Here is a 57,671-nt window from a genome sequence, read left to right on the forward strand (position 1 = left end):
AATAACAGGGGATTTTCGCTGCAAAATGGGGGGTATTATTTTGCGATGAGTGACCATTATAATCTTACAGTCTTGGGAGATTATTATACCAATGGTAGCTATGGATTGGGTTTTCAATCTTCCTATGCCAATCGATATCATTATCAAGGAAACGTCAATATTCGATTTGAAAATAATATCACCAGTGAAAGAGGATATCCTGATTATTCCAAAACAAAAATTTACAACATTCAATGGTCCCATTCACAGGACTCAAAAGCCAATCCAAATTCAACTTTTTCAGCATCTGTGAATCTTGGAAGTAGCGAATATTTCAAACAAACTGTAAATCAAGTGAATGTCGGATCTTCTTTGAATAACACTTTGAGTTCCTCAATTTCATATAGTAGAACTTTTAATTCGATGGTACCACAATCAAGGCTATCATTAACGGCAACGCATTCGCAAAATACCCAGACTCAAGTCATCAATATGACACTCCCAACTTTACAGTTTAGTTTGGATAGAATGTATCCATTTGCGATGAATGACGGTGCAAAAAAAGGATTTTTCAAGAATATAAACTTGCAATATAACCTAAATGGGAAAAACAGTTTTGTAACTACAGATTCTTTATTCTTTAAGCCCGAAATGTTTAGGGATGCCGAAATTGGATTTCAACAAACAATTCCATTAAGTACTAACTTCAAAATATTTAAATATTTTAGTGCCTCAACTTCTGTAAATTATGACGAAGTATGGTATTTTAACACTATTAACAAAAAATATAACGATCAAACAAATACAGTTGTAACTACCGATGTTAAAGGATTTGAAGCTTTTAGAACCTATTCGACAAATACGAGCATCGGAACAACAATTTATGGTACTTTCAAATTTGGAGACGACAAAAAAATACAAGCCATACGACATGTCATGCGACCTGCAATTTCGCATAGCTACACTCCCAGTTTTGAAAAATATTATGATACTTACGCTACTGACGCCAGTGGATCGATGCTCAAAGAATATACCCGCTTTGAAGGTGGTATTTATGGATCGCCAGGTGTTACCAGCTCCAATTTTGTAGGTTTTAATTTGAGCAATACTTTTGAAGCCAAAGTAAAAGATAAAGACAGCACAAAAACTGAGGCAAAAAAAATAATGCTTCTAAATAATTTAAATCTACAAACCAGCTATAATATTAATGCCACTTCTCTGGCTTGGTCACCGGTAAGAGTTAGCGGTGGAACTCAATTTTTTGACAATAAATTAAGTGCCAATTTTGGAGCTACTTTAGATCCTTATGCTATTGATAATTCCGGAAACAGAATCAATACTTTTAACATCAACAACGGCGGAAGTCTTTTTAGAATGACCAGTGCAAACCTAACAATGAACTATTCTCTTTCCAGTGATGGATTAAAAGAAAAAAAGAACACTCAAAGCCAAAGAAACGGAGGTAGAAGTGATGATTTATTTGGATCGGATATCGATTTGGCTAATGTCAAGAAAAGTCAGTTTGACAAAGAAGATGAAGAAGGCGAAGATAAAGTAACCGAATTCTTTAGATCAAAATTGCCATGGGATATGACCTTTGCTTATTCCCTGACTTATGGAAATAACAATCGTGAAAATAAAATAATAGGAAACTCAATAATGATTTCTGCCAATGCAGATTTAACCCCAAAATGGAAAGCCGGTATATCGACCGGTTACGATTTTGTTCAAAACGGAGTCACTTTTACACAACTTCGATTTGAAAGGGATTTAATGAGTTGGAGAATGGATTTTAACTGGACTCCTTTTGGTACAAACGCAAGCTGGAATTTTTACATAGGTATAAAATCCGGCGTATTGAGTGATATCAAATGGGAAAAACGTAATCTTACTAATTAGAACATAAATTATTAATTTTAAATACTCATTATGAAAACAATAATTTACACCGATAAAGCTCCGGCACCAATTGGTCCTTATAACCAAGCGGTTTTAAAAGGAAATACTTTATACACTTCTGGTCAAATTGCTTTAGATCCATCCACAATGGAATTGGTTTTGGATAATATTGAAGTTGAAACCAAACAAGTAATGGAAAACATGAAAGCTGTTCTTGAAGCAGCTGGAATGACTTTTGAGAACGTAGTAAAAACATCTATATTCATCATGAACATGGCTGATTTTGGCAGAATCAATACCGTTTATGGATCTTATTTTAATGAAAAAACCGCTCCAGCTCGTGAAACGGTTCAAGTGGCTTGCTTGCCAAAAAATGTTAATGTAGAAATCTCTATGATTGCAGTGCTATAGCATTTAATAATAATTGTGCCGTTGCTTCATTGGTTGCCAATGGCACATTATGAACATCGCAAACACGTATTAGCATATTGACATCTGCTTCATGAGGATGACTTGAAAGTGGATCTTTAAAAAAGAAAACCATCTGTGTCTTCCCTTCAGCAACTCTTCCTGCAATTTGTGCATCACCTCCCAAAGGTCCAGAAAGCATACGTTTTGTTTTAAAACCTACTTCTTCCGCTTTGCCTCCGGTAGTACCTGTAGCAATGAGTTTTATCTTTTCTTGTTGCAAAATTTCACGGTTTTTAATTAGAAATTTTACAATATCCTCTTTTTTACCGTCGTGCGCAATTATAGCAATTTCCATAAATTATTTGTTGGCAACATGATAAGCAATAAGTCCGTCTATAGGTCTTCTTAATACATTACCCAATTGCAATTCATATTTTTCAAATATTTCGGCCAATTCATCTTTCAAATAAAAAGCAATCGAGCCTACAAAATGAACTGGTACTTCTTTACAATTTTCGAATTGCTTAATATAATTTTTAATGAAAGATTTCATTGCTTTAAAAATTATTTTTCTACAAAATTCATGTTCTTTATTTTGAATCAAAAATTTAGCAAAAGTGGCTAAATAGGCATTTGGGTTTGGCTCTTTATATAATTTGTTTTTTACATAATCTGGGCTCAAATCATACTCTTTTTCAAAAACTTCAGCCAATTCTTTTGGCATTTTATTGAAATAATATTTTCTTATTAATTCTTTTCCAAATACATTTCCGCTACAGTCATCCATAACGATGTAACCCAGTGATTGTACTTTTTGTTCCAGAACTTTACCATCAAAATAGCTACAGTTTGAACCAGTACCTAATATGCTTACAATTGCTTTTTCTCCTTTTGGAGTAGTTGCAAACACTGCCGCGTAAGTATCTTCTTCTACGATAACTACTGCATTTGGGAAATAAACTTGAAATATTTGAGAAAGCATGCTCTTCATTCTGTCAGTACCACAACCGGCACCATAAAAGAAAAGATGAGTAGCTGTTTTTTTATTTTGTAATATATCAAAACGGTCATTTAATCTATCAACAATTTCATCACCGTTAAGAATTTCTGGATTTAATCCTAATGTTTGTGTAGTAAACATTACTTTTCCGTCTTCATCTATCGCAATCCAATCTGCTTTAGTAGAACCACTATCAACTATTAATTTCATATGTAGTTATTTATTATTTTTCAATGGTCATATGAAATTTGCAAATCTTTTATGGCTTTTTGAAACCAAGTTACTCCCATGCTCATTTCATATTATTTGGTTTATTGGCTAATCCTTTTTTACATCATTTAAATCAATTCAAATTTGAACTTATTCAAAAGAGTAACAAAAATAAAATCCCATTAATTTTACTTAATGGGATTTTGTAAAATTAATTTTATTTTAATGACGTAATATGTACAGCCAAGTCAATTAATTTACTTGAATATCCGTATTCATTGTCATACCAAGATACCAATTTGAAGAAAGTTGAATTTAAACCAATTCCTGCTGTAGCATCAACGATTGAAGTTCTTGTGTCAGAAATAAAATCTTGAGATACAACAGCATCTTCAGTATATCCTAAAATACCTTTCATTGTAGTTTCAGAAGCTTTTTTCAAGACAGCCATAATTTCCTCATAAGAAGTTTCTTTTGCAACTTTCACAGTCAAATCAACCACAGAAACGTCAACAGTAGGAACACGGAAAGACATACCAGTTAATTTTCCATTCAAATCAGGAATAACTTTCCCTACAGCTTTTGCTGCACCTGTTGATGATGGAATGATGTTTACGCTTGCTGCACGTCCACCTCTCCAGTCTTTTCTAGAAGGACCATCAGCTGTCATTTGAGTTGAAGTTGTAGCGTGTACAGTTGTCATTAAAGCTTCAACAATTCCGAAATTATCGTGAATAACTTTAGCCAAAGGTGCCAAACAGTTTGTAGTACAAGAAGCATTAGAAACTACAGTATCTGAAGCTTTTGCAGTTTCGTGGTTTACACCCATTACAAACATTGGAGCATCTGCAGATGGAGCAGAGATAATTACTTTTTTCGCACCACCTTTAATGTGCTCATTTGCAGTTTCAATAGTTGTAAAGATACCTGTACATTCAGCTACTACATCAACATCAACTTCATTCCATTTTAAATCTGCAGGGTTTCTTTCGGCAGTGATACGGATGTTTTTTCCGTTTACGAAAAGTTTACCTTCTTTTACTTCTACAGTTCCGTTAAAACGACCATGAACTGAATCATATTTCAATAAGTATGCTAAGTGATCTACATCTAATAAATCGTTGATTGCAACTACTTCTACGTTATCTCTATTGAAAGTTTCTCTAAATACAATTCTTCCAATTCTACCAAATCCGTTTATTCCTAATTTTACTTTTGACATTTTAATTAATTTTTTGTTATTGTTCAACTTTTATAAAGTCTACATTTCCTCACAATAAACTTTATTTTCTTTTTATATTTTAAATAGACATAATATCTGAAACACGAAGTAATTCCTGATCTATTTCAGTATGTCCTTTTATTGCTTGTTCTAATGGTGTCAGTTCAATTTTATCACATAATAAACCTACCATAAAATTTGATTTTCCTTCCAATAAAGATTCAACAGCTTTTACACCAAGGCGACTGGCCAAAACTCTATCAAAACATGACGGTGCACCACCACGTTGCATGTGCCCTAAAACAGATACACGAACATCGTATTCTGGAAAATTAGATTCTACGTAATCCTTAAGTTCAAAAACGGTTTTACCAATTTTATCCCCTTCGGCAATAACCACAATACTGGATGATTTTCCTGCTGCTTTACTTTTTCTCAACGAATCAAGTAAACGATCTAAACCTAAATCTTCTTCTGGTATAAGAATTTCTTCAGCACCAGCACCAATACCGGCATTCAATGCAATATGTCCTGCATCACGTCCCATAACCTCAATAAGAAATAATCTATTGTGGGAACTTGCTGTATCGCGAATTTTGTCAATTACTTCAACAACCGTATTCAAAGCCGTATCATAACCTAAGGTATGACTTGTACCAAATATATCATTATCGATTGTTCCTGGAATTCCTATTACCGGAAAGTTATATTCTGAATTAAATAATAATGCTCCGGTAAAAGAACCGTCACCACCTATTACTACCAAAGCGTCAATTCCTGCTTTAACTAAATTTTTATGTGCTTTTTCTCGTCCTTCAGGAGTTTTAAAATCCATTGACCGTGCAGATTTTAAAATAGTCCCTCCTTTATTCACAATGTTATTTACACTTCGGGGCCCCATTTCTTTAAAATCCCCTTCTATCATTCCTTGATATCCTCTATAAATACCAACACATCCTATGTTATGAAAAGCACATGTTCGTACAACCGATCTAATAGCTGCATTCATACCCGGTGAGTCTCCTCCAGAAGTAAGAACACCTATCTTTTTTATTGTTTTTGACATTTTTTTAAGTATTAAAGTGTAAATTTAGCAAACATCAAGGACATTTTAGGGTACGTTTCTAACATTTTAATAAAATAAGTGAAATTCAAACGTTTTCGTTGATAAGTTTTTTTGAATCAAAAAGACTTGAATTTTATTTATGATTTTAAAATAAAATTTTAACTTTTGAAATACAAATAAATACCAATTTGCAGTCAAAATTATTTTTGAAATATTCTATTTTACACTTATACGTTTTGTAGTATAATTAAGAATTACAGAATTATTTTCTATAAATTTAGTTTAAAGTTAAATAGAAGCAGATATAAAAGAGAATAATTTCTTTTTTATCATTAATCCTCTTCAGGAAGGGTTGCGTCCTGATTCACTTTTGGAGTGTCGGTATTTGGGCTTTTGGGTTTAGAAAAATTGATAAAATCAGGATTTAAATTAGAATCTGAATTATCCACTTTTTCTTTTTTGCCTTCACTTTTTAATTTCTTATTTCCTTTGAACATCTTATCAACCAATTCTGTAAAAGTATCAAAATCGACTTCGTATGTAATTCCTAACCCTTGGGTATAACCAATATCCTGCCCCACGTAATTGATGTCATTTTCTTTGTTGAAAGCGTGAAAATTAAAAGTCCCATCTTCATTAATTCTATACTTAACATCAATATCTCCCACAACAGCAGATTCATTTACACCTCCAAAAGGAACTCCAATTTTACCATTTATGGTTATTCTTTCATTGACTTTGGATGAAACTATTGCCTCAAATCGACCATCGGTTTGGGTGCTTGGCCTATTATCCGGAGAAACAATATTAAAATTCATTTCAAATTTTTCATCTTTGGATTGAACAATATCTCCCAACATACTCGTTGCTGTTTCATACAAACTCGAAGCCACAGCCTGATTTGATCCGTCAGGACTTAAAAAATTACCTGTTGACAATAAATATAAGGCTTGTGTTTGTCGAATGTCTTTATCGGCCAATTCTGTTTCAAGTTCCGATTTTAATACACTTGTAATTGTTGGAAATTCAATCATAAAATCAGGCTCAGGACTGGCCAAATCCCCGCGAATACCAATAACAACATCAACTTCTACTTTTTTGTTTACACTCGAATTTGCAATCAATATTGCGGGATTTGCTGCCGTTTTATAAACTGCTTCTAAATTCAATTGTGCTTTCATTGGATTTCCTTCCCAAATAATAGAGCCACCTTTTTTTATTTTAAACTTTTTATCGATTAATCCGCCATATTTAAAATTATAGGTTCCGTCAAATGGCAAGAAATCCCCCCACATATTAAACTTTCCTAAAGTATTAATTTTGAGTAATAAATTTCCGTTTCCTCTACCCTTCATACCGTGACCTGAATTTCTGTCCAAAATCACTTCAACTTCTGCATTGGGAGTGATTTCCAAATCAAATTCTAATTCAAGACCATTGTAATTTTTTGTTTTTTCTATAATTCCATTTTCCAGATTGTATTTTTCTTTTGGAGTTACAAAATGTATAAAACTATTCTCGCCTACACTCTCCGCATTATTTATTGGTATTTTGACTGCTGTTCCTTTTTCGGATTTTGCGTCAACTTTTATAAACAAGCCATCTGCAGGCCCTTTAATAGTTGCAGTTCCATTAATAAACGCAGTTCCAAAATAAGCTGCGTCTTCGCTGTCTTTTGTATCTAGAGCAACTAAACGTTTTGAATTTATGGTCAAATCGAGTTTCCAGTCTGAAAAATTCTTGTGTTCGACAACTCCATTCAAGATCCCAGATGATTTGTATTTTGTATCTGTCAATATAGTGTTTCTAAAAAGAAATTTTTCTCCGGTCAGATCAATTATTGTTTTCTCGTTTAATGCGTAATCAACATTCAGATACGGAATCGTCAAACCTCCTTCATTCACATAAAGACGCCCATTTATTTCAGGTTTTTTTACACTTCCGCCTATAGTTGCATTTCCAGAAACAAGTCCTCGTATATTCGAAATTACATCTCCACCTAAAGAGCTCAAAGTAGCCAAATTAAATTGGTCAAACTTTAAATTTAAATCAAAATTGGTATCCTTGTTTTCAATCTCAAAACTACCATCGGCACTAAAAGATTCAAACATTTTATTTTCAATAGTTGAGTATACAAGAAACTTTTTAAACTCCTTGTCTCCTTTTATATTAAAATTTAAAACACCCAGATCATAATCATTTACATTCAGACTATCAATTACTAGTGAAGCAGTTGGTTCGTATTCAAGCTTGTTTTGCTTATAATTTACTTCCCCATTTAAATTTCCGAAAATTTTAAAACTCTCTTGAGCAGATGTAAACTCATTAACATTTACATCTTTAAACTTTACTTTAAAATCTTTATAATCTTTACCCCTGAAGAGTCCATTAAGTGAAATTTCCTGCCTTTTATTCGATAAAATAAAATCCTCTAAGTTGAATTCTTTCAATTCTTTATCAAATACAATTCTATTGTTTGGCTTGTTCAATTCGTTCAAAAACCACAAACTGTTTTTGAGTTTAATTTCCGATTTACTAAAACCAACAACATTTTTATTTTCTTTATTAATCGTATGATATAAATCCAGATTAAAATAATCTTCCCCTTTTGAACCTCCTTTAAATTCTGTACGGAAGAATAAAGTGTCTTTTGAAGTGACATTTATTAAACTAAAATCCCTAATCTTATACATCTTGGTTTTAATACTGTCCAATTCGATGTAAGCATTATAAAGTGGATTTTTGTTATCAATAGAAATCCTGATATTATCAAATGTATTATCAGAGGCAGTAATTACTGGCGAATTAAAATTAAATTTAAATTCATTAATATCGGAATTTATGTTTCCTCTTACAATGGTGTTTTCACTAATTTTTATTTCAGGAAAAAAAACTTCAACAATTTTACTGTATACATTAAAATTGAATTTTAAAAACTGGCCTTTATTCACTTTCAGAGGTTTGTAATTTGTATATAAACTTCCGAGTGAATTTGAAACAAGACTTTTTAATTCTGAAAACTTATACTTGCCAACAATTTCTCCATCCGCAATATCAGGCGAAGTTACTTTGATTGTTCGTATTCTTTTTTCATCAAAACTAGAATTTATATTAAAATCATCAAACTCATAATTGTCTTTAGAATTGGTGTAGTTTGCCGTATTTACATAAATATTACCATGAATATCCTCGATAGTATTCCCTTGTAAATCGACAATTATGTCTCCTTTAAATTGCGAAATAGTATCATTTACAAATTTTAATTTATGCAACTCCGCTTTGTCAATTTTTATTTGAAAATCATACTTTTTCTCTTTTTGGCTCAAATCGACCAAGCCATCAAAATTCATTTTTAGATTTGGGTCGTTTACAGTAACTGTACCTTTATATAAAGGCAATTTAAAATTCCCGTTTAGATTGATATTTTTATAATTATACCCATTGTAATCCATATTTGAAACGACTCCTTTTAGAGATGTATTCAAATATTTTTCAGAAAATCCTTTTCCGTCAACATCAATATTTAAGCTTACTTTAGATAAATCTTTGTTATCTAAAAAATTACCAATATTAAAATCATTCAAAACAACATAACCTACATATGCAGCTTTATCACTTTGATCCATATCCTTAATAGAAAAATTTGACTTAACATGGCCTAATGAAGTAGTCATTGCAAGGTTTGCATGGATTGAAGTTGTTGTAATTTGTGAATTCCCAACTATTGATATATCGCCTAATTTTTTGAGTATAATTGGCAATTTCGGACCCAAAACATTTGGAAGAATACGAATCAAATCATCATAATTGGTAGTCAGTTTATCAAACTTCCCATTCATATAAAATTTTTGATCTTTGTCTCCCAACAGATTTTTAAAATTAATAAACCCCTCTAATTGGGTATTTCTATTGTCTTTCAAACTTAAATCCAAAAATTTTAGATTGTTTAACGGGCCCGTAATATGGGCTTTCATTCTAAAATATTGATATTTTGCCAATTCATCATAAAAACAGCGAATATCATTTGAAGCTAAAGTTGCTTTATCTATTTTAAAATCGAACTCTACTTTATTTTGAAAATCGGAGAAATCTTCAATTGCATAGTTCAAAGTTACATTGCCCTTCACACTTGATTCCTTGGTTTTTAACTCCATTTTCTCAAGTTTCATATGTTGCTGTGTAAAACTGTAAAGTCCTTTTACGTTTTCTACATACAAACCTCTATGATCCAAGAAAGACATTTTTTGAATATTGGCATACACTTCGGGTCCATATATTTTAAAATTCGCTACAGAAATATTCAATCGTGTAAAATCGACTGCTTTTGGAGTTTCATTATTTTCATCCGTTAATATAAAATGTCCATTTGACAAATCAATTTTTGATGCTGTTAATAAAAAATGTTTTTCTGATGGTGTTTTGCTTGGAGGACCAAAAGCGTCAATAAAATAATCAAGATTGGTTTTCTTCTCTTTTTTGTAAGTCTTTAGATTAAAAACTACTCCGTCCATAATCAAATCCCCAAAAATTAAGTCTCCGTCTAATAATCGTTTGGCTCCAAGTATTGTGGTATTTATTCTTTTGGTATAAATTAAAGTATCATTATGGTGGTCTAAAATCAAAACTTTTTTAAATTTTACACCACCAAAAACAGTTAACTGCACTTCATCAATATTCATATTAAGACCAAAATCATCATTGATGCTTTTCATGAAATATTGGGCAAGTTTTGTTTGCACACTTGGTAGAGTAAGGGCAATGAAACATACTAACAAAAGTAATATTAGCCCCAGTAGTGTACGAAATACTATTTTTTTAATTTTTTTGATTGGTGTCCTATTTTAATTTTTTGCAAAAAAAACATTTTGCCTGTGGAAATGACAATACCTTAAATAAAAAATCTTTAATTTTGGCATCGCTGTAAAAATACTATTTTTATAGTAATACATCAAATATAGTTCAAAATTTCATCCTTATTTATGCAAAATTCCGAGGTTTTTATACTTGCCATCGAAAGTTCTTGCGATGATACTGCTGCCGCTGTTTTACATAACGACAATGTGTTGTCTAATGTTGTTGCCAATCAGTTAATTCACAATCAATATGGTGGCGTAGTTCCTGAACTTGCTTCTAGAGCACACCAGCAAAATATTGTTCCTGTAATAGATGCAGCATTAAAAAAGGCAAATATCAAAAAAGAACAATTATCAGCAATTGCATTTACGCAAGGACCGGGACTTATGGGTTCATTATTGGTTGGAAGTTCTTTTGCAAAATCTTTGGCTTTGGCTTTGAACATTCCGTTAATAGCTGTAAACCATATGCATGCCCATATTCTGGCACATTTTATTGATGAAGAAGGATTTGACAAACCTTCATTTCCTTTTTTGGCATTGACAATAAGTGGCGGACACACTCAAATAGTTCGTGTAAATGATTTTTTTGACATGCAAATTATAGGAGAAACTACTGATGATGCTGTAGGAGAAGCTTTTGACAAAAGTGCCAAAATATTAGGACTTCCCTATCCCGGTGGCCCTTTGGTAGACAAACATGCACAAGTTGGGAACCCTAAAGCTTTTGCGTTTACAAAACCAAAAGTTCCTGGATTGGATTTTAGTTTCTCTGGTCTAAAAACGGCAATTTTATATTTTATTCAAAAGAAAAAAATAGAAAACCCCAATTTTGTAAATGAAAATCTAAATGATATTTGTGCTTCGATTCAGCATACTATAATTGAAATACTGATGGACAAATTAAAATTGGCGGAAAAGGAAACAGGTATCAATCAAATAGCGATTGGCGGTGGAGTTTCTGCTAATTCCGGTATTCGTAAGACATTAAAAGAAGCTGAAAATAAATACGGATGGAAAACATTTATTCCTAAATTTGAATACACCACCGATAATGCTGCAATGATTGGAATTGTAGGTTATCAAAAATTCTTATCTGAAAAATTCGAAACATCAACAGTTGTTTCAAAAGCACGAATACAATTTTAATTATGCAATTATTTTATAACCCTACAATTACTGAAACTACCGAAAGCTTTTCTTTTGACAAAGAAGAAAGCAAACATATTATTAAGGTATTGCGCAAAAAAGATACCGATATATTATTTGTAACCAATGGACTGGGACTTCTATTCAAAACTGAAATAACATTAGCATCCGATAGCAAATGTACCGTTCAAATTATTTCAGTTGAAAAATCAGAAACTCCAAAACACAAATTACATCTGGCTGTTGCACCCACAAAAATGAATGATCGCTTTGAATGGTTTCTCGAAAAGGCAACTGAAATTGGTATTTATGAAATAACACCTGTATTTTGTGACCGCTCTGAGAGAAAAGTAATTAATGCCGAAAGATTTGATAAAATTATATTGTCGGCTATGAAACAATGCAATCAGTTACATCTTCCAAAATTAAATCCTGCAGTATCTTTTAAAGAATTTATAAAACTTAAAAATGAAGGATTACAACTCATCGCTCATTGTGAAGAGACAGATAAAAAAACCTTGAAATCAATTTTGAAGCCCAACGAAAATTGCACTATACTAATTGGCCCTGAAGGCGATTTTTCTGAAAAGGAAATTGTATTGGCCTTAGAAAATAACTACATTGCTGTATCGCTTGGCAACACAAGATTACGAACAGAAACTGCTGCAATTGTAGCTTGTCACAGTGTTGTTTTTGTAAATGAAATTTAAGTTTTAATTACGCTAAAACGCTTCGATGAAAAAAGTATGTTTATTTTTATTTTTAGTTTCATTCTCTTGTTTTGCTCAGGAAATTGCTCTTGTAAAATATAGTGGCGGTGGAGATTGGTATGCAAATCCAACTTCATTACCCAATTTAATAAAATATTGCAATGCCACTATCAACACAAAAATAAACCCTAAGCCAAGAACTGTAGAGCCTAGTAGTCCAGATTTACTATCGTATCCTTTTGTACACATGACAGGTCATGGAAATGTAGTCTTTAGCGAAGAAGATCTAAAAAACCTTAGAAATTACTTATTGGCAGGCGGCTTTCTTCATATTGATGATAACTATGGAATGGATCAATATATTCGAAAAGAAATTAAAAAAATATTCCCAAACAATGACTTAGTTGAGATTCCCGCCTCTCACCCAATTTTCCAGAAACCATTTCCTTTCCCTAATGGATTACCCAAGATTCATGAACATGATGGCAAAAGACCACAAGCATTTGGAATATTTATTGAAAATAAATTAGTGCTGTTATACACTTTCGAATGCGATTTGGGCGATGGTTGGGAAGATCCCGAAGTCCACAATGATCCTATTGATGTTCGTGAAAAAGCATTAAAGATGGGAGCTAATATCATTAACTATATCTTCACTAATTAGTTATTAAAAGTTTTAAAAAATCATAATTTACTTTATTTCAAGAAATTATGTTAGTAAAACATTTAATTTGTAAAATTTAGCACTCCTTACCTTACATTATTTTTAAGTGAAACGCAAACAAACAAGTTTAATTTAATTGTTAATAAGATTTTTACTACGTAAAATTACCCAAATTACTCTTGTCCAAGTCAATAAAACCGTTCTTTTTGAATAATTAGTATAATATCTGTTAAAAAACATTGTTGTTTTAACATTTTTGTTATAAAATTGTAAAATAATTAACCAAACAAACTTTTTTATAACAAACTATTATTACTATGAAAAAATTAATTTTATCAGCGTTAGCATTCACAATGCTTTTTTCTTGTCAAAACGACCAAAACGAAGGTTCAGATGTTACAAATGCAAATGCAGTTACACAACGAAAATGTGCAACACAAGATGTTCTTGAAGCCCAATTAAAAGCAGATCCAACATTAGCAATCAGAATGAACGAAATCGAAGCTTTTACACAAAAAGCTATTTTAACAAAACGCTTAGTAAATGGAAAAATAGAAATTCCTGTGGTTGTAAATGTTTTATACAGAACAACTGCCGAAAATATTTCAGCTGCTCAGATTCAATCACAAATTGATGTTTTAAACAAAGATTTCAATGCATTAAACTCGGATTTTAATTCTGTTCCAGCTCTATTTGCTGGTGTGAAGGCAAATGTAGGTATTACATTTGTGTTGGATCAAGTTATTAGAAAATCGACTACCAAGACATCTTGGGGAACTACTGACGCAATGAAAAAAACAAGTAAAGGCGGCCTCGCACCAACATCTCCAACTACAAAACTTAACTTATGGGTTTGTACAATTGGTGGCGGTATATTAGGCTATGCACAATTCCCTGGAGGTTCTTCTGCAACTGATGGAGTTGCAATTGATTCAAAATATTTTGGATTATCTGGCTCTGCAAATGCACCATACAACCTAGGCAGAACTGCAACACATGAAGTTGGGCACTGGATGAATTTAAGACACATTTGGGGAGATGCAAATTGTGGTAGTGATTTAGTATCTGATACACCTACTCATAATGACGCTAATTATGGGGTTCCAGTATATCCGCATTATAGCACTTGTACAGGAACTCCTGTTGAAATGACTATGAATTATATGGATTATACAGATGATAACGCGATGTATATGTTCTCCACAGGACAAAAAAGCAGAATATCAGCCATATTTTTGTCTGGAGGATCAAGAGCATCATTTAGATTGTAATTTTTTTTGACATTAGAATTTAAAACTCGCTACTTATTAGCGAGTTTTTTTATCTTTATAACTTAATTTAAAGATATGATTTCTTCAAGAATTTTAGCAAATGGAATATTAAGAGCAATTGCAACCATTGTAATTATTTGTTTAATTCTATTTTTTTTATACCAAATTCAATCTGTATTAATTTACCTTTTGGTTTCGTTAATTCTAACCTTAATTGGAACTCCTATATTGGTTTTTCTAAAAAGGAGATTAAAATTTAAACATACCTTTGCCACTATTACCACTCTGGTAATTTACATTTTAATAATATCAGGTTTTATAATGATGTTTATTCCATTAGTCATTTCTCAAGGGCAAAATTTATCACTATTGAATACCGTGAAAATTGAAGAAAATAGCTTAAAACTTATCAATCAAATAGGAGCTTTCCTGGAAAGCCATCATATTGATTCCTCAAAAATATTGAGTTCGTCAAACTTAAGCTCCAAAATAAATTTTAACATATTGCCCAACTTTTTAAATTCAATATTAGGAACAATCAGTAATTTTGGAATGGGATTGGGTTCTGTATTATTCATTACCTTTTTCTTTCTAAAAGATAGAGAAATGTTTTTGAATGGAGCCAAATTATTAATTCCTGATACCCACGAAGAAAAAATATTAAACTCTTTAGAAAAAATCAACCACTTACTTTCTAGGTATTTTATTGGTTTACTGCTGCAATTATTTATCGTATTTATTTTATATACTGTTGTCTTGTTTATATTTGGCATCCCAAATATTTTAGTAATTGCTTTTTTGTGCGCAGTTTTAAATATTATTCCATATATAGGCCCCTTAATTGCTTCTATATTAGCAGCACTATTAACAATGTTAAGCAATTTGGGAAATGACTTTCAATCTGAAATAATACCAACAACAATATATGTTTTAATTGGATTTTGGATCGTACAAGTAATTGATAATAACGTATCACAACCCGTTATATTTTCAAAAAGTGTTAGTTCGCATCCGCTAGAAATATTTCTAGTCATCTTAATAGCAGGATTTTTATTTGGAATATTAGGGATGATAATTGCAGTTCCTTTGTACACTATTATAAAAGTAATTTGCAAAGAATTTTTTCCTGAAAATAAGTTTATTCAACTCATAACTAAAAACATCTAAATTGAATTTTGACCTAATAAATCCTGAAATACAGGAATTTATCAATTTAAATATTGGTGAGAATATCTCTAAATTGGCACTTCAAAAGAATCCATTTCCTATTGTTGAATGGGTTTCTATTTTAAATCAAATTTCCGCAAAAACAAAAGCCAAAGACAAATTGCCAACTTGGTTTGCAACTCAAAATATTATTTATCCAAGTAAAATATCTGTAGAACAAACCTCTTCAGAAAAAACGGCAATTTATAAGGCTTCAATTGTTTCAGGCGAAAACCTAATAGATTTAACCGGAGGATTTGGTGTAGATGATTACTTTTTTTCGTTAAAAGTCAAAAATATAATCCATTGTGAAATCAATATAGAATTATCAAATATTGTAAAGCATAATTTTAAGCAATTAAGTGCAAATAATATCACTTGTTATGCAGAAGATAGTTTTGAAACGCTATCCAATTTAAAAACAAAATGGGATTGGATTTACATTGATCCTTCAAGGAGAAATGACACCAAAGGCAAAGTCTTTATGCTCAAAGATTGTTTGCCAAATGTACCCGAGAATCTTGATTTTTATTTCAAAAAAACAAATTCAATACTAATAAAGACAGCTCCGATTCTTGATATTTCTGCAGGAATTACTGAATTAAAACATATAAAATCAATACACCTTGTAGCAGTTGAAAATGAAGTTAAAGAATTATTATGGGAATTAAGAAAAGACTATACCGAAACCATAACAATTAAAACTATTAATATTGCAAAAGAGAAAAAAGAAGTTTTTGATTTTAAAATAAATAAGGTTACAAAAACTCCATCTTATAGCTTACCGCAAAGATTTATATACGAACCCAATAGCGCCATAATGAAATCGGGAGGTTTTGATGAAGTCGCGCTCTTCTATGATTTAAATAAACTCCATAAGCATTCTCATTTATATACTTCTGATGAACATATGACATTCCCAGGAAGAATTTTTGAAATCGAAAAATCATTTTTGTATCATAAAAACGAAATGAAACTTTACCTAGAAAATAAAAAAGCAAATATCACAACCAGAAATTTTCCAGAAAGCGTTGAAAACATAAGAAAAAAATGGAAAATTAAAGAAGGAGGTAATTTGTATTGTTTTTTTACAACCGATGTAAATAATAATAAAATTGTTTTAATTTGCACCAAAATAAAATAATAATGAAATACGTACTTACTGTAACTATTAGCTTTTTAAGCTTCGTTCTTTTTGCTCAAAAACCATGTGAATATGCAGCCAATGTCACAGATTCTATTGGTACCTATAAAGTAACCAAAGAATATTTAATAACAGAGAAAATATTTGGAGGTAATGCAAATTACATTTTCTATTCTTTAGCATTAACAGATGGAATACCAACGTTAAATGTGCAACTTATTCAAAAAAGCAAAGATTTCATAAAAGCAAATTGCTTTGATAAAGATTCCAAATTATATCTACAACTTCAAAATGGAAAAATTGTTACTCTTGTACATATCGATCAGGAAAGTTGTGGTACAATGATTCGAGACGATAAAGGATATGACAACAGAGTCAAATCGGGGATTTTTATGTTTATGAAAGATAATTATGAAGATTTAAAAACATCTCCTGTTTCTTTGATGAGAATCAAATACTTGACTGATACTGAAGATTATGTTTTCAAAAAAGAATTCACATCAGAACTGGATGGAAAAATTTATAAGCCTGAAAACTATTTTATAGATAACATACGTTGCATAGAATAAAATATTATATGCAAAAAAAAAACATTTTCAAAACAGGAGTAAATCCAATTGAAAAATTTTTTTTATGCTAAATATTTTTTTTCTTCATCATCATTTTTCTCTAAACTAATGACGTAGTTTTTTACATTTCTAACAACAAGAGGAACTAATAAACCAACAATCACTACTTCTACGAACGTGATACCAGATTTATTTTCTGGACCAATACACTTAAAAAAACTATTTTGTAATATTCTTTTCATACAAAGACACAAGGTGTTATAAAAATGACATTTTACATTCCAAATCAATATTTAGAATTATGTCGATTTAATATTAATTTGAATCAAAAATTTAAATTTACTAAAAAAGCACAAATCACTGTTTTTAAATGATTTGCGGCGCGAAAGTAATTATATAATTCAATTAAAACACAAAATAATCGATGAAATACACAATAAATTAATATAAATAAATATTTTCTTTCAAAAAACGCAACAATCAAGTTATTAAGAACTTACAAATTGATTTATAATTTGAAAACAAAAGGAAGGAATTATGGAATAAGGTTGAACGCTCAAGGATCTAATAATGATTGAATAAAAAAAAGCAAACCTATTTTTTGGAAATAAAAATTCAATTACATTCCCATCTAAAATTGGAAACTTTATCATTTAAAGCTTCTTTTAAATTATAATGCCACCATTCCGAATCAAAAGAATTGAATTTTTCTTTGATCATAATTCTTTTAAGTAGCTCTCTATTTTCAATTATTTCATGAGAAAATTTAAAATAATCATGACTTGCTTCAACTCCAAAAAAGTCAAAAGGAGTGCCCATATCCAATTCTTTTCCTTCAAAATTGACTAAAGTAATATCTACAGCTCCTCCTCTATTATGAATCGAACCTTTGCTAGGATTTGCAACATACTTTGGATTTGAAACAATTTCCCACATTCGTTTTTGAATATCTAAAGGTCTGTAGCAATCGAAAATTTTAATTTTCAACCCTTTTTTTTGAAATCTATTGTTGGCGTCTATAAGCGCTTTTACAGTTTTGTATCGCAAATAGCATTCGGCACAATCGTACACTTTAGATTTCAAAAAATTATCAACGGTAGCATATTTCATATCATATACAAAATCGTCGCTGTAATCTTTTAGATTAACAAAAGTAGTATCATTCAGAGGAGGTAATGATTTTGTCTGCTTTTTATCATTCTGCGAATAACCATTAACAAATTGCAAAAGGAAAAAGAAAAATAACAATGGTCTAAAAGGGAAAATCATAAGAATTAAATTTCCATAAAAATAAGAAAATTTAAAAAGTAAATAGGAAAGTATTTAAAACAAAAAAACGATACTAGAAATAGTATCGTTTTAAGTGAAGGCAGAAGGATTCGAACCTTCGACCGCCTGCTTAGAAGGCAGGTGCTCTATCCAGCTGAGCTATGCCTCCATTGCTCTTGAATATAATTTGTCGGGGTGGCAGGATTCGAACCTGCGGCCTCCTGCTCCCAAAGCAGGCGCGATAACCGAGCTACGCTACACCCCGAATTCAATAAATATTTATTTTATGAAATACCAACCGATATTTAAGTTTTGCTAAAACTCTTAACATAAAAAAAATAAGCGGAGAGACAGGGACTCGAACCCTGGCACCGATCACTCGATGACAGTTTAGCAAACTGCTCCATTACCACTCTGGCACCTCTCCAAAACCTCAGGAAACGTGTCCTGTTTTGCGGTTGCAAATTTAAGACATGTTTACGTTTCTCACAACTATTTTGGTTCTTTTTTTAAATATTTTTTACTGTTTTATTAAAAAGACCTTACAATCAAACATATAGATACGACTACCGAAAATAACAAAGATGCTCTTTTTATCCAAAAACAATAGTAAAGTAAGATTTAAACCGAAATGAATTGTTGAACAAATTTTATTTGATTAATAACTTTGCTTTGAAATATATTTCGATATTACTGAAAAAGTAATCCTCATTCAATATTAAAAAATTATCGATTTAGTCGAATTTTTAATATAAAATACGAATTTGTTAATAATATACTATTTTTAGTTGCATTAAAATTTGAATTCGTTGAAAAAAGTTTAAATTTGCTTTATAAATCAACATATAGTAAACATGAACAAAAGAGTTGTTATCGTTTCTGCAGTTAGAACACCTATCGGCAGTTTTATGGGGGGATTATCTACTGTTGCAGCTCCAAAATTGGGTGCTGTAGCTATAAAAGGAGCCTTAGATAAAATACAATTAGATCCAAATTTAGTCGATGAAGTTTACATGGGGAATGTAGTTCAAGCTGGAGTAGGTCAAGCGCCTGCGCGACAAGCAGCCATATACGCTGGGCTTTCGAATGAAGTTGCTTGTACAACAATCAATAAAGTATGCGCCTCTGGCATGAAAGCTGTAATGCTTGGTGCTCAAGCCATACAATGTGGCGATGCAGAAATTGTAATTGCTGGCGGTATGGAAAATATGAGTTTGATCCCGCACTATATGCACCTAAGAAACGGCACAAAATTTGGCCCAAGCACTATGGTTGACGGTCTGCAAAAAGATGGACTTACAGATGCTTATGACAACAATGCAATGGGAGTTTGTGCTGATTTATGCGCGTCTGAATACAATTTTTCGAGAGAAGATCAAGATAATTTTGCAATGCAATCTTATGAACGCTCAGCAAAGGCTTGGAGTGAAGGAAAATTCGACAATGAAATTGTGCCAGTTCCTGTACCTCAAAGAAAAGGAGACCCTATATTATTTTCAAAAGACGAAGAATACACAAATGTTTCTCTAGATAGAATACCTACCTTAAATGCTGTTTTCACGAAGGATGGTACTGTTACAGCAGCTAATGCTTCAACTATAAACGATGGAGCGGCTGCAGTAGTGTTGATGAGTGAAGAAAAAGCAAAATCTTTAGGCTTAAAGCCATTAGCATTTATAAAAGGATATGCAGACGCTGCGCAAGAACCAAAATGGTTTACTACCAGTCCCGCAAAAGCAATCCCAAAAGCCTTAGCCAAAGCCGAATTGTCAATTGATGATGTTGATTATTTTGAATTCAATGAAGCCTTTTCAGTAGTCGGATTGGCAAATTCTAAAATACTGGGTCTGAACAATGATAAAGTAAATGTAAACGGAGGAGCTGTTTCCCTAGGACATCCACTTGGCTGCTCTGGCGTACGCATTATTGTGACCTTATTAAACGTATTAGAACAAAATAATGCAAAGATTGGTGCAGCAGCTATTTGCAATGGCGGCGGAGGTGCATCTGCAATTGTTATTGAAAGAATTATTTCATAGCTTTGTTTTCAACGAGGGAATAAAACTCGATTTTATAAGAAATACGGATTGAAAATCATTAATTTTACCAATATTTTTAATTCGTATTTTCTAATTTCTAATTTATATAAATGTTTGGAATTTGTAATTTAGCCATAATCCCACTTCGAGCTGAAGCTAGTGATAAAAGCGAAATAGTTTCTCAAGTTTTATTTGGAGAGCATTTTGAAGTTTTGGAACAACTAAAACAATGGTCACGCATAAAACTGCAATATGACGATTACGAAGGCTGGATAGACAGCAAACAGACTCAGTCAATAACAGAATCAAATTATCAACAACTATCTTCGGACGCTATAATACTTAATGCCGATTTAATTGAATATATTACAGGACCTTCCAATTTATTAATTCCAATTCCATTAGGATCGTCATTGTCATTTTTAAATTATAATGAAATAAACACAGCAAATTTTGGTTTTGAAGGATCAAAAGTAAGTGGTATAAAACCAAAGAAAAACCTTTTAAATTCAGCATTTATGTATCTCAATGCCCCCTATTTATGGGGAGGTAAAACACCATTTGGCATTGATTGTTCTGGTTTCACTCAAATGGTTTACAAACTAAATGGATATAAATTACTACGCGATGCATCTCAACAAGCTTTACAAGGTGAGGCTTTAAGTTTTATAGAAGAAAGTGAACCAGGTGATTTAGCTTTTTTCGACAATGATGAAGGAAAAATAATTCACGTAGGCATTATAATGGAAAACAATTACATCATACATGCAAGCGGCAAAGTACGAATCGATCGTTTGGATCATTTGGGCATATACAACGCTGAAACCAACAAACATACCCATAAACTTAGAGTAATTAAAAAAATAATATAAAAAAAATGCTAGAAAATATCTAGCATTTTTTTTAAAGTAAAGTTTTTTTACATAGTAGATTTTAAAGCATTATAATCGTCCATCATATCTAATGATCTATAAACTCCCATAAGTGATTTGACCACATCTTGATTTTTAGGTTCTATAGCCAAGGCCTTTTTTAAATAAGGAATAACACTTTTTACCAAATTATCTTTTTTAATTTTTAATTTGTCATATTGTTCCATTTCACTAGGTGTATTTCCCAAATTATTCATCTCATCAACAATAGATTTTTTAGACTCTAATTTTACATAGGCAATATTGATATAAGCATCAATATATTTAGGATCTATTTCTAAAACTACATTATAACAAGCTTCAGCCTTTGCAGCATCATTCTTTTCAAGATAGATATATGCTAAATTTTTGTTTATTTCTAATTTTTTAGAAGGTGAAAATTCATCTCTTGGCTTTTCATAAAGCCCAGAATCAATATTAAGCTTCCTTACATTAGCAGAAACAAAGGCCTCTTCTTTTTTTGTTTTTTTATCCGTAGCATAATAAATAATTCCTTTGCCGGAATAATTAATTGCTTTTAATTCTTCATAATATTTGATTGCCGAATCATAATCTTTCACGGTCATTGAAGAAGAAGCCGCATTAAATAAATTTAAAGTATCTTTTTTGTCCAGCAAATAGACTTTATAACTTTTCTCTGCACTTTCTTTATATTTTCCTATTTTATAATCTTCAATAGCTCCATTTACAAGCTTAGATTTCATCTCCTTTAATGCCGCATTTGCCTGCAAAGTATACTTGTATTTTTCTGCTTCATTTTCTGCTCTAAGCAATTCTTGATAGGCTTCGGAAGCTAAAGAAAAATTATTAGGCACATCAATATTTTTAGAAACCAAGTCTTTATAAATGTTACCCCTCAAAAAATAAAAATCAGATTTATCTTCATCTGTAGCATTAATAATAAGGTATTCTGTTGTTTTTAAAACACCTAGTGCATCTTGAGGCTTTCCGTTTGCAAACATTTCCTGAGCATTTTTTATTTGAGCCTTTTGAGCATACAATCCAGCATTTATCAATAATACTATTGATAGCATTACAAATTTTCTTTTCATTAGTTTAGGTTTAAAATTAAAAATAGATTTCGGGTTTTTATCTTTAAAAAAAATATAATATATTTTAAATTATACATTTTTATTATATATATTTTTTTTGTCTAAAATAGTAATAATTTAATAATTCCAAGAAAAAAATAATAATATTTATTCAATATTGGGAAATTAATTATCAAATTAATTTTGAGCTGTAAAATTTGAATGTGTGAAAGAATAGCCTGAAAGAAAAAACACATTATGCAAATATGTAATTAGAATCTTTTTAAAATTTTAGCTCAATTAATTTGAATAACGAATTCACATTTATGGCTGCCCTAAAACAATAAGAAATTTTCTGTTCAAACAATAAGTATATACGACAAAATATTTAACTAAAATGCAGCAACTTAGACTGAAATTAAAAAAACTGGTATTTTATAAGATTTTTTTATCTATAAAATACCAGTTTCACTCTTTATACAACAAACCTAATCAATGTCATTCCCAAAAGAAGATCATCATATTAGTAAGAATCAAATTTTATTTATAATTGTTTTATAAAAAACAAAGAAAATTAAAAAGTCTACATTTTTGCTTTCAAAGCTTTGTACTCTGTTGTCATTTCCAATGCGCTATAAACATTAAGTAAAGTTTTAGAAACATCAACATTTTTCGGTTCCAATTCAACAGCTTTTTCAAGATAAGGTATTGTACTTCTAAACAAATCTTCTCTATTCTTTTTCAAAACATTATAGCGTTTCATATCACTAGGAGAAGTTCCTAATTTATTCATCTCATCAATGATTACTTTTTCATCTTCCAATTTCATGGCTGCCATATTGATATATGCATTTATGTATTTGGGATTCAATTCAATAACTTTATTGTAAAATTTTTCTGCCTCAGCATAATTTTTCGCACCAGCACTAACTACACCTAAATTAAAAATTAAATCTACATCATTAGGATTTTTCTGTAATGCCTCAGCTATTAATTTTTTATAGGTATCCATATCCTTTGTTTCAAGATATAAATTAGCTTCTGTTAAAATTAATGAAGTATCATCCGGATTCGTAATTCTAGCATCAGAAACTGCCTTTTTGGCTTCGAGAATTTTTCCTTCCTGCACATAAATCAATGCTATGTTTTTATAAATCTCACCTCTTTTTGAAGGAACTTCTTCTGTTCTTGGTTTTTCATGGGTTCCCATTTTTACCAATCTATCTCTGTCCGCAGCTGTTTTGAAAAAATCTTCCTGATTATTTACTTTGTTCACAGCATAATAATATGTTGCTTTTCCAGAATAGTTCAATGCTTTTAGCTCCTCGTACAATTTAAGAGCAGAAACATAATCTTTTGCATTTACATAAGTCGATGCTGCATAATAAAGGTTAATCGTGTCATTTTTATCCAACTCGTATGCATCGTACAACTTTATGGCGCCTTCTGCATCTTTATTAACTTTTGTATCCGCAATTGCAGCATTAATTAGTTTATTTTTTATTTCTGAAATAGAAACTGTTGCCTGAGCCGAATACTTCGTCTTTCCAGAAGCTTTTTCTAACTCCACTAATTCTTGATACGCTTTTGCTGCAAGACTCAAATTTTTATCTGCCTCCACATTTTTATTAGCTAAATCTAACAATGCATTTCCTTTTACAAATAAGAATTGTGCCTTTTCTGCATCAGGAGCATTTACAGACAAATATTCTGCTCCATCCAAAATTGTTATCGCTTCTGCTGAATTTCCTGATTTCAATGCCTTTTCGGCTGCTTTTATTTCATTTTTTTGAGCAAAACTTGCTACTGATAAAAATAATGCTGACGCTATTATTACATATCTACTTTTCATATTAATCTATTTTATATTTATTATTCAATTACTTTTTAATTAGGCTTCATCATCAGATTCCTCTTCGTCTAAATCCTCTTCTTCAACTTCTTCATTGTCCTCTTCATCATCCTCAGTAACGCCTTCGTCTTCTAAAACTTCTAAAACTGGTTTTACTCTTTCAATTGTTTCTGTTTCAATTACATTTCCATCTTCATCAACAACAACTTCTGCAACATCGTCCTTCATTACTTTGGTAACAGCAGCAATAGAATCTTTTCCTTTTAGATTTATCAATTTAACTCCTTGAGTAGCGCGTCCCATTACACGTAAATCTTCTATAGCCATTCTAATTGTCAATCCAGATTTATTGATAATCATTAAATCATCAGCATCAGTAACAGCATTTATTGAAATTAATTTTCCTGTTTTTTCTGTTATATTAAGTGTTTTTACACCTTTTCCTCCGCGATTAGTGATTCTATAAACATCTTCACCGTCTTCATCAACTAATTTGGTACGTTTACCATAACCATTTTCAGTTACTACTAAAATTTGAGAATCATTAATATTATCTTTATCAACAGTAACCATTCCAATTACTTCATCAGTATCGTCTTTCAGTGTAATTCCACGAACCCCTGAAGCTGTTCTTCCCATCGGACGCGTTTTTGTTTCTTCAAAACGAACTAATTTACCAGATTTAACAGCCAATATAATTTGACTTTCACCATTTGTTAATTTGGCTTCTAATAGTTCATCTCCTTCTTTAATTGTAATTGCAGCAACTCCATTTACTCTTGGTTTAGAATATTTCTCTAAAGATGTTTTCTTAACCTGACCTTTTTTGGTTACCATAATTAAATTATGACTGTTGATATAATCCTTGTCTTTTAAATCTTGAGTACAAATAAAAGCTTTCACTTTATCATCACTCTCAATATTCACCAAGTTTTGAATTGCTCTTCCTTTGGCAGTTTTGCTACCTTCTGGAATTTCATATACACGCATCCAGAAGCATTTCCCTTTTTGGGTAAAGAACATCATATATTGATGATTTGTAGCAACAAACATATTTTCCAAGAAATCTTGATCTCTTGTTCCTGCACTTTTTTGCCCTACTCCTCCTCTATTTTGTGTTTTGTATTCAGATAAATTAGTACGTTTAATATATCCTGCATGAGATATTGTAATTACTACATTTTCATCGGCTATCAAATCTTCTATACTTACATCACCTCCTGAATATTCTATTTGAGAACGACGTTCATCTCCATATTTATCACGAATCTCTGTTAGCTCTTCTTTGATTAAAGCTATTCTTAAGTTTACATCTGCTAATAAAGCTTTTAAATGCTCGATCAACTTCATGATTTCTTCGTATTCTGATCTCAATTTATCTTGTTCCAGACCAGTTAATTGACGCAAACGCATTTCTACAATAGCACGAGATTGAATATCAGACAAATTAAATCTTTCTATTAATTTTTCTCTGGCTTCTTCCGTACTTTTAGACGCTTTAATTAACGCAATTACTTCATCAATATTATCAGAAGCAATAATCAAACCTTCCAAAATATGTGCTCTAGCTTCCGCTTTCTTTAATTCAAATTGCGTTCTGCGTGTCACCACATCATGGCGATGTTCAACGAAATAATGAATCAGATCCTTCAAATTCAACATTTGTGGACGGCCCTTTACAATTGCAATATTATTGACGCTGAAAGAAGACTGTAATTGTGTAAACTTATATAGTGTATTCAAAACCACATTTGGCGTGGCATCTCGTTTTAATATATATACGATTCGCATCCCATTTCTATCCGATTCATCTCGAATATTTGCAATACCATCTATTTTCTTTTCGTTTACTAAGTCGGCAGTACGTTTGATCATATCTGCCTTATTCACTTGATAAGGGATTTCAGTAACGATAATACATTCCCGTCCATCCACTTCTTCAAAACCAACTTTGGCTCGCATTACTACTCTACCTCTTCCTGTTTTGAAAGCTTCGCGAACCCCTTCATAACCATATATTATACCTCCAGTAGGAAAATCTGGAGCTTTGATATGCGTCATTAATTCGTCAACTTCAATATCATTATTATCCATGAAAGCCAAAGTACCATTGATCACTTCGGTTAAGTTGTGAGGAGGCATATTTGTCGCCATACCGACTGCAATTCCTGTTGCCCCATTTATTAATAGGGTAGGAACACGAGTTGGCATAACTGTAGGCTCCTCTAATGTATCATCAAAATTTAATTTAAAATCAACTGTTTCTTTATCTATATCTGCCAAAATTTCTTCCGAAATTCTACGCATTCTAGCCTCTGTATAACGCATTGCAGCAGGGCTATCCCCATCTACTGAACCAAAGTTACCTTGACCATCAATCAATAAATAGCGCATACTCCATTCTTGAGCCATACGCACCATGGCGTCATAAACTGAAGTATCTCCGTGTGGGTGATATTTACCAAGGACTTCTCCAACAATTCTTGCGGATTTTTTGTGGGCAGATCTGGAATTAACTCCTAAATCATGCATTCCAAATAGTACTCTTCGATGTACTGGTTTCAAGCCATCTCTAACATCTGGAAGTGCTCTGGATACAATTACTGACATCGAATAATCGATGTAAGCTGTTTTCATTTCATCTTCAATGTTAATAGGAATTAACTTTTCTCCTTCAGACATAATATATACTTAAATTAAAATTATTTTGTTTTCAAAAATCCCGCTAATATAACCTTTCTCAATATGATTTCACTTATAAAGTGACATATTTTTTTTTGATTTATTAACAAATTAATATTGTTATTTGGTTAATAAATTAAGCATACTTTAACGGTAACTTCATCATTTTTTTTGTCAATTAGCCTAAACAGTAAATCAAGGTATGATTTTTGCTTTTCATAAACATATTCACTAAATTTACAATAACAATATATATATTATGGATGATAATTTTTCACCTAGGGTTAAAGACGTTATTACCTATAGCAAGGAAGAGGCACTACGTTTAGGACATGACTTTATAGGTACTGAGCATTTGATGTTAGGTATACTTAGAGATGGTAACGGAAAAGCAATTCATATATTGAATAATCTTTCTGTAGATCTTGAACATTTGCGGAGGAAAGTTGAGATACTAAGTCCCGCAAGTCCTAGTGTTGAAGTGAATGTAGAAAAGAAAAACTTACACCTCACTCGTCAAGCAGAACGAGCTCTAAAAACTACTTTTTTAGAAGCTAAAGTGTTTCAAAGTTCCTCAATAAGCACTGCCCATTTACTATTATGCATCTTACGAAATGAAAATGATCCTACAACCAAGCTATTGAATAAACTCAAAATAGATTATGATATAGCTAAAGAACAATACATCAATATGACTCCAAAAGAAGAAGAATTTTTAGAAAACTTGCCAAAAAACGAATCGTATAATGATGATTCAGGACAAGATGACAGTCTTAAAGAAGGAAATTTCAACAACCCCGCCAACAAATCAAATAAAAAATCTAAAACTCCAGTACTTGACAATTTTGGAAGAGATTTAACAGAGATGGCCGAGGAAGGAAAATTAGACCCTGTAGTAGGACGCGAAAAAGAAATTGAACGTGTTTCTCAAATTTTGAGTCGTCGTAAAAAGAATAATCCTTTATTAATAGGAGAACCAGGAGTTGGTAAATCTGCCATTGCCGAAGGATTGGCTTTACGAATCATTCAAAAGAAAGTTTCCCGTATATTGTTCAACAAGCGTGTAGTAACTCTTGATTTGGCTAGCTTAGTAGCCGGAACCAAATACAGAGGACAGTTTGAAGAACGAATGAAAGCAGTTATGAACGAATTGGAAAAGAATGATGACATCATTCTTTTTATAGACGAAATTCATACTATTGTTGGTGCAGGCGGAGCCACTGGTTCACTAGATGCATCCAATATGTTTAAACCTGCTTTGTCAAGAGGTGAAATTCAATGTATTGGTGCTACTACATTGGATGAATACAGACAATATATTGAAAAAGACGGTGCACTGGAAAGACGTTTCCAAAAAGTAATTGTAGAGCCAACATCTGTTGCTGAAACCATTACTATTTTAAATAACATTAAAGATAAATACGAAGACCATCATAACGTAACGTATACGCCTGAGGCCATTGAAGCCTGTGTTAAATTAACAAACCGTTATATGTCAGAGCGTTTCTTACCAGATAAAGCAATTGATGCACTGGATGAAGCAGGTTCTCGAGTACACATCACCAATATTGATGTTCCAAAACAAATTTTGGATTTGGAACGTCAATTGGAAGAAGTACGCGAATTGAAGAATCTTGTTGTTAAAAAGCAAAAATATGAAGAAGCAGCCAAACTTCGTGATGACGAGAAAAAGATAGAAAAAGATCTTGCAATTGCTCAAGAACAATGGGAAGAAGATTCCAAAAACAACAGAATTCTGGTAACAGAAGACAATGTTGCCGACGTGGTTTCTATGATGACAGGAATTCCTGTAAATCGTATTGCCCAAACAGAAAGTAACAAATTGGCTAAACTTCCTGAACTTATTCAAAATAAAGTTATTGGACAAAACGAAGCGGTCTTAAAAATTGCACGTTCCATTCAAAGAAATCGCGCTGGATTGAAAGATCCAAACCGACCAATTGGTTCCTTTATTTTCTTAGGTCAAACAGGTGTTGGAAAAACACAATTGGCCAAAGTTCTTGCCAAAGAATTATTTGATTCTGAAGATGCCCTAGTTCGAATTGACATGAGTGAATACATGGAGAAATTTGCGATTTCAAGATTAGTTGGAGCGCCTCCAGGATATGTAGGTTATGAAGAAGGAGGTCAATTGACAGAGAAAGTGCGCAGAAAACCATATTGTGTTGTATTACTTGATGAGATTGAAAAAGCACATCCAGATGTTTTCAACATGATGCTTCAAGTTCTTGATGATGGTTTTTTAACTGACAGTTTAGGTCGAAAAATTGATTTCAAAAACACAATTATCATCATGACATCTAATGTTGGAGCTCGACAATTGAAAGATTTTGGTCAAGGAGTTGGTTTTGGAACAGCTGCCAAAGTGGCTCAAGCCGACGACAACTCGAAAAGTATTATCGAAAATGCTTTGAAGAAAACATTTGCTCCAGAATTCTTAAACAGAATTGATGATGTAATTGTCTTTAACACATTAGAAAAAGAAGACATCAATTTGATTATTGAAATCGAATTAAAAAAATTATATGATCGTGTAAAAGAATTAGGCTATCAATTGAATCTTTCTGAAAAAGCAAAAGCATTTATTGCTGATAAAGGTTTTGACAAACAATTTGGCGCTAGACCTTTAAAAAGAGCCATTCAGAAATATGTTGAAGATGCACTCGCTGAAGAAATTATCACTTCAAAAATTGCAACTGGTGACGAAATCTTTATGGATATAGAAGAAGGCGCTCAGGAATTGACTGTAAAAGTTCACAAAGCTGAGGAACCTAGAAACCAAGCAGAAGAGCCTACAAATCAATAATTTACATCATTTTACATAATTATAAACCCGTTACGTTTTAATAACATAACGGGTTTATTCTTTATAGGATAATATCGTATTTTTTAAAAACAAATATTTACATTTGATATATTAAAAATTGATCAAACTAAAAATAATTTATGTTTCAAAATAAAGTTATACTGGGTAGTGAAGAATGGTGCTCTTTTCCAGAATTAGGAATTCCTACTATTAAAGCCCGTGTCGATTCTGGCGCCAAAACTTCCGCATTGCATGCTATAAACATTGCTCCCTTTATAAAAAATGATGCCAATTGGGTGAAATTTGACATTAACCCAATTCAGAATAACATCAAAACGGTGATTCATTGTGAAGCTCCATTAGTCGACAAACGTATAGTAAAAAGCTCCAGTGGTTTTAGAGAACATCGTTACGTGATTCAGACTAATCTAGCCATTGGTGATTCAAAATGGCCAATCGAAATGACGTTAACCAATCGCGATTCGATGGGCTTCAGGATGCTTTTGGGACGCGAAGCCATGAGCGGAAGAATATTAGTTGATCCGGAACAAAAATATCTTTTAGGACAGCCAACTCCTGAAAGTCTAAAGGAATTGTATGTCAATTCCGAGAAAGCAAGTTCTGGCTTAAGAATTGGTCTTTTGGCTAGTAATCCTGAATTGTACAGCAACAAACGAATTATGGAAGCTGGAGAAATGAGAGGACATGAAATGCACTTTTTAAATATTAAAGAATGCTACATGAAACTTGACGCCAAAACGCCTGAAATCCATTACCGAGGTGGAAAAATATTGAATCAATTTGACGCCGTTATACCCAGAATCCGCCCAAGTATTACCTTTTATGGTTGTGCATTAACCAGACAATTTGAAGCTTTAAAAGTGTATTGCTTAAATTCATCAACTGCTATTACACAATCTAGAGATAAATTATTTTCGTTACAATTATTGCTTAATCATGGTGTCGACATTCCGACGACTGGATTTGCCAATTCGCCTTTAGACACCGATAATTTAATAAAAATGGTTGGTGGATCTCCTCTAATTGTGAAGCTCCTTGAAGGAACACAAGGAAAAGGAGTTGTTTTGGCCGAAACCAAAAAAGCTGCGGAAAGTGTAATCAATGCTTTCAAAAGCTTAAATGCCAATATATTGGTACAGGAATTCATAAAAGAAGCCAACGGAAAAGATATTCGTTGTTTTGTAATTGACGGGAAAGTGGTTGCTGCGATCCAAAGAGAGGCTATGCCAGGAGAATTTCGTGCCAATATTCATTTGGGAGGAACAGCGTCAGTAATTAAAGTAACTTCCGAAGAAAAAAGAATTGCTATAAAAGCCGCCAAAGCGATGGATTTGAAAGTAGCCGGCGTAGATATTATTCGTTCTGCAAAAGGCCCGTTATTACTAGAAGTGAACTCATCACCTGGACTTGAAGGAATTGAAGGCGCTACCAATAAAGATATAGCTGGAGAGATGATTAAAGCGATTGAAAAGAATTTTAAAATTAAATAGTTTTTTTTGAAAATCGACTATAAAATCTGATTGAGGAAATATATAGAATTTATAACACAAAAAAAATGAATCCATTCCTAGATATTATAATCAGAAGTGCGGCGGTGTACCTATTTATGATCATTGCCTTGCGTTTATTTGGAAAAAAAGAATTATCTCAGCTTAATACTGCCGATGTAATTTTAATTTTACTAATAAGCAACTCCGTGCAAAATGCGATGGTTGGAAACAACACTACACTTTGGGGTGGTATGGCCGCGGCATCGGTACTTTTCATGATTAACTTTGTATTAAAAAAGTTAATGTATCGGTATAAAAAATTCAGTGAATTTATGCTCGAAAAACCGGAGATTCTAATTCATAATGGTACTTTAGATTTCAAAAGCTTGAGTAAATTAAACATTACTTCAGATGAATTAAGAGAAGCAATGCGGGAACATGGAGTCGAATATTTTACAGATGTCAAACTGGCCATGCTTGAAATTGACGGAAATATTAGCATCATCACTGGAGATAAAAATTTAAAACAAACCCATTACAAGCGAAGAAAAAATCATAAAAATTTAGTTCAAGGAATATAAAAAAGGGCATCGAAATTCGCTAGATTATTCTAAACTATGATTTTTTTTTGAAGTTGATAATAACCCCAAATTTGTTATTTAGCCCCGATGGTCGCGACATCCTTTTTATAAAGTAATTTTTCTTTACTTTATAAAAAGATACAGCAGACAGCGGGACAATTAACGATGTTTAAAGAATTGGCCTGCTCCTAACCTATTTAAAACCATAAAAAAACCATTCGAAATGAATGGTTTTTTTATGAGCTATATGCTTTTAAGTTAAGATTTTATAATTAGACTTAAAAAGTAGTATACAAATGAAGCCAGTAAAGCGGTTATAGGTATTGTTAAGATCCAAGCCCAAACCAGACTTACAGTTACTCCCCAACGAACAGCTGAAATTCTTTTGGTTAAACCCACCCCAATAATAGAACCTGTTATAGTATGTGTTGTACTTACCGGAATTTTAAAATGCTCTGTGAAATATAAAGTTAAAGCACCTGCGGTTTCGGCAGCAACTCCTTCAAAAGAGGTAACTTTAGTAATCTTGGAACCCATTGTTTTTACAATTTTCCAACCACCACTCAACGTTCCTGCAGCGATAGCAGAATAACAAGCCAATGGAATCCATGCAGGCATTGCTCCCTTAATTCCTTTATCATCATCTGGAAGAATTACTTGCAACCAATCGGGCAAGCTTAATTGTGTAGCACCACTCGTATGAATATATACAGCAACAGCAGCTGCAATAATACCCATCACTTTTTGAGAATCGTTTCCACCGTGACCTAAACTAAAAGCTGCAGATGATAGCAATTGCATTTTTTTCAACCACGCATTTGCTTGATTTAAATTTAAACTACTAAATATTAAACAAAAAATACTAATTGATAATATTATAAAAGCAACCAAAAACCATTTTATATTATGCGATTCAAAAGCTACACTCCAAAAATGAGAATCAAATCTTGGTTTTTCAATATCAGCATAACTTACCATTTGGCTTTGTACAAACCAAATTGTTAAGATCATTAATGCGACTGTAAAAATCTTAGGATAAATACTTTTTCTGGATGCATTCAATAACCAAATCGAAATTAGATAAGACATCAAAGCTCCTAATAAAGGTGCCAAAACAATAAAAGCAATAATGATAATCACACCAGATGGCATTCCGCCGTCTTTACTAGCTTTGTACCAGCTTACAATATCGTACCAGTACTGAACTTTTCCATCTTCGGCAATATAACCTGAGAAACCATGAACAGCAATAGCATGCGCTAGAGCAGCTCCTGCAAATCCTCCAATCAAAGTATGTGAGGAACTAGAAGGAATTCCTTGCCACCATGTAATCAGGTTCCAAACAATGGCCGCAATTACACCAGCCAGAATAACAACAAGATTAATATCCATGGTATGGGCAGTTTTGGCAACAGTATCTGCTACTCCAAAACCAAAAACCCAATAGGCCAAAAAGTTAAAAAATGCTGCCCAAACAACGGCCTGAAAAGGTGACAAAACCTTTGTTGCAACAACAGTAGCAATAGCATTGGCCGCATCATGGAAACCATTGATGTAATCAAAAATTAGTGCTAGAACTATAATAATTAATAGTAAAGTCATATCAATATCTTCAGAATGAATAGAATTAAATTAAGAATGTTTTACCGTAATAGATTCTAAAACACTTGCTACACTCTTACATTTATCAGTTGCTGATTCTAATACTGACAAGACTTCTTTGTATTTAATAATGTTTTTGGCATCAGTTTCGTTTTCGAAAATTTCAAAAACGGCTTTATTGTATACCATGTCCGATTTGTTTTCTAGTTTATTGATTTTTGCACAAGCATTGGTAATGGTTTTCATGTTATCCAAATTTTTCAACTCTTTTACCGCAATATCAATATTCTGACAGGCTTCAAGATTGATTTCTGTCATTTTACGAATTGATTTTGTGATTTTATCTACTTGATACAATCTCATTCTGCTAGCTGCTCCATGAAGGTAATCGGCAACATAATCAATCGACGTAATTAAGGAGTGAATATCTTCTCTGTCAAACGGAGTAATAAAATTTCTACTCAATTCTAAATTGGTTTGACGTGTAATGTCCTCCCCTTTTTGTTCTAATTCATCAATTTTAAGAAAAAGAACTTCTCTTTCTTTTAAAGGAAGATTTACTGCTTCGTGCAAATTTGAAGCTAATTCAATTAAATTACTAGACGCTTCTTCAAAAAGAGGAAAGAATTTTTTGTCCTTTGGGACTAAAAATTGAAAAATACTATTTAATGACATTTGTTTATATTTTAGTAGTGCAAAATTACTTCATTATTTAAAGCCAATGTTAAGCTAATGTTAACAAATCTTCTTCGATTTGAAAACTATTCAAAAAAGATACAGTTTTCTCTATGTCATAATGCAAAATTCGATCTTCAGTAACCAAAGGAACTTCCTCCCTGTAAGATTTTAAAAACATTTCTATAAAATCACTGGATTGTAAAGGTCTGCGGTATTCAATTGCTTGAGAAGCATTCATCAATTCGATGGCTAAAATACGTTCCAAATTATCCATAACACGTAAACATTTGGTTGCGCCATTAGCTCCCATGCTCACATGATCTTCCTGACCGTTACTTGATACAATACTATCCACACTCGAAGGAGTTGCCAACTGTTTGTTTTGACTAGCAATGCTTGCAGCGGTATATTGTGGAATCATAAATCCTGAATTCAATCCCGGATTATCTACCAAGAAAGCCGGAAGATTGCGCAACCCAGAAATCAATTGGTAGGTTCTGCGTTCCGAAATACTTCCCAGTTCCGACAAAGCTATAGCCATAAAATCCAAAGCCAAAGCCAAAGGTTGTCCATGGAAATTCCCGCCGGAAATAATCTGGTCACTCTCAATAAATATATTAGGATTATCGGTTACAGAATTAATTTCGGTTTTGAATACTTTTTTTACGTACTCAAATGCATCTTTTGAAGCTCCATGTACTTGAGGAATACAACGAAAAGAATACGGATCTTGAACATGTGCTTTAGATTGTTCAATAATTTCACTACCATCCAGAAATTCTTTCACTCTTTTGGCAGTCGCAATTTGACCATTGTGAGGTCGTATATAATGAATCAACTCATTAAAGGGTTCGATTCTACCATCAAAACCTTCTAGCGAAATAGACCCTATTAAATCGGCCAAATAAGAAAACTTATTGGCTTTCATAACGATATGAGCACCGTAAGCACTCATAAATTGGGTTCCGTTTAATAATGCCAAACCTTCTTTGGATTTTAACACTATCGGCTCCCAACCAAAATGCTTTAATACCACGCTCGAATGAACCTTTTTACCTTCAAACCAAACTTCACCCTCACCTAATAAAGGTAAAGACAAATGCGCCAAAGGAGCTAAATCACCAGAAGCTCCCAAAGATCCTTGTGTATAAATTACAGGCAATATATCGTTATTATAAAAGCCAACCAGTCTCTCAACAGTTTGCAATTGTACACCTGAATGCCCATAGCTTAAGGATTGAATTTTAAGCAACAACATTAATTTTACAATCTCGTTTGGCACTTCCTCCCCTGTTCCACAAGAGTGTGACTTCACAAGGTTTTCTTGAAGCTTTGATAAGTTCTCGTTTGATATTTTAACATTACAAAGTGACCCAAAACCTGTATTAATACCGTAAATAGGTTCAGAATGAGAAGCCATCTTAGCATCTAAATATTTTCTACACTTTAGAATGTTTGTTTTAGCTTCTTCAGAAAGTGATATTAATTTATGATGAGAAATAATCTCTTGTAAACTCTCGAAAGAAAGTAGGCTTGTACTTATATGATGTGTATTCTCCATTTTGTATGTAGATATTTATTATTTTTTATAAATCATATATAATTCGCATATCATTATTGATTTTATCGACCAATTTAAGGGATGCTCATTTCATTTGATTTTAAGGGTTCAAAATTCAACAAATCAATATTAAAAAGCAATTATTTTTGAGGATAATTAAAAAAAATAAACCTCTTTATCGAAATCGTTATTTATACTTTTATAAAAATAACTTAAAAATCAAACAAACTCGATAATTGTTGTTTCAAAACTAAAACCCATCTATTTTTGATTCAACAAAGTTATAAATTAAGTCTAAAATCTATTTTAAAACAAAGATAATCTCAATAAACAATGAAATAAATTATTCAATATTAAATTTAAATCCATATTAAATTTAAATATTAAACTATTCGCAAAAACACTTAACAAAGCTTTGTTTTTTCATAAAAAACAGTACTTTTGAAAAATCAAAATGAAAAAATTTAACAGTACATATCATCCTTCGATAACAACTCAAAATTGGGTTGCAATTGCTGTTACAACTACATCTACTACAACTACTACCCCTTAGGGGTATACATTTTACATATAATCCAGTTGCTGTACTTTTCCCTTAAAGGAAGAAAGTCATGGGTGTATAGAAAATATTTACATTACAAAACAAACAATACAAAATCGTTAGGATTTAAAATTTGACACTAATAAAAAATAGCGATATCAATTACATTAAAATAAATACAACCTTCTTATGAGAGTATTAAAATTTGGCGGAACTTCGGTAGCCAATGCAGAAAATATAAAACTAGTTTTAGATATAGTCCTTAATAAAGCACAAGACGAAAAGCTTGTTGTAGTAGTATCCGCTTTAAGCAAAGTAACCGATTTATTGCAAACAGCCGCAACAAAAGCTGCCGCTAATGATGAAAGTTTTAAAGATATTGTCACCGAAATTGAGAAAAAACATTTAGAAGCACTTAAGCAATTAATTCCGGTTAGCGAACAAAGTGGTTTGTTAAGTCATATCAAAAGAATCATCAATCACTTGGAAACATTGCTTGACGGCTGTTTTCTTTTGGGAGAATTATCTCCTAGAACTTTAGATACTATTTTAAGTTTTGGTGAATTGTTATCTTCTTATATAATTGCCGAGGCTTTAAAACAAAAGCTAAAAAATAGCAGCTATAAAGACAGCCGAGAATTGATAAAAACCAACAACCAATTTGGAAAAGCAGTTGTCAATTTTGAAGTATCCAATCAATTGATTGCAGATTTTTTTGCATCGAATGTTAATCAAGTAGTCGTTATGCCTGGTTTTATTGCCACTTCTGAAGATGGAATAAACACTACTTTAGGCCGTGGAGGTTCGGATTATACAGCTGCTATTATTGCAGGAGCTTTGAATGCAACCGATTTAGAAATTTGGACAGATGTAAACGGAATGTTTACTGCCAATCCAAAAATTGTAAAACAAGCACAACCAATTGCTACTATTTCGTACCAAGAAGCAATGGAATTGTCTCATTTTGGTGCTAAAGTATTGTATCCGCCAACTATTCAGCCAGTTCTAAGAAAAAATATTCCAATACTGATCAAAAATACTTTCGAACCAAGCGCCGAAGGAACTTTGATTTCCAATGCCGTTTCAGCACAAACAAATCCTGTAAAAGGAATTACCCATATTGACAATATTACATTGATTACTCTGGAAGGTTCGGGAATGATTGGTGTTGCGGGTTCCTCTAAACGTTTATTTGAAGTATTATCGAATGAAAGCATCAACGTCATTTTTATTACTCAAGCTTCATCGGAACATTCTATATGTATTGGTATTTTAAATTCGGATGCCGAAATAGCAGAAAATGCTATTAATAGAGCTTTTGGACTTGAGATTTCTCAAAACAAAATTGATCCTTGTATTGTAGAACAAAACTTGTGTATTATTGCTTTGGTGGGAGAAAACATGAAAAATCATCAAGGTTTGAGCGGAAGAATGTTCAGTACTTTAGGAAAAAATAACGTCAACATTCGTGCGATTGCTCAAGGTGCTTCCGAAAGAAATATCTCGGTAGTTATCAATGAAAGAGACGTCAAAAAAGCACTGAATACATTACATGAAAACTTTTTCGAAGAAAACACTAAACAATTAAACTTGTTTGTAATGGGTGTTGGAAATGTGGGTGAAAAATTCATCGAACAAATAAACCAACAAAAGAAGTTTCTAAAAGAAAATTTAAAAATAAACCTGAGAGTTATTGCGGTTTCCAATTCTCGAAAAATGTATTTTGACGAAGATGGTATTCCATTGAAAGAATGGCAATCACTTCTTGAAAAAGGAGAAACTGCCAACAAAGAACAATTTATTGCCAATGTAAAAGCACTCAATTTACGTAACAGTATTTTTGTGGACATTACTGCCAACGAAGAAGTATCTAAAACTTATGAGCAATATTTAAAACAAAACGTTGCCGTGGTAACTTGCAACAAAATTGCCTGTTCATCTGCCTATGATAATTATAAAAACTTAAAAAGTTTATCCCGTAAATTCAATGCGCCATTTCTTTTTGAAACAAATGTTGGAGCTGGGTTACCGATTATAGATACTGTAAAAAACCTAATTGCATCTGGCGATAAAGTGCACAAAATTCAAGCCGTTTTGTCAGGTAGTTTGAATTTTATTTTCAATAATTTTGATGAAAATAACACTTTTCATGATGTGGTTAAAGAAGCTGGAGTTCAAGGATTTACAGAGCCAGACCCGAAAATTGATTTGAGTGGAATTGACGTAGCCAGAAAGATCCTTATTTTGATTCGTGAAAGCGGTTACCAAATGGAAATTGAAGACATTGAAAATAAATCTTTTCTCCCAAAAGAATGTATGGAAACTACCAATAATGAGGCTTTTTTCGCTTCATTAAAAGAACATGCCAAACACTTTGAATCCATTTTGGCAGAAGCCAATCAAAAAGAAAGCCGACTAAAATTTGTGGCTCAATTTGAAAACGGAAAATCAAGCGTAGGTTTACAATTCATCCCAAAAGACCATCCGTTTTACAATCTGGAAGGAAAAGACAATATTGTTTTATTCTACACCGATCGTTACATTGATCAACCGTTATTGATAAAAGGTGCTGGTGCCGGAGCTGCGGTTACAGCTTCAGGAATTTTTGCCGATGTGATTAGAATAGGAAATGTTTAAAAATTAGTTTCAAGTTTAATGTTTCAAGTTAAGACGTCTTCAAACAAACCTCTTTTAAACCTGAAACTTTAAACTTTAAACCTGAAACAAAATAACAATGACTGAAATAAAAATATTTTGCCCAGCCACTATTGCAAATCTTTCGTGTGGTTTTGATGTACTCGGTCTTTGCCTAGCTACTGCAGGCGATGAAATAATTGTCCGTAAATCGGATGTGAAAGGAGTTCGTATTACCAAAATAGTAGGAGCCGATTTACCAATGGAAACCGAAAACAATGTTGCGGGAGTTGCTGCTCTAGCGATGCTAGAAGAAGTGGAAACTGAATTTGGATTTGAAATCGAAATTTACAAACATATAAAGGCGGGAAGCGGTATCGGAAGCAGTGCTGCCAGTTCAGCGGGTGCGGTTTTTGGAATCAACGAATTGTTGGGACGCCCTTTTACAAGAAAAGAATTGGTGAAGTTTGCTATGCAAGGCGAAAAATTAGCCAGCGGTAATGCCCATGCAGACAACGTTGCCCCTGCCCTTTTGGGAGGTTTCACTTTGGTAAGATGTTCTAACCCATTAGACATTATCAAAATTGAAAGTCCTTCCGAATTGTATGCTACGGTGGTTCATCCGCAAATTGAGCTGAAAACATCGGATGCCCGTTCGGTGTTGAAACAAACTGTTTCTCTAAAAAGTGCCATTACCCAATGGGGAAATGTGGGCGGATTGGTAGCAGGATTATACACTCAAGATTATGAATTAATCGGTCGTTCTTTGCATGACGATATCATCGAACCTATCCGCTCTATGCTGATTCCGGGATTTGATTTAATCAAGCAAACGGCATACGAAAACGGGGCTTTAGGTTCTGGAATATCAGGTTCTGGCCCTTCTATTTTTGCCTTAAGCAAAGGAAAAGAAAACGCCGATAAAATTGCCAAAGCCATGAGTGCCGTTTACGAAGAAATGAATTTGCCTTATGAAATTCACGTTTCAAAAGTGAATGATGAAGGAATGAAAGTGATTTAAGAAATTTGATTTACGATATACGAAGTATTCGGAAGTACAAAGTTAGAAATCAAGCCATACTATTGAAAACAAAGAAAAAATATAAATAATATCAGAAATAGATATTTGGTAACGATATTAAAAATCAAACCTTTATTATCGTCTATCGAATATCTAAAATCGTAAATTAAAATGAAATATTACAGCTTAAACCATAATGCACCAAACGTTTCTTTTCAGGAAGCGGTAATTCAAGGATTGTCAACCGATAAAGGATTGTATTTTCCGGAAACCATAACACCATTACCTCCAAGTTTTTTTGAAACTATAGAAAGTTTATCCCATGAGGAAATCGCTTTTGAAGCCATTAAACAATTCGTAGGAGACGAAATTCCTACCGAAACTTTAAAACAAATCATAGTCGAAACCTTGTGTTTTGATTTCCCTCTGGTAGAAGTTGAAAACGGAATCTACTCTCTTGAATTATTTCACGGTCCAACCATGGCGTTCAAAGATGTAGGAGCGCGTTTTATGTCACGTTGCCTCGCCTATTTCAACAAAGACAAGGCCGAAAGTAAAAATACAGTGCTTGTAGCTACTTCCGGAGATACTGGAGGAGCTGTTGCCAGTGGTTTTCTTGGCGTAAAAGGTGTTGATGTTGTGATTCTTTATCCTTCGGGAAAAGTGAGCGACATTCAGGAAAAACAGTTAACTACTTTGGGACAAAACATCAGAGCCCTTGAAGTAGACGGCGTTTTTGATGATTGCCAAGATATGGTCAAAAAAGCGTTTTTGGACGAAAGCCTAAATCATATTCAATTGACTTCTGCCAATTCGATTAATATTGCGCGTTGGTTGCCACAAATGTTCTACTTTTTCTTTGCTTACAAAGCGTTAAAAAGTCAAGGTAAACCATTGGTTTTCTCTTGTCCAAGCGGAAACTTCGGAAATATTTGCGCCGGTATCATTGCCAAGAAAATGGGACTGCCTATTGAGCATTTTGTAGCTTCAACCAATGTAAACGATACCGTTCCGAGATTTCTTGCCAACGGAATTTACGATCCAAAACCATCTCTTGCCACAATTTCGAATGCTATGGACGTAGGAAATCCAAGCAATTTTATTCGCATTCAGGAGATGTATCAAAATGATTTGGAACAGTTCAAAAAAGATTTTACTTCATATACTTTCACTGATGCTGAAACTTTGGTAGCATTAAAAGCTATCTATAACGAAAGAGGTTATATCGCCGAACCACATGGAGCTGTTGGATACTTAGGATTGAAAAAAGAATTACAAAACATACCAAACGCAATTGGCGTTTTTCTAGAAACCGCACATCCTATCAAGTTTTTGGATGTGGTAGAACCTGCTTTGGGCGTTACTTTGCCCCTGCCAACACAAATAGAAAGCGTGATGAACAAAGAGAAAGTAAGCACAAAAATCAAGACATACGAGGAATTAAAAGCTTTCTTAGGATAGACCATTCATACCACCACACACCAAGCGGCTGAGATATTTATTTCAGCCGTTTTTTTTTGAGCTAATCCTGCTGTCCGCTATATCTGTATGCCCGAACCCCGGGCATACAGGATGACGCTTCCATCAGGGCTACGAGAGCATCAGAGTTTTTAAGAAATATAGTTTTAAAAGTACATATGTAAAATAAACGACTAAATTTGAGTTGTAACTATATCAATTTTTGAATCTAACTTCTGAAAATCTTTATCGTTAGTTACAATCTTATAATTATTCATTTTTGAAAGTTCAAAAATATATGAATCATTGAAATCAACAATTTTAAAATTATTTAAAATACTTTCTACATTAATACAATGAAAACTATCTGGAACAGCTTGAATATTTGGTAATTTTAATATCTTATTTATAGATTTTGATATTGTTGTTACGGAATCCTCATACCTTTTAGTCCCTACAAAATCTTTTTTAAATTTTACATTTATAGGTTTCTCCATAGTAACCCATTGCTCAAAATCCCTTCGAAGTAAAACATTTGCAAACTCAGAAATAACAACAGATGCAATAAAAATAGGGCTTTGTTTTGTTATTAAATCTTCTAAAAGTTTAGAATAAATTCTTTGATCTTTAATTTGAAAATCAGCAACTGTTCCAAAAAGCAATAACCAAATATTTGTATCAAAAAAAAATTGGTCAGTAAAACCTATTTTAAAATCTTGTACTTTAATCGTTGCCATAAATTGCATTATTAGAATTTTTTTCAAAATCTTCTTTATTAGCAAAATATTCTTTAGCTCTTTGAATTACATCTTTAAACAAGCTTCGATCTTCTAAATCAACATTTTCAAGTTTTAAGTATTCGTTCAGAAATGCAGGAGTGTATTCTTTTTTACCATATAACTTTCCTATGGCTGCATTTAAGAATGCAGTAATCATTATAGTTATACCAGCGAAATCCAATTCTACTTTTTCTTTTTTTTGAAGATAAGAATCAACTATTTCAAAAACTTTTTCTCCATTTTCTGTAGAAACAGCTAATTCTGAATTAATTATATCTTTAATAATTAAATGTTTCATCGTAATATAATTATTTCGTTAATAATTGACTGTAAAGTTACGCCTTTTAAAATATATTTTCAAAAAATTCATCTTCACTACTCAATGAGTAATGGTTTTGATCATTTAAATTAAATTTTATATTTACAATTGTCCCTTCAAAAATAGAACCTAATTTATTTTTTGTCACATTTCCATTTTTATACTCATAAAAACCATCCGAAGATATTACTTGGATTTTACCTTTATTAAGTTTTATAAATTCAAAAATAACGGCTAATCCCAATCCACCGGAAGTGTCTCCAGTTTTTGTAGTATTCCCTTTTTTCATTGCCCATTCTATTGCTTCAGAAGCGTTAATATCTTCATTATAAAAAGCTGAAACATTTTGTTTAATATTTACACCTTTATCAACAATTGTGAAATGTAATGGTTTATCAAGTTTTCTTGGGTAAAACTGACCACAACTATGAATATAATCACATTGACCGTGCGTCCTAGCATTTTCATATATTTCGAAAATATTCCTTGTTATTTCTTTGCCTAATTTTTCGCTATGTGATGGAAATTGAGGTTTTTTTAACAATTCATCTTGAATATAATTATTAAAACCAATATCATCATTTGGAGTAAACTTTCTATATTTAAGCGACGTATCGTATTGGTCATCAATTTTTTGAAACCCAAAAGGCAACAAAAACTCATTTTTTCTTAAAATTGTTTCAACACGTGGCTGTATGTTTTTAAGTTTAATCAAATTATTTTTTGATTCCAACATTTCAAAAATTGTTCCAATTAAAGCGCATAGATTTGCTTCTAGAAATGTAACTTTTCCAAAATCAAACGTAATCTCAGTATTCTTGACATTTTTGTATTCATTTATCCAAGTTATAATATAATCATAACCTTCAAACTCGCTTTTTATATCATTAGGAATTGTAATTATCATTTATGTTTTAATTGCAACCAAATATAATTAAAATTAAGCAACAAATATCTCTACCGCCCATACATAAGCTTTTATTATAAAACAGCACTCCCCAACAAACATATTTTTGCCAAACAAAAAAATTTAATCCAGAAATCATTAAATTTAACTCTCTAAAAAGAACATCATGGCAAATAAAGTTACACTTCACCGAGTTTTTTCGGTACCTCCTGAAAAAGTTTATAAAGCATTCACAGATGCGGATGCAATGGCGTCTTGGTTACCGCCTTACGGTTTTGTCAGCAAAGTACATAGTATGGATTTCCAAATTGGCGGGAAATACAAAATGTCGTTTATCAATTTTACTACGGGCAACAGTCACTCATTTGGTGGCGAATATTTAGAAATCATACCTAATGAACGATTAAAATATACCGACGAGTTTGACGACCCAAACTTACCGGGACAAATGATTACAACAATCGAACTCCGGAAAGTACTATGCGGTACCGAACTTTTTGCAACACAGGAAGGAATCCCTAATCCAATACCAACTGAAATGTGTTATTTAGGCTGGCAGGAATCGTTAGACAAATTAAAACGTTTAGTAGAACCGAATATTCCAGATGCTTAACTTAGTAAAACTAAAAATTTAAAAAAATGGCAAAACAAATTTTTATCAATTTACCAGTAACTGACCTTCAAAAATCTTTGGACTTTTATACTGCATTAGGCTTTACTAACAATCCTCAATTTTCGGACGACACTGGAAAGTGCATGGTTTGGAGTGAAAGCATTTTTGTAATGCTTTTGACCCACGAAAAGTTTTCAAGCTTTGCAACCAAACCTATTGTTGACACCAAATCAAACGTAGCGGGACTTTTTTCGTTATCGACCGACAGTTTTGATGAAGTGAACAGCATTATGACAAATGGACTAAATGCCGGAGCAACAGAGCCGAGCGAAATGAAAGATTATGGTTTTATGCAAATGCGTACTATCGAAGATTTTGACGGGCACACTTGGGAAATTTTCTATATGGATATGTCAAAAATTCCAACAGAATAGCGTGACGAACGAAAACAACAAAGCACCAATCAAAAACTACAAAATAGCAACCCGTTATCCTGTAGTTTTTTTTAATGTTTGGTTTGAGTACACTTTTTCAAAGGGAAAAGTAAAAGAAAAGGTCAAAATAATTTCAAGTAACAATTTTAAATATCAGGCGACATATAAACTAAACCACTAGACATGAAGCTTAAACTTAAAAATTTTGAAATTAACCCACAACTATACGCCAGCATAGCAGGAATACTATACCTAATAATTATAATTGCAGGTTCGTTTGGACAGCTCTTTGTCCGAAATAAACTATTTGTTTATGGAGATCCAACCGCTACTGCAAGCCATATTATGAATTCTGAATTTCTTTGGAGAATTGGAATTAGCACTGATTTGATTATGCATATTTGCGATTTGCCGGTAATGATACTGCTTTACTACCTTCTGAGACCTGTTAACAAGAAACTTGCGTTGCTCAATTTATCATTTAATTTAATACAAACTGCAGTTTTAGTGGCTAATAAATTAAATCTTGTAGTTGCATTATTTTTCTTAGGGGATGCTGACTATTTAAAATCTTTTAGCCCTGATCAGCTCAACACTTTCACTTATCTCTTTATTAAACTCCATGATTACGGTTTTGGTATTGGCTTGATATTCTTTGGATTTGTATGTCTTATTGAAGGCTACTTAATTTTTAGATCAGGGTATTTGCCAAAAACAATTGGAGTTTTGATGTCAATAGCTGGTATATGTTATCTGACAAATAGTTTTGTACTGTTTCTTGCTCCACAACTTTCAAATATTGCATTGCTGATGCCTTGTTTAATTGCGGAATTATCTTTTAGTCTATGGCTTATTTTCAAAGGTGTAAATCTAAGCGCGTGGAAAATTTGTATCAATAAAAATGCAGGAATTAGTTGATTATTTCTAATTTTCCTTTGAAAAATTCAAAATAGAAGTTATTCACTAGATTTCACCATAAACGCACAGCTCGCGTAAGGGATTGCGGCGATATCCCACGCTTTTTCTGCGTGGATAAAGCCAAAAGCCCGACGCCAAAGCCTGCAGAAGGATAAATCATAAACGAAATTTTCTGCTTTGGGGTTACGCACATACTGTAAAAATAATTGGAGTTACAAAACCAGTTCATCAAATAGGCGTTGAATGGTTTGATCCAAATCTGCGCAGAAACCTGAATGTGGTCTGGAAGTTTGTATCGCCGAGCTTCGGATAGCGGTGAGCCAACGGAAACGGGACGGAATGTCAAACTCACCAATAGGCCCACCGGCTTTGCCTCCATGAGCGATTTTTTGAAATGAGGATAAGTTCAATTCGAGTTGTTCCAAATCAAAATCCTCCGAAAATAGCAGTAATTTTGCTTCATTTACAGAGTATAGCATTTTTATGAATTTGGCGCTTTTGCAAAACAGAATTACGCCTACATTCAGGAATTCTTCGCGTTCTACCCTTGGCACAACGCGAATAACGGCGTATTCATATAAGTTTTTCTCTTGCATTTTGGGCTTCCTTTATAAAAATTTCTGAATGATTCAATCGCGTCCATAAAAACTGAAAGTAAATAGCTCTGATCTCGTCTGGGGTTTGCTCGCTGTCTTCCCAATGGAGCCAATCTTCCGGAATATAATTGACAATATCCTGCAGTATTTCTTTGGTAAGCAATTTTCTAAAAGCAAGATCGGTTGCTGCCAATTCGCTGGCTTGAGGCAATAACACATGATCTTTTATTAACGTAAAAGGACTCTTGGCGTGTGTTTCCCAAGTATTCCAAGAATGGTGAAAATAAAGTGATGCTCCATGATCAATGAGCCATAATTCTTTGTGCCAAATAAGCATATTGGTATTCCGGAACGTTCGATCAACATTGGTAATAAAGGCATCGAGCCAAACGATTTGCGAAGCCAACTCTGGAGACAATTTCGTCACTACGGGATCAAAAGTAATAGCTCCCGATAAAAAGTGCAGCGCTAGATTTAGTCCTTGGCTTCCTTGCAATAAATCCTGAATTTCCTCATCGCCTTCGGTTCGACCAAAAGCTTCGTCAAGATTGGCAAACACCAATTCGGGCATTTTCAGATTCAGAACTCTTGCGATTTCTCCGCCTATCAGTTCGGCAATCAAAGCTTTTACGCCATGTCCCGCACCCCTGAATTTCAAAACATATTTAAAATCATCATCCGCTTCGGCTAGAGCCGGCAACGACCCCCCTTCCCGCAACGGCGAAATGTAGCGCGTAACATTTACGGTTCTTAATTCAAGTGGTTTTCTCATAGTATGATTTTACGAACTACAAATTTACAAATAACTATTTTCTTTTAAGAGGCTATGACGCTAAGATTAAAATAGACTATTCAAACCATTACACTTTTAAACAATTTAAACTTTAAACAATTTAAACTTTTAAACAACCTTAATCCTCCAAACTCAAATATGCTTTTCCAATGTTTGCAATAATATCCGAAGCGATAAAAGACTGATAACCCGTTTCGGGTAAAGCGATATCGGCAGTTAATCCATGGAGATAAACGCCTAATATTGCCGCATCTACAGCTTTGTAGGATTGTGCCAAAAGACTCGTAATCATCCCAGTCAGGACATCGCCACTTCCAGCGGTAGCTAGGGCAGCGTTTCCTGTAGTGTTTTCATAAATTGTTTCGCCATCTATGATGAACGTTGGCGCCCCTTTCATAACAATTACCACTTGATTCACTAGCGAAAAAACAATCGCTTTACCAAACATTTCTTCTTTTGTATACCATTTTCCAATCAAACGCTCCAGTTCTTTGGGATGTGGTGTCAAAACTGTTCTGGGAGAAAGCAATGCCACCCACGAAGGATTCAGTGCTAAAATATTCAATGCATCTGCATCAACAACCAATGGAAGACTCGTGTTGGATAAAAAATCATGAAGTGCTTTTTGGGTTGCTCTCTTCTGCCCCATTCCGGGACCAATTCCTATGGCATTGGGTTCCAATTCAAAACCAATGTCCGATAGGTATTTCTCCTGATCATCAGTCACCACCATCACTTCGGGAATAGCAATTTGCACAATTTCATAACCACAAAGCGGTACAAAAGTAGTTACTAAACCGCAACCCGTTTTCAATGCCGCTTTACTGGACAAACATACTGCTCCGATTTTTCCGTAACTCCCACCTATAATCAAAGCATGTCCTTGTATTCCTTTGTGTGCGTATTTATCAATGGGTTTGTATCTTTTGAGAATTTCAGTTCGATCAATGGCTATTGGAATATTCATAGTATTGAATTTTCCATTAAAAGTACGAAATTCTGAAACTCAAATTCCAAAACTTAAAATTCAAATTCTAAAAACTGAAACCTTTTAGACCTATTCTCCACAACTCAACTTCTAATTTAAAAAATATCGTTTCAAAATCAGGCTTAAAATTTCATTTCAAATAGTAAGTTTTTTACTTTAATTAAATACAAAAATATGTATTTTATCGATAAAATTAACCTTTAATCTATTATTTGCTTTTTTTGTTATTACCTTTAATTATGAAATAACATTATATTAAATACTTGAAAATGAAAACATTAGTTATTTTAGTATTCCTGGCTATCGGTGTCCAAACCAATGCAATGCAAGTTATCAAAACAAATGATAACTGTTTCGCTCAGACGATAAAATCAGCAGCTATTGGCAATGGTATTGTAAAAAGAACAAATGGAGAAATTGTTACCACGAAAGAGACTATGTATCTTGAAATTGATACTGACAAACATACAGTTATAATTGAACTGAATGATATATTATACGATTTAGTACTTTACAGAACAGATAAAAAAGGAACAATATACGCTGCAACGCTAAATGGCAAACAAATCATAAAGATAAACATCAACCTTAAAACCAATGAAGTCGAAACCTTGATTGGGGATTTAATTTTCATCACCTACATTCACCCTAATAATAGCGATTCACGTCCTATTGCAGTTGAGGATTAAAATAAGCTACATTTTTTTTAATGCAGCTTATTTAAATTATTAAAGAAAACGACCTCCTTATTTGGTTTTCATAGGAGGCAAGTCAAATGCTTTTGAATCATGTTCAAAACCATTACGATGCGAACCATCGCAAAAAGGTTTGTTGGCAGATAATCCACAACGGCAAAGTCCCAATGCTGCTCTACCCTGCAATCCGTAAATATTACCATCCTGATCCATTATTTCGAAATCTCCTTCAATTTTTATAGATCCGTTGCGATTGATTGTTAATTTTGTCTTACTCATAATACTATTAAATTTTTAGAGGTCAAAGATTGCAAAAATATTTTTATGGTTTTGCATCGATGTGTATTTTTAGGATTTAAATTCTTATTTACATTAATTCTATTTTATAAAAACGAATTGCAATGAAAATCATAACCTGGAATTGTAATATGGCTTTCCGGAAAAAAGCAGAATTCGTGTTGGCTCATCAACCTGATATTTTGATCATTCAGGAATGTGAGCATCCAGATAAGCTGAAATTTGACAAAGGAATACCATTGCCCTCCGATTTGCTTTGGTACGGAAAAAATCAGCACAAAGGTCTTGGTGTTTTTTCGTACAGCGATTATAGATTTACATTGCTGGATTGCCATAATCCGAATTTCAAAAACATTTTGCCAATAGCAGTTAGGGGTGGCAAAGTAGATTTTATTTTGTTTGCTGTCTGGGCGAATAATCCCGAAGATAAAGATGGGCAATATGTGACCCAAGTGTGGAAGGCAATCCAATATTATGATTTTTTGCTCTCCGATAAAAAGTGCATTTTAATTGGTGATTTCAACAGCAATACCATTTGGGACAAGCCCCGAAGAGATGGAAATCATTCTACCGTGGTCAGTATATTGGAATCGAAAAATATATACAGTGCGTATCATAAATTTCACAACCAAATACAGGGAAAGGAAATGCACGCCACTTTCTCCCTCTATCGCCATGAAGACAAACCCTATCATCTTGATTATTGTTTTGCTTCCAATAAATTTATCGAAGCATTGGAAAATGTTGAAGTTGGAACCCATACCGATTGGTCAAAATATAGTGATCATCAGCCTTTATTAATCAAATTTGCTTTATAAAAACCTAGTCAAAGTATATCATAATTTAAAAAAAGCATCTCCAAAATAGAAAGCTGTCACTATATTTTGTAAAAAAATTGATTAAATTTGAGGGGAAACAATTTTATAGTTTATATGAACACAGAAGAACAAATCGCAGATTATATTGGTAGCCAACCTGAACCAAAACGTTGTGATATGGAAGCGTTGCACCAACGCATGCTTCAATTGTTGCCAGCATGTCAATTGTGGTTCTTGGATGGCAAAAACAGTGAAAATAAAACGGTTTCTAATCCTAATATAGGATATGGGTTTCAAACCATAAAATATGCTGATGGAAAAACCAGAGCATTTTATCAAATTGGCATCAGTGCAAACACAACCGGAATTTCTGTCTATATCCTTGGTATCAAAGACAAAACATACTTAGCCCAAACGTATGGAAAAAACCTAGGCAAAGCGAGCGTGAGTGGCTATTGCATTAAATTCAAAACGCTAAAAGATATAAACATTGATATCCTAGAAGCAGCAATACGCTATGGTGTTGAGCAGGAACAGTAATTTTCATTACAAGAAATAATCGTTACTTTTCACTGCAATAAAGCTGTCAAATTCAAACACTTCAAAATTAAATTTTGAAAAAATATTGAAAAAAATTTGCGAAACCGAATAGTTGCACATATATTTGCAACCAAAAGGTTTCACATTATAAAACAAATAAATGAGACGAGACATTTTTCAGGCCATTGCTGACCCAACAAGAAGGGCTATTGTTGCCTTAATTGCATTACAGGCCATGACTCCAAACGCCATTGCTGATAACTTTAACATGACACGACAGGCAGTGTCAAAACATTTGCGGATACTCACAGAATGCGAGTTAATAAAACAAGAGCATCAAGGCAGAGAAATTTATTACTCCCTTGAAATTGACAAAATGAAAGAGATTGACAAATGGCTAAACCAATTCAGAGAAATTTGGGAAATCCGTTTTAACCAACTCGACAATGTATTATCAACCCTTAAAAAAAATAAAGATGAACACTAATTTATTATTTAATTTTACCGTTGACAAAACAACCAAAACGGTATTTATAAAGAGAGAATTTGCAGCTGAACTTCCGTTGGTATGGGATGCTTTTACCAAACCAGAATTATTGGACCAGTGGGTAGCACCAAAACCCTTCATATCCAGAACAAAATATATGGATTTCAAAGTAGGTGGCCGCAGATTTTATGCCATGGTAAGCCCCGAAGGTCAAGAGCGATGGGCTATTCAGAAATATACTTCTATTACACCGAAGACCAATTTTAAAATGCATAATGCTTTTGCAGACAAAGATGAAAATCCTGAATTGCTGGGTTCTGATTGGGATTTTAGTTTCAGTGAACAAAACGGAATAACAAAATTGAGTTTGACCATTACAAATGAATCCCTTGAACGCATGGAAAAAATGATTGAAATGGGCTTTGTAGAAGGGTATAAAATGACTATTGATAATTTAGAAAAATTATTGGACACCTTATCACAAAAATAATTTTCACTTTCAACATCTATGGACAAATTAGGCAAAAAGTAAAATTATGGCAACATCAAAAGACTTGATTAAGAAAGCTTATACTGCTTTTAACGAAAGAGACATTGAAGAGGCACTTTCGACGATGCAACCAAATGTGCAATGGTCAAAAGCTTGGGAAGGCGGCTATATAAGCGGACATAATGAAATCAAGCAATATTGGACAAGACAATGGACTGAGATCAATCCGAATGTGGAGCCAGTTGCTTTTAATGAAAGAGAGAATGGGAGTTTGGAAGTTACCGTTCAGCAAAATGTAAAAGACTTGCAAGGCAATCTAATTTTTGACGGACTGGTAAAACATATTTACACTTTTCGGGACGGATTAATACAAACAATGGACATTGAATTGGTTGAAAATAATTAATCATTTTCTTTTACTCCTATCAACTTCCTGCCTGGGGAATATCTTTTACAAAATTAAAATCAAGCGATATGAATTTTTTTAAAATCAAAACTAGCTGGTCAAATGCATAATTTATTCCTTTAAAGCTCTGCATTGCTTCGGCTTACCTTGCTTTAGGAACTTATTTTCATGATTTTTTTGCCAACTATTATATTCCTATTATAATAATTTTCGGGATTACAATGATTTGGTCCGTTTACATGTGGCTGCATAAAATGAAAACAGAAAACAGCAGTACTTAAAATTAACAGATCCAAATTATGAGGTCCAAAATCTAGCAACTCTTCCCCCAACAAAAGCACGCCTACCATTTCTATAGGCACGCCTATCAAAACCATAGGCTCGCCTACCAAAACCATAGGCACGCCTACCAAAACCATAGGCACGCCTACCAAAACTATAGGCGTGCCTACCAAAACCATAGGCGTGCCTACCTAAACCATAGGCGTGCCTATCAAAATCATAGGCGCGCCAACTTAATATTACAGCCCGCCTAAACAATTAAGTGGCGCACCTATCAAAAGCAAAGGCGATGCCTGCCAAATCGATAGGCGCGCCTATCAAAATAGTACGCGACGCCTACGGAAATCAATGGCGAGCCTACAAAAACTTAAGGCGGGCCTATCAAAAAAAAAGGTAACGCCTACCAAATCGAGAGGCGCGCCCTAGTATTATTATGGCGCAGCATTCAACAAAAAAATATTTTTGTTGAATTTGTCTTTTGCAATCAAGAGCTTAATGGATGACCTGACTCACACCCTGTAACTTTTTCATCAAATTCATTACTAACAAATTAGCAATTAACTTAAAACGGAAACCATGAAAAAGATTTCAAGACGTTCATTTGTAAATAAATTTGGGATCGGAGTTGGTGCTTCGGTAGTTATGACTGCACTTCCCTCCTTTTTGACACTGCCAGAAAAGCATCAGAAACCATATACCGGAAAAAAAGTAAACATCGCACTTTGCGGTTTAGGAAATTATGCTGAGGCATTGGCTTACGGAATTCAAGAATCTGATTATTGTACCCTAGCAGGAATCGTTACGGGCACCCCATCAAAAGCTGAAAAATGGAAAACTCAATACAATATTCCCGAAAAAAACATTTATAACTATCAAAATTTTGATGAAATAAAAAACAATTCCGATATCGATTTGGTCTATGTTGTTGTGCCAAATGGTTTGCATAAAGATTTTGTAATTCGCTCTGCCAAAGCGGGCAAAAATGTAATCACCGAAAAACCAATGGCCGTATCTGTAAAAGATTGTGAGGAAATGATCAAAGCATGTAACGATGCTAATGTGCAATTGGCAATAGGCTACCGTTTGCATTATGAGCCTTATCATTTGGAACTTAAAAGACTCGGGCAGGAAAAAGTTTTCGGGCAGGTGCGTTTTATTGAAGCCGGACTTGGTTATAAAACCTACGATACATTGGATACTAAATCAACTGTTGATATAAACAGCCGAGAAGAATGGAGACTCAACAAAAAATTATCTGGCGGAGGCCCGCTAATGGATTTGGGCATTTACTGTATACAAAGCGCACGCTATGTTTTGGGCGAAGAACCCATTGCTGTTACGGCTCAATTTGGCACAATAAATAACAAAAACAGATTTGTAGAAGTAGAAGAATCGATAACTTGGCAAATGGAATTTCCGAGTGGTGCTGTCGCTAGTTGCAATACTTCCTGCGGTTTTAATATTGACCGATTTTATGCCACAGCAGACGAGGGATCATTTGAATTAAGCCCAGCACTAAGCTATGGGCCGTTTGTAGGGAAAACATCAGCCGGAGTCTTGAAGTTTCCAGAAATAAACCAGCAAAAAACACAGCTGGATGAAATTGGCAAATTACTGTTAGAAAACAAAAAACTGCCCAACCATATCACGGGAGAAGAAGGAATAAAGGATATTAGAGTTATTAATGCTATTTATGAATCGGCCAAAACAGGAAAGAAAGTGGTATTGAAATAAAAAAATAAATAAACAGTCTGCATCAAAGAATAGGCATTTACAAAAGTTACATTATTCAATCATCTTACTCCTTATTGGATCAAGCTCAGACCCACTAATTAAGATTAACTTATTCTTAAGTTAACATTACAGATAATGAATTAAAATATTTTTGCGGAAACTAATAAAACAAAAATTTTATAATGAAAAAAAATGTTTCCAATCGTTGCTGCCTTTCTTTTTGCTTTAAATGCAAATAGCCAAACCGAAAACTATGCAACTCTTAAAGTAAAAATTAGCAACCTCCAAGTTGATTCTTTAGTCATTGTATCCTACAAACAACCTGATTTCAAAAAAGTGATCAAAGTGAATAAAGAAGGAATATTGAAAGACACTTTAAAGATAAAAGCTGACAAATATTATATAAGCAATTATTCTAGTTTGTTTCCCAACGGGATATATCTAAATAATGGATATGATTTGAAAATAACCGTTGATAGTAAAGAACCAGTAAAAACGCTTGCATTTACAGGAAAAGGCGCTATTGAAAACGAATTTGTAAAGACTTTTGCAAAAAACGAAGAAAATTTTGATTACGAATCACTTATGCAATTGGAAGAGAAGGAATTCGACAAACAAATTGAGCAAATTCGACTGAATTTGTTTGCTACTCTTGATAAGAAAAAATATGCCTCAGATTTTGTGGTATACCAAATCGCCTATTTGGACTATTTTATTGATATGAAAACCCAAACGTACAAGACAATTTTGGAGGAGCGAAAATAAGAATAACATTTCTTCGCTCGACTTTCATAAATATTGCTACAAAACGCAAAAGCGATAAAAATCTCTTAGATTTATATCGCTTTTATTTTTTTGTAAAATTATATAACGTACAAATGTTATTCCCTTTTTTACAAGTAAGCCAAGCATCCAAAAACAAACATGGCCTAAATTCAAAAGATTCTAGGCTTTTCGCAACTGACAAATATGAACAATAAACGATACTTATTTTTAGAAAAACTAATTTTATTATAACCAAAATCTATTATATTTACTTTTTAATTATCTAAAACAAAAAAAAATGAAAAAATTAATATTTTTTTCTTCGCTTATTTTACTTGTAAGTTGCGGCACAAGTATTTCAACCAAATTAGCAAACAAAAATTACCAAAAATTAAACGATGAAAATCAAATAATAGTACTAGAAAAAACGGACATATTACCAGATCATTCCGAATTTATTGGTGATGTGAAAATTGGTGATTCTGGATTTACAACGGATTGCGGTTATAATAAAGTGATTACAGATGTTACTACAGCCGCCAGAAATGCAGGTGGGAATATAGTTCAAATTACAGAAATTAAAGAACCTAGTTTCTTTGGAAGTACTTGTTATAGAGTAAAGGCAAAAGTTTATAGAAATCTAAATCCAGAATCATTAGCAATCATTATAAATAGTAAAAATCTAAAAAACAAATCAAGGCTTAGTGATGATAGTGATTACGCATTAATTTACTTTTACCGACCAAGTTTAGGAGTTGGGTCTTTATTGGGCTATCAAATTAAAAACACGAACGATTCAATTATAGGTAGAGTAAGAAATGGGGAGAAATTTGTTTATAAAACAAAAAAATTCGGGAATCAAAATTTTTATGGCACTCTAGAAACAAAGGAAGGAGTAACAATCAATGTAGAAAAAGGCAAAGAATATTTTGTGAGATGTGGCGTAACTATGGGAGTCGCAATTGGAAGACCTGAAATAAATATTGTAGAAAACAACATAGGAATAAAAGAATATGACAAAATGAATTAATCTTTAACCAAATTATATAATAAATAGTAAGCCCCAAATCAGAAGTATTTGGGGTTTTTTCTATAAATAAAAGTTCCCTTTTTTTTTAACGGTATCCTTAATACAACCAATAAGTCGACTTTTCAAATTACTTTTTTAAAATAATTCCTTTTAGGCTAGAAATCTTGGATTATTTATAAGAACTTTGCACGCTTTTTGTGAAAACACAATCTGATAGTTTTTTAGAAATTATAAAATGATCATCAACTGATGAAGAAGAAAGTAGAAATATTAGCACCAGCAAAAGATTTAATTCACGGTATAGCAGCTATCAACAGTGGTGCAGATGCCGTTTATGTTGGTGCTCCTCAATTTGGTGCGCGTTCCAACGCTACCAACTCTATCGAAGATGTTGCTGCCTTGGTACAATATGCCCATTTATATAATGTTCCCGTTTTTGTAGTTTTGAATACCATTCTTTACGATAACGAATTGGAAACTTGTCGTCAGCTGATTTGGAAATTATATGATATTGGTGTTGATGCGCTAATTATTCAGGATATGGCGATTATGGAAATGGACTTACCTCCTATCATTTTACACGCTAGTACACAAGCCAACAATAGAGATGCCGACAAAATGAAATTCTTGGCCGATGCCGGAATCAAACGTGTGGTATTGGCTCGTGAATTAAACCTACATCAAATCAAAGAAATCAGTACTGCAACCGATGTGGAATTGGAATTCTTTGTAACTGGTGCCTTATGTGTTTCTTTCAGTGGAAATTGTTATATGAGTGTCGCCAATGGCGAACGTTCTGCCAATCGTGGTTCTTGTGCCCAAAACTGTCGCTTGCCGTACAACCTAATCGACGGTCACGGAGAAACTTTAATCAAAAGCACGCACTTACTTTCTATCAAAGATTTTGATGTTTCGAATGAAATTCCAAATTTAGTCGAAGCGGGTGTTTGTTCGTTTAAAATCGAGGGGCGTTTGAAAGATATCGTTTATGTAAAAAATAACGTTTCGTATCTTAGACAAAAACTGGATGCTTTCTTGGAAGATAATGATAAATACACCAAAGCGTCTTCCGGAAAATGTACCTATACCTTTGATTCCGCTTTGAATCGCACCTTCAACCGTGGCTATACCGATTATTTTGTAAATGAACGTCACGACACTATTGGTTCATGGGAAAGTCCAAAATCGAAAGGACAATACATTGGAAAATTAATTAAAACCATTGGAAATGCATACCAAATTGAAAATGGAGACCTTTTGAATAATGGAGACGGTTTGTGTTATATTAATGAAAATAACGAAGCCGAAGGTATTTATGTCAATAAAGCCGAAAATGGTTTGGCTTATCCAAATGTATTGAAAGAAATCAAGGATGGCACTTTCATTTACAGAAATAATGACGCAGCTTTCATCAAAATCGTGGAGCGCGAAGACAGTGCCGTTCGAAAAATAAGCACTTCCCTGTTATTATTCGAAAACGAAACTGGTTTCGAGCTACTGGCCACCGATGAAGATGGAAATATGAGCACAGTTCATTTGGTTCATCCAAAAGAACAAACCAAAAACAACCAATCTATAGAAGAGAATATCAAAACGCAGTTGGCCAAAACAGGATTTACTCCATACACAGCCGATGAAATAACGATTCAATTTACTGACAATTGGTTTTTACCCATTTCAAAAATCAATGAAATGCGAAGAACGGTTTACGAACAATTATCGGAAACGCGTTTGAAAAATTACAAACGTGAGGAACGAAAAATCGAAAAAACAACTCATCCTTATCCAGAAACCAAGTTGGATTTCATGTATAATGTTTCCAACAAATTGGCTCGTAAATTTTATGAGCGACATGGTGTAACCGAAATCGAGAAAGCCTTTGAATTGCAATGGGATCCCGGAAAATCAAGGGTAATGACCACCAAATATTGCATCAAATACGAGTTGGCCAAATGTCCAAAATACCACAAAGACACCATGGAAACCAAATTGAAAGAGCCTTTGGTATTGAAACAAGGCGAATTGGAATACAAACTGAAATTCAACTGTAAACCTTGCGAAATGGAGATTTGGGAAAAAGATGCCGAATTTGAAATTGAAGAGAATTAGCCTTTCAAATTATTTAAAATCAAAAGCTACAAAATGAAGTACTCTTCCTATTGTGGCTTTTTTTATAACTTAAATTTATATTCAGGATTTAAAAGCAAA

The 57,671-nt window shown here is 33.0% G+C and carries 51 protein-coding genes and 3 tRNA genes (1 of these 54 running past the window's edge); 30 read left to right on the plus strand and 24 right to left on the minus strand.

Annotation, left to right across the window (positions count from 1 at the left end; genetic code table 11):
* Both OLM57_RS15110 and OLM57_RS15115 read left to right on the plus strand, forming a co-directional pair.
* Nucleotides 1–1,878: the 3' portion of a putative LPS assembly protein LptD gene (locus tag OLM57_RS15110; RefSeq protein WP_264564522.1), read on the plus strand. 795 nt of this gene lie to the left of the window's left edge; 1,878 of the gene's 2,673 nt are visible here — the last part of the coding sequence; its start codon lies off the left edge, out of view; it ends in the stop codon at nt 1,876–1,878.
* A gap of 30 nt (nt 1,879–1,908) precedes the next feature.
* Complete coding sequence (locus OLM57_RS15115; RefSeq protein WP_264564523.1) at nt 1,909–2,289, plus strand: RidA family protein; 381 nt, start codon at nt 1,909–1,911, stop codon at nt 2,287–2,289.
* Here OLM57_RS15115 and OLM57_RS15120 read toward each other — a convergent pair.
* From OLM57_RS15120 to OLM57_RS15140, 5 genes are all read right to left on the minus strand, one after another.
* Complete coding sequence (locus OLM57_RS15120; RefSeq protein WP_264564524.1) at nt 2,270–2,644, minus strand: methylglyoxal synthase; 375 nt, start codon at nt 2,642–2,644, stop codon at nt 2,270–2,272. The genes OLM57_RS15115 and OLM57_RS15120 overlap by 20 nt on opposite strands.
* A gap of 3 nt (nt 2,645–2,647) precedes the next feature.
* A complete protein-coding gene (locus OLM57_RS15125) occupies nt 2,648–3,499 on the minus strand; it encodes an N-acetylglucosamine kinase (RefSeq protein WP_264564525.1) in 852 nt (283 codons plus the stop codon).
* A 217-nt stretch (nt 3,500–3,716) separates the two neighbouring features.
* Nucleotides 3,717–4,721 (minus strand): type I glyceraldehyde-3-phosphate dehydrogenase, encoded by a 1,005-nt coding sequence (gene gap / locus OLM57_RS15130; protein WP_264564526.1) that lies wholly within the window; start codon nt 4,719–4,721, stop codon nt 3,717–3,719.
* A 79-nt stretch (nt 4,722–4,800) separates the two neighbouring features.
* Nucleotides 4,801–5,787, minus strand: coding sequence for a 6-phosphofructokinase (pfkA, locus tag OLM57_RS15135; protein ID WP_264564527.1), 987 nt, complete (start codon nt 5,785–5,787; stop codon nt 4,801–4,803).
* Nucleotides 5,788–6,119: 332 nt separating this feature from the next.
* Nucleotides 6,120–10,499 (minus strand): translocation/assembly module TamB domain-containing protein, encoded by a 4,380-nt coding sequence (locus tag OLM57_RS15140; protein WP_264564528.1) that lies wholly within the window; start codon nt 10,497–10,499, stop codon nt 6,120–6,122.
* Nucleotides 10,500–10,766: 267 nt separating this feature from the next.
* Between OLM57_RS15140 and tsaD the strand changes: the two genes are divergently transcribed.
* From tsaD to OLM57_RS15175, 7 genes are all read left to right on the plus strand, one after another.
* On the plus strand, nt 10,767–11,789 hold the full coding sequence (tsaD, locus tag OLM57_RS15145) for a tRNA (adenosine(37)-N6)-threonylcarbamoyltransferase complex transferase subunit TsaD (RefSeq protein ID WP_264564529.1): 1,023 nt from the start codon (nt 10,767–10,769) through the stop codon (nt 11,787–11,789).
* 2 nt (nt 11,790–11,791) lie between these two features.
* On the plus strand, nt 11,792–12,499 hold the full coding sequence (locus tag OLM57_RS15150; protein ID WP_264564530.1) for a 16S rRNA (uracil(1498)-N(3))-methyltransferase: 708 nt from the start codon (nt 11,792–11,794) through the stop codon (nt 12,497–12,499).
* A 25-nt stretch (nt 12,500–12,524) separates the two neighbouring features.
* Nucleotides 12,525–13,163, plus strand: coding sequence for a DUF4159 domain-containing protein (locus tag OLM57_RS15155; RefSeq protein ID WP_264564531.1), 639 nt, complete (start codon nt 12,525–12,527; stop codon nt 13,161–13,163).
* Nucleotides 13,164–13,480: 317 nt separating this feature from the next.
* The gene (locus OLM57_RS15160; protein WP_264564532.1) at nt 13,481–14,434 is read left to right on the plus strand and encodes a zinc metalloprotease; all 954 of its coding nucleotides are present in this window, start codon (nt 13,481–13,483) and stop codon (nt 14,432–14,434) included.
* Nucleotides 14,435–14,509: 75 nt separating this feature from the next.
* Nucleotides 14,510–15,601: an AI-2E family transporter gene (locus OLM57_RS15165; protein WP_264564533.1), complete on the plus strand. Its 1,092-nt coding sequence runs from the start codon at nt 14,510–14,512 to the stop codon at nt 15,599–15,601.
* 1 nt (nt 15,602) lies between these two features.
* Entirely contained in the window at nt 15,603–16,784 is a 1,182-nt protein-coding gene (locus OLM57_RS15170) for a THUMP-like domain-containing protein (RefSeq protein WP_264564534.1), read from the plus strand.
* 2 nt (nt 16,785–16,786) lie between these two features.
* On the plus strand, nt 16,787–17,353 hold the full coding sequence (locus tag OLM57_RS15175; protein WP_264564535.1) for a hypothetical protein: 567 nt from the start codon (nt 16,787–16,789) through the stop codon (nt 17,351–17,353).
* Between the two features lie 62 nt (nt 17,354–17,415).
* On the opposite strand, the gene OLM57_RS15180 is transcribed toward OLM57_RS15175, so the two are convergent.
* The 5 genes from OLM57_RS15180 to OLM57_RS15200 form a co-directional block, all read right to left on the minus strand.
* On the minus strand, nt 17,416–17,595 hold the full coding sequence (locus OLM57_RS15180) for a hypothetical protein (protein ID WP_264564536.1): 180 nt from the start codon (nt 17,593–17,595) through the stop codon (nt 17,416–17,418).
* A 373-nt stretch (nt 17,596–17,968) separates the two neighbouring features.
* On the minus strand, nt 17,969–18,622 hold the full coding sequence (locus OLM57_RS15185) for a M15 family metallopeptidase (protein WP_264564537.1): 654 nt from the start codon (nt 18,620–18,622) through the stop codon (nt 17,969–17,971).
* 95 nt (nt 18,623–18,717) lie between these two features.
* A tRNA-Arg gene (locus tag OLM57_RS15190) sits at nt 18,718–18,791 on the minus strand.
* A gap of 21 nt (nt 18,792–18,812) precedes the next feature.
* Nucleotides 18,813–18,887: transfer RNA gene (locus OLM57_RS15195), tRNA-Pro, on the minus strand.
* 78 nt (nt 18,888–18,965) lie between these two features.
* A tRNA-Ser gene (locus tag OLM57_RS15200) sits at nt 18,966–19,049 on the minus strand.
* A gap of 427 nt (nt 19,050–19,476) precedes the next feature.
* Between OLM57_RS15200 and OLM57_RS15205 the strand changes: the two genes are divergently transcribed.
* The gene (locus OLM57_RS15205; RefSeq protein ID WP_264564538.1) at nt 19,477–20,661 is read left to right on the plus strand and encodes an acetyl-CoA C-acyltransferase; all 1,185 of its coding nucleotides are present in this window, start codon (nt 19,477–19,479) and stop codon (nt 20,659–20,661) included.
* Between the two features lie 110 nt (nt 20,662–20,771).
* The gene (locus OLM57_RS15210) at nt 20,772–21,533 is read left to right on the plus strand and encodes a C40 family peptidase (RefSeq protein ID WP_264564539.1); all 762 of its coding nucleotides are present in this window, start codon (nt 20,772–20,774) and stop codon (nt 21,531–21,533) included.
* Between the two features lie 47 nt (nt 21,534–21,580).
* On the opposite strand, the gene OLM57_RS15215 is transcribed toward OLM57_RS15210, so the two are convergent.
* The 3 genes from OLM57_RS15215 to gyrA form a co-directional block, all read right to left on the minus strand.
* Nucleotides 21,581–22,645 (minus strand): tetratricopeptide repeat protein, encoded by a 1,065-nt coding sequence (locus OLM57_RS15215; protein WP_264564540.1) that lies wholly within the window; start codon nt 22,643–22,645, stop codon nt 21,581–21,583.
* A 562-nt stretch (nt 22,646–23,207) separates the two neighbouring features.
* Nucleotides 23,208–24,476 carry a tetratricopeptide repeat protein gene (locus tag OLM57_RS15220; protein WP_264564541.1) on the minus strand — a complete coding sequence of 423 codons (1,269 nt, stop codon included), beginning with the start codon at nt 24,474–24,476 and terminating at the stop codon, nt 23,208–23,210.
* 39 nt (nt 24,477–24,515) lie between these two features.
* Entirely contained in the window at nt 24,516–27,158 is a 2,643-nt protein-coding gene (gyrA, locus tag OLM57_RS15225) for a DNA gyrase subunit A (protein WP_264564542.1), read from the minus strand.
* Between the two features lie 259 nt (nt 27,159–27,417).
* Here gyrA and OLM57_RS15230 point away from each other — a divergent pair, with 259 nt between their 5' ends.
* From OLM57_RS15230 to OLM57_RS15240, 3 genes are all read left to right on the plus strand, one after another.
* On the plus strand, nt 27,418–29,985 hold the full coding sequence (locus tag OLM57_RS15230; protein WP_264564543.1) for an ATP-dependent Clp protease ATP-binding subunit: 2,568 nt from the start codon (nt 27,418–27,420) through the stop codon (nt 29,983–29,985).
* 140 nt (nt 29,986–30,125) lie between these two features.
* On the plus strand, nt 30,126–31,496 hold the full coding sequence (rimK, locus tag OLM57_RS15235) for a 30S ribosomal protein S6--L-glutamate ligase (RefSeq protein WP_264564544.1): 1,371 nt from the start codon (nt 30,126–30,128) through the stop codon (nt 31,494–31,496).
* A 65-nt stretch (nt 31,497–31,561) separates the two neighbouring features.
* Complete coding sequence (locus OLM57_RS15240) at nt 31,562–32,077, plus strand: DUF421 domain-containing protein (protein WP_264564545.1); 516 nt, start codon at nt 31,562–31,564, stop codon at nt 32,075–32,077.
* Nucleotides 32,078–32,335: 258 nt separating this feature from the next.
* Here the strand turns inward: OLM57_RS15240 and OLM57_RS15245 are convergent, their stop codons facing one another.
* From OLM57_RS15245 to hutH, 3 genes are read right to left on the minus strand one after another with little or no spacing between them, the layout of a single operon-like run.
* On the minus strand, nt 32,336–33,679 hold the full coding sequence (locus tag OLM57_RS15245) for an inorganic phosphate transporter (protein WP_264564546.1): 1,344 nt from the start codon (nt 33,677–33,679) through the stop codon (nt 32,336–32,338).
* A gap of 30 nt (nt 33,680–33,709) precedes the next feature.
* The gene (locus OLM57_RS15250; protein ID WP_264564547.1) at nt 33,710–34,354 is read right to left on the minus strand and encodes a DUF47 domain-containing protein; all 645 of its coding nucleotides are present in this window, start codon (nt 34,352–34,354) and stop codon (nt 33,710–33,712) included.
* 49 nt (nt 34,355–34,403) lie between these two features.
* Complete coding sequence (hutH, locus tag OLM57_RS15255) at nt 34,404–35,918, minus strand: histidine ammonia-lyase (RefSeq protein ID WP_264564548.1); 1,515 nt, start codon at nt 35,916–35,918, stop codon at nt 34,404–34,406.
* A 730-nt stretch (nt 35,919–36,648) separates the two neighbouring features.
* On the opposite strand from hutH, the gene thrA reads away from it, so the two are divergent.
* The 3 genes from thrA to thrC all read left to right on the plus strand — a co-directional run bounded on the left by thrA (nt 36,649) and on the right by thrC (nt 41,575).
* Nucleotides 36,649–39,096 carry a bifunctional aspartate kinase/homoserine dehydrogenase I gene (thrA, locus tag OLM57_RS15260; protein ID WP_264564549.1) on the plus strand — a complete coding sequence of 816 codons (2,448 nt, stop codon included), beginning with the start codon at nt 36,649–36,651 and terminating at the stop codon, nt 39,094–39,096.
* Nucleotides 39,097–39,193: 97 nt separating this feature from the next.
* A complete protein-coding gene (locus OLM57_RS15265; RefSeq protein ID WP_264564550.1) occupies nt 39,194–40,114 on the plus strand; it encodes a homoserine kinase in 921 nt (306 codons plus the stop codon).
* 171 nt (nt 40,115–40,285) lie between these two features.
* Nucleotides 40,286–41,575: a threonine synthase gene (thrC, locus tag OLM57_RS15270; RefSeq protein ID WP_264564551.1), complete on the plus strand. Its 1,290-nt coding sequence runs from the start codon at nt 40,286–40,288 to the stop codon at nt 41,573–41,575.
* A 191-nt stretch (nt 41,576–41,766) separates the two neighbouring features.
* Here thrC and OLM57_RS15275 read toward each other — a convergent pair whose 3' ends face one another.
* From OLM57_RS15275 to OLM57_RS15285, 3 genes are read right to left on the minus strand one after another with little or no spacing between them, the layout of a single operon-like run.
* Nucleotides 41,767–42,309, minus strand: coding sequence for a PIN domain-containing protein (locus OLM57_RS15275; RefSeq protein ID WP_264564552.1), 543 nt, complete (start codon nt 42,307–42,309; stop codon nt 41,767–41,769).
* Entirely contained in the window at nt 42,296–42,649 is a 354-nt protein-coding gene (locus tag OLM57_RS15280) for an STAS-like domain-containing protein (protein WP_264564553.1), read from the minus strand. Before OLM57_RS15280 ends, OLM57_RS15275 begins: the two co-directional genes overlap by 14 nt.
* A 46-nt stretch (nt 42,650–42,695) precedes the next feature.
* Complete coding sequence (locus OLM57_RS15285) at nt 42,696–43,577, minus strand: hypothetical protein (RefSeq protein WP_264564554.1); 882 nt, start codon at nt 43,575–43,577, stop codon at nt 42,696–42,698.
* Nucleotides 43,578–43,743: 166 nt separating this feature from the next.
* On the opposite strand from OLM57_RS15285, the gene OLM57_RS15290 reads away from it, so the two are divergent.
* The 3 genes from OLM57_RS15290 to OLM57_RS15300 all read left to right on the plus strand — a co-directional run bounded on the left by OLM57_RS15290 (nt 43,744) and on the right by OLM57_RS15300 (nt 45,542).
* Complete coding sequence (locus OLM57_RS15290; RefSeq protein WP_264564555.1) at nt 43,744–44,190, plus strand: SRPBCC family protein; 447 nt, start codon at nt 43,744–43,746, stop codon at nt 44,188–44,190.
* A gap of 26 nt (nt 44,191–44,216) precedes the next feature.
* Nucleotides 44,217–44,624 (plus strand): VOC family protein, encoded by a 408-nt coding sequence (locus tag OLM57_RS15295; RefSeq protein WP_264564556.1) that lies wholly within the window; start codon nt 44,217–44,219, stop codon nt 44,622–44,624.
* Between the two features lie 183 nt (nt 44,625–44,807).
* Entirely contained in the window at nt 44,808–45,542 is a 735-nt protein-coding gene (locus tag OLM57_RS15300; RefSeq protein WP_264564557.1) for a DUF4386 domain-containing protein, read from the plus strand.
* A 212-nt stretch (nt 45,543–45,754) separates the two neighbouring features.
* On the opposite strand, the gene OLM57_RS15305 is transcribed toward OLM57_RS15300, so the two are convergent.
* The 3 genes from OLM57_RS15305 to OLM57_RS15315 all read right to left on the minus strand — a co-directional run bounded on the left by OLM57_RS15305 (nt 45,755) and on the right by OLM57_RS15315 (nt 47,898).
* Entirely contained in the window at nt 45,755–46,138 is a 384-nt protein-coding gene (locus OLM57_RS15305; RefSeq protein WP_264564558.1) for a DUF3037 domain-containing protein, read from the minus strand.
* Nucleotides 46,116–46,910, minus strand: a complete 795-nt coding sequence (locus OLM57_RS15310) for a HipA family kinase (protein WP_264564559.1) — start codon at nt 46,908–46,910, stop codon at nt 46,116–46,118. The genes OLM57_RS15305 and OLM57_RS15310 overlap by 23 nt, the downstream gene beginning before the upstream one ends.
* Before the next feature lie 139 nt (nt 46,911–47,049).
* Entirely contained in the window at nt 47,050–47,898 is an 849-nt protein-coding gene (locus tag OLM57_RS15315) for an NAD(P)H-hydrate dehydratase (protein WP_264564560.1), read from the minus strand.
* Between the two features lie 290 nt (nt 47,899–48,188).
* Between OLM57_RS15315 and OLM57_RS15320 the strand changes: the two genes are divergently transcribed.
* Nucleotides 48,189–48,608: a hypothetical protein gene (locus tag OLM57_RS15320; RefSeq protein WP_264564561.1), complete on the plus strand. Its 420-nt coding sequence runs from the start codon at nt 48,189–48,191 to the stop codon at nt 48,606–48,608.
* A 57-nt stretch (nt 48,609–48,665) separates the two neighbouring features.
* Here OLM57_RS15320 and OLM57_RS15325 read toward each other — a convergent pair whose 3' ends face one another.
* On the minus strand, nt 48,666–48,893 hold the full coding sequence (locus OLM57_RS15325; protein ID WP_264564562.1) for a CDGSH iron-sulfur domain-containing protein: 228 nt from the start codon (nt 48,891–48,893) through the stop codon (nt 48,666–48,668).
* Nucleotides 48,894–49,015: 122 nt separating this feature from the next.
* Between OLM57_RS15325 and OLM57_RS15330 the strand changes: the two genes are divergently transcribed.
* The 5 genes from OLM57_RS15330 (at nt 49,016) to OLM57_RS15350 (ending at nt 51,652) form a co-directional block, all read left to right on the plus strand.
* Complete coding sequence (locus OLM57_RS15330) at nt 49,016–49,729, plus strand: endonuclease/exonuclease/phosphatase family protein (RefSeq protein WP_264564563.1); 714 nt, start codon at nt 49,016–49,018, stop codon at nt 49,727–49,729.
* A 114-nt stretch (nt 49,730–49,843) separates the two neighbouring features.
* Nucleotides 49,844–50,269, plus strand: a complete 426-nt coding sequence (locus OLM57_RS15335) for a DUF1801 domain-containing protein (protein ID WP_264564564.1) — start codon at nt 49,844–49,846, stop codon at nt 50,267–50,269.
* Nucleotides 50,270–50,429: 160 nt separating this feature from the next.
* Nucleotides 50,430–50,756 carry an ArsR/SmtB family transcription factor gene (locus OLM57_RS15340; protein WP_264564565.1) on the plus strand — a complete coding sequence of 109 codons (327 nt, stop codon included), beginning with the start codon at nt 50,430–50,432 and terminating at the stop codon, nt 50,754–50,756.
* Nucleotides 50,746–51,246 (plus strand): SRPBCC family protein, encoded by a 501-nt coding sequence (locus tag OLM57_RS15345; protein WP_264564566.1) that lies wholly within the window; start codon nt 50,746–50,748, stop codon nt 51,244–51,246. The genes OLM57_RS15340 and OLM57_RS15345 overlap by 11 nt, the downstream gene beginning before the upstream one ends.
* A gap of 46 nt (nt 51,247–51,292) precedes the next feature.
* Nucleotides 51,293–51,652: a nuclear transport factor 2 family protein gene (locus tag OLM57_RS15350; RefSeq protein WP_264564567.1), complete on the plus strand. Its 360-nt coding sequence runs from the start codon at nt 51,293–51,295 to the stop codon at nt 51,650–51,652.
* A 152-nt stretch (nt 51,653–51,804) separates the two neighbouring features.
* Here the strand turns inward: OLM57_RS15350 and OLM57_RS15355 are convergent, their stop codons facing one another.
* On the minus strand, nt 51,805–52,113 hold the full coding sequence (locus OLM57_RS15355) for a hypothetical protein (protein ID WP_264564568.1): 309 nt from the start codon (nt 52,111–52,113) through the stop codon (nt 51,805–51,807).
* A gap of 397 nt (nt 52,114–52,510) precedes the next feature.
* Here OLM57_RS15355 and OLM57_RS15360 point away from each other — a divergent pair, with 397 nt between their 5' ends.
* The 4 genes from OLM57_RS15360 to OLM57_RS15375 all read left to right on the plus strand — a co-directional run bounded on the left by OLM57_RS15360 (nt 52,511) and on the right by OLM57_RS15375 (nt 57,572).
* The gene (locus tag OLM57_RS15360; protein WP_264564569.1) at nt 52,511–53,668 is read left to right on the plus strand and encodes a Gfo/Idh/MocA family protein; all 1,158 of its coding nucleotides are present in this window, start codon (nt 52,511–52,513) and stop codon (nt 53,666–53,668) included.
* 192 nt (nt 53,669–53,860) lie between these two features.
* Complete coding sequence (locus tag OLM57_RS15365) at nt 53,861–54,433, plus strand: hypothetical protein (protein ID WP_264564570.1); 573 nt, start codon at nt 53,861–53,863, stop codon at nt 54,431–54,433.
* A 298-nt stretch (nt 54,434–54,731) separates the two neighbouring features.
* Nucleotides 54,732–55,463, plus strand: a complete 732-nt coding sequence (locus OLM57_RS15370; protein WP_264564571.1) for a DUF2846 domain-containing protein — start codon at nt 54,732–54,734, stop codon at nt 55,461–55,463.
* A 249-nt stretch (nt 55,464–55,712) separates the two neighbouring features.
* On the plus strand, nt 55,713–57,572 hold the full coding sequence (locus OLM57_RS15375) for a peptidase U32 family protein (RefSeq protein ID WP_264564572.1): 1,860 nt from the start codon (nt 55,713–55,715) through the stop codon (nt 57,570–57,572).
* The last annotated feature ends 99 nt before the right edge of the window (nt 57,573–57,671 follow it).

Source organism: Flavobacterium sp. N3904 (genome assembly GCF_025947305.1).
GTDB lineage: Bacteria > Bacteroidota > Bacteroidia > Flavobacteriales > Flavobacteriaceae > Flavobacterium.

Excerpts from the sequence above, each read along its gene's own strand:
- OLM57_RS15115 (WP_264564523.1), top strand. The coding sequence starts at position 1,909 with ATGAAAACAATAATTTACACCGATAAAGCTCCGGCACCAATTGGTCCT.
- OLM57_RS15120 (WP_264564524.1), bottom strand. The coding sequence starts at position 2,644 with ATGGAAATTGCTATAATTGCGCACGACGGTAAAAAAGAGGATATTGTA.
- OLM57_RS15125 (WP_264564525.1), bottom strand. The coding sequence starts at position 3,499 with ATGAAATTAATAGTTGATAGTGGTTCTACTAAAGCAGATTGGATTGCG.
- gap (WP_264564526.1), bottom strand. The coding sequence starts at position 4,721 with ATGTCAAAAGTAAAATTAGGAATAAACGGATTTGGTAGAATTGGAAGA.
- pfkA (WP_264564527.1), bottom strand. The coding sequence starts at position 5,787 with ATGTCAAAAACAATAAAAAAGATAGGTGTTCTTACTTCTGGAGGAGAC.
- OLM57_RS15140 (WP_264564528.1), bottom strand. The coding sequence starts at position 10,499 with ATGAAAAGCATCAATGATGATTTTGGTCTTAATATGAATATTGATGAA.
- tsaD (WP_264564529.1), top strand. The coding sequence starts at position 10,767 with ATGCAAAATTCCGAGGTTTTTATACTTGCCATCGAAAGTTCTTGCGAT.
- OLM57_RS15150 (WP_264564530.1), top strand. The coding sequence starts at position 11,792 with ATGCAATTATTTTATAACCCTACAATTACTGAAACTACCGAAAGCTTT.
- OLM57_RS15155 (WP_264564531.1), top strand. The coding sequence starts at position 12,525 with ATGAAAAAAGTATGTTTATTTTTATTTTTAGTTTCATTCTCTTGTTTT.
- OLM57_RS15160 (WP_264564532.1), top strand. The coding sequence starts at position 13,481 with ATGAAAAAATTAATTTTATCAGCGTTAGCATTCACAATGCTTTTTTCT.
- OLM57_RS15165 (WP_264564533.1), top strand. The coding sequence starts at position 14,510 with ATGATTTCTTCAAGAATTTTAGCAAATGGAATATTAAGAGCAATTGCA.
- OLM57_RS15175 (WP_264564535.1), top strand. The coding sequence starts at position 16,787 with ATGAAATACGTACTTACTGTAACTATTAGCTTTTTAAGCTTCGTTCTT.
- OLM57_RS15180 (WP_264564536.1), bottom strand. The coding sequence starts at position 17,595 with ATGAAAAGAATATTACAAAATAGTTTTTTTAAGTGTATTGGTCCAGAA.
- OLM57_RS15185 (WP_264564537.1), bottom strand. The coding sequence starts at position 18,622 with ATGATTTTCCCTTTTAGACCATTGTTATTTTTCTTTTTCCTTTTGCAA.
- OLM57_RS15205 (WP_264564538.1), top strand. The coding sequence starts at position 19,477 with ATGAACAAAAGAGTTGTTATCGTTTCTGCAGTTAGAACACCTATCGGC.
- OLM57_RS15210 (WP_264564539.1), top strand. The coding sequence starts at position 20,772 with ATGTTTGGAATTTGTAATTTAGCCATAATCCCACTTCGAGCTGAAGCT.
- OLM57_RS15215 (WP_264564540.1), bottom strand. The coding sequence starts at position 22,645 with ATGAAAAGAAAATTTGTAATGCTATCAATAGTATTATTGATAAATGCT.
- OLM57_RS15220 (WP_264564541.1), bottom strand. The coding sequence starts at position 24,476 with ATGAAAAGTAGATATGTAATAATAGCGTCAGCATTATTTTTATCAGTA.
- gyrA (WP_264564542.1), bottom strand. The coding sequence starts at position 27,158 with ATGTCTGAAGGAGAAAAGTTAATTCCTATTAACATTGAAGATGAAATG.
- OLM57_RS15230 (WP_264564543.1), top strand. The coding sequence starts at position 27,418 with ATGGATGATAATTTTTCACCTAGGGTTAAAGACGTTATTACCTATAGC.
- rimK (WP_264564544.1), top strand. The coding sequence starts at position 30,126 with ATGTTTCAAAATAAAGTTATACTGGGTAGTGAAGAATGGTGCTCTTTT.
- OLM57_RS15240 (WP_264564545.1), top strand. The coding sequence starts at position 31,562 with ATGAATCCATTCCTAGATATTATAATCAGAAGTGCGGCGGTGTACCTA.
- OLM57_RS15245 (WP_264564546.1), bottom strand. The coding sequence starts at position 33,679 with ATGACTTTACTATTAATTATTATAGTTCTAGCACTAATTTTTGATTAC.
- OLM57_RS15250 (WP_264564547.1), bottom strand. The coding sequence starts at position 34,354 with ATGTCATTAAATAGTATTTTTCAATTTTTAGTCCCAAAGGACAAAAAA.
- hutH (WP_264564548.1), bottom strand. The coding sequence starts at position 35,918 with ATGGAGAATACACATCATATAAGTACAAGCCTACTTTCTTTCGAGAGT.
- thrA (WP_264564549.1), top strand. The coding sequence starts at position 36,649 with ATGAGAGTATTAAAATTTGGCGGAACTTCGGTAGCCAATGCAGAAAAT.
- OLM57_RS15265 (WP_264564550.1), top strand. The coding sequence starts at position 39,194 with ATGACTGAAATAAAAATATTTTGCCCAGCCACTATTGCAAATCTTTCG.
- thrC (WP_264564551.1), top strand. The coding sequence starts at position 40,286 with ATGAAATATTACAGCTTAAACCATAATGCACCAAACGTTTCTTTTCAG.
- OLM57_RS15275 (WP_264564552.1), bottom strand. The coding sequence starts at position 42,309 with ATGGCAACGATTAAAGTACAAGATTTTAAAATAGGTTTTACTGACCAA.
- OLM57_RS15280 (WP_264564553.1), bottom strand. The coding sequence starts at position 42,649 with ATGAAACATTTAATTATTAAAGATATAATTAATTCAGAATTAGCTGTT.
- OLM57_RS15285 (WP_264564554.1), bottom strand. The coding sequence starts at position 43,577 with ATGATAATTACAATTCCTAATGATATAAAAAGCGAGTTTGAAGGTTAT.
- OLM57_RS15290 (WP_264564555.1), top strand. The coding sequence starts at position 43,744 with ATGGCAAATAAAGTTACACTTCACCGAGTTTTTTCGGTACCTCCTGAA.
- OLM57_RS15295 (WP_264564556.1), top strand. The coding sequence starts at position 44,217 with ATGGCAAAACAAATTTTTATCAATTTACCAGTAACTGACCTTCAAAAA.
- OLM57_RS15300 (WP_264564557.1), top strand. The coding sequence starts at position 44,808 with ATGAAGCTTAAACTTAAAAATTTTGAAATTAACCCACAACTATACGCC.
- OLM57_RS15305 (WP_264564558.1), bottom strand. The coding sequence starts at position 46,138 with ATGCAAGAGAAAAACTTATATGAATACGCCGTTATTCGCGTTGTGCCA.
- OLM57_RS15310 (WP_264564559.1), bottom strand. The coding sequence starts at position 46,910 with ATGAGAAAACCACTTGAATTAAGAACCGTAAATGTTACGCGCTACATT.
- OLM57_RS15315 (WP_264564560.1), bottom strand. The coding sequence starts at position 47,898 with ATGAATATTCCAATAGCCATTGATCGAACTGAAATTCTCAAAAGATAC.
- OLM57_RS15320 (WP_264564561.1), top strand. The coding sequence starts at position 48,189 with ATGAAAACATTAGTTATTTTAGTATTCCTGGCTATCGGTGTCCAAACC.
- OLM57_RS15325 (WP_264564562.1), bottom strand. The coding sequence starts at position 48,893 with ATGAGTAAGACAAAATTAACAATCAATCGCAACGGATCTATAAAAATT.
- OLM57_RS15330 (WP_264564563.1), top strand. The coding sequence starts at position 49,016 with ATGAAAATCATAACCTGGAATTGTAATATGGCTTTCCGGAAAAAAGCA.
- OLM57_RS15335 (WP_264564564.1), top strand. The coding sequence starts at position 49,844 with ATGAACACAGAAGAACAAATCGCAGATTATATTGGTAGCCAACCTGAA.
- OLM57_RS15340 (WP_264564565.1), top strand. The coding sequence starts at position 50,430 with ATGAGACGAGACATTTTTCAGGCCATTGCTGACCCAACAAGAAGGGCT.
- OLM57_RS15345 (WP_264564566.1), top strand. The coding sequence starts at position 50,746 with ATGAACACTAATTTATTATTTAATTTTACCGTTGACAAAACAACCAAA.
- OLM57_RS15350 (WP_264564567.1), top strand. The coding sequence starts at position 51,293 with ATGGCAACATCAAAAGACTTGATTAAGAAAGCTTATACTGCTTTTAAC.
- OLM57_RS15355 (WP_264564568.1), bottom strand. The coding sequence starts at position 52,113 with ATGGTTTTGGTAGGCACGCCTATAGTTTTGGTAGGCGTGCCTATGGTT.
- OLM57_RS15360 (WP_264564569.1), top strand. The coding sequence starts at position 52,511 with ATGAAAAAGATTTCAAGACGTTCATTTGTAAATAAATTTGGGATCGGA.
- OLM57_RS15365 (WP_264564570.1), top strand. The coding sequence starts at position 53,861 with ATGTTTCCAATCGTTGCTGCCTTTCTTTTTGCTTTAAATGCAAATAGC.
- OLM57_RS15370 (WP_264564571.1), top strand. The coding sequence starts at position 54,732 with ATGAAAAAATTAATATTTTTTTCTTCGCTTATTTTACTTGTAAGTTGC.
- OLM57_RS15375 (WP_264564572.1), top strand. The coding sequence starts at position 55,713 with ATGAAGAAGAAAGTAGAAATATTAGCACCAGCAAAAGATTTAATTCAC.